40 protein-coding genes and 1 pseudogene are annotated in these 40,873 nt (G+C 58.3%); 21 read left to right on the top strand and 20 right to left on the bottom strand.

Annotation, left to right across the window (positions count from 1 at the left end; translation table 11 throughout):
- From EDC30_RS19055 to EDC30_RS19045, 3 genes are all read right to left on the bottom strand, one after another.
- On the bottom strand, positions 1-395 hold a 395-nt coding region (locus EDC30_RS19055), incomplete at its 3' end, for an ABC transporter substrate-binding protein (protein WP_243656868.1).
- A 197-nt stretch (positions 396-592) separates the two neighbouring features.
- Positions 593-1,903, bottom strand: coding sequence for an ATP-binding protein (locus EDC30_RS19050; RefSeq protein WP_132260492.1), 1,311 nt, complete (start codon positions 1,901-1,903; stop codon positions 593-595).
- Positions 1,900-2,562: a response regulator gene (locus EDC30_RS19045; protein WP_132260490.1), complete on the bottom strand. Its 663-nt coding sequence runs from the start codon at positions 2,560-2,562 to the stop codon at positions 1,900-1,902. Before EDC30_RS19045 ends, EDC30_RS19050 begins: the two co-directional genes overlap by 4 nt.
- Before the next feature lie 269 nt (positions 2,563-2,831).
- Here EDC30_RS19045 and EDC30_RS19040 point away from each other — a divergent pair, with 269 nt between their 5' ends.
- Positions 2,832-3,038, top strand: a complete 207-nt coding sequence (locus tag EDC30_RS19040; protein ID WP_132260489.1) for a hypothetical protein — start codon at positions 2,832-2,834, stop codon at positions 3,036-3,038.
- A 156-nt stretch (positions 3,039-3,194) separates the two neighbouring features.
- On the opposite strand, the gene EDC30_RS19035 is transcribed toward EDC30_RS19040, so the two are convergent.
- Positions 3,195-3,650, bottom strand: a complete 456-nt coding sequence (locus EDC30_RS19035) for a DUF4124 domain-containing protein (RefSeq protein ID WP_165973890.1) — start codon at positions 3,648-3,650, stop codon at positions 3,195-3,197.
- 176 nt (positions 3,651-3,826) lie between these two features.
- Positions 3,827-4,213: a DUF488 domain-containing protein gene (locus tag EDC30_RS19030; RefSeq protein ID WP_132260499.1), complete on the bottom strand. Its 387-nt coding sequence runs from the start codon at positions 4,211-4,213 to the stop codon at positions 3,827-3,829.
- Between the two features lie 116 nt (positions 4,214-4,329).
- On the opposite strand from EDC30_RS19030, the gene EDC30_RS19025 reads away from it, so the two are divergent.
- The 4 genes from EDC30_RS19025 to EDC30_RS19010 all read left to right on the top strand — a co-directional run bounded on the left by EDC30_RS19025 (position 4,330) and on the right by EDC30_RS19010 (position 7,990).
- Entirely contained in the window at positions 4,330-4,671 is a 342-nt protein-coding gene (locus tag EDC30_RS19025) for a hypothetical protein (RefSeq protein ID WP_132260485.1), read from the top strand.
- Between the two features lie 279 nt (positions 4,672-4,950).
- Entirely contained in the window at positions 4,951-5,850 is a 900-nt protein-coding gene (locus EDC30_RS19020) for a YihY/virulence factor BrkB family protein (RefSeq protein WP_132260483.1), read from the top strand.
- Positions 5,851-5,894: 44 nt separating this feature from the next.
- Positions 5,895-7,040 carry a M48 family metallopeptidase gene (locus tag EDC30_RS19015; protein WP_132260481.1) on the top strand — a complete coding sequence of 382 codons (1,146 nt, stop codon included), beginning with the start codon at positions 5,895-5,897 and terminating at the stop codon, positions 7,038-7,040.
- Between the two features lie 86 nt (positions 7,041-7,126).
- The gene (locus EDC30_RS19010; protein WP_132260479.1) at positions 7,127-7,990 is read left to right on the top strand and encodes a cation diffusion facilitator family transporter; all 864 of its coding nucleotides are present in this window, start codon (positions 7,127-7,129) and stop codon (positions 7,988-7,990) included.
- Positions 7,991-8,019: 29 nt separating this feature from the next.
- On the opposite strand, the gene EDC30_RS19005 is transcribed toward EDC30_RS19010, so the two are convergent.
- Positions 8,020-8,607: an NAD(P)H-dependent oxidoreductase gene (locus tag EDC30_RS19005; protein WP_132260477.1), complete on the bottom strand. Its 588-nt coding sequence runs from the start codon at positions 8,605-8,607 to the stop codon at positions 8,020-8,022.
- Between the two features lie 117 nt (positions 8,608-8,724).
- Here EDC30_RS19005 and EDC30_RS19000 point away from each other — a divergent pair, with 117 nt between their 5' ends.
- From EDC30_RS19000 to EDC30_RS18980, 5 genes are all read left to right on the top strand, one after another.
- A complete protein-coding gene (locus EDC30_RS19000; RefSeq protein WP_132260475.1) occupies positions 8,725-9,132 on the top strand; it encodes a hypothetical protein in 408 nt (135 codons plus the stop codon).
- 10 nt (positions 9,133-9,142) lie between these two features.
- Positions 9,143-9,658: a YMGG-like glycine zipper-containing protein gene (locus EDC30_RS18995; RefSeq protein ID WP_243656867.1), complete on the top strand. Its 516-nt coding sequence runs from the start codon at positions 9,143-9,145 to the stop codon at positions 9,656-9,658.
- A 186-nt stretch (positions 9,659-9,844) separates the two neighbouring features.
- Entirely contained in the window at positions 9,845-11,275 is a 1,431-nt protein-coding gene (locus EDC30_RS18990; RefSeq protein ID WP_132260474.1) for a cytochrome ubiquinol oxidase subunit I, read from the top strand.
- Positions 11,265-12,269, top strand: a complete 1,005-nt coding sequence (gene cydB, locus EDC30_RS18985; RefSeq protein ID WP_132260472.1) for a cytochrome d ubiquinol oxidase subunit II — start codon at positions 11,265-11,267, stop codon at positions 12,267-12,269. Before EDC30_RS18990 ends, cydB begins: the two co-directional genes overlap by 11 nt.
- A 364-nt stretch (positions 12,270-12,633) precedes the next feature.
- Positions 12,634-14,610, top strand: a complete 1,977-nt coding sequence (locus EDC30_RS18980) for an MHYT domain-containing protein (RefSeq protein ID WP_132260471.1) — start codon at positions 12,634-12,636, stop codon at positions 14,608-14,610.
- Between the two features lie 203 nt (positions 14,611-14,813).
- Here the strand turns inward: EDC30_RS18980 and EDC30_RS18975 are convergent, their stop codons facing one another.
- Positions 14,814-17,378, bottom strand: a complete 2,565-nt coding sequence (locus tag EDC30_RS18975) for a sensor domain-containing protein (protein ID WP_132260469.1) — start codon at positions 17,376-17,378, stop codon at positions 14,814-14,816.
- Positions 17,379-17,695: 317 nt separating this feature from the next.
- A pseudogene (locus tag EDC30_RS18970) lies at positions 17,696-18,094 on the bottom strand (aldehyde dehydrogenase); the annotation flags it as partial.
- On the opposite strand from EDC30_RS18970, the gene EDC30_RS18965 reads away from it, so the two are divergent.
- Positions 18,068-18,304, top strand: a complete 237-nt coding sequence (locus EDC30_RS18965) for a hypothetical protein (RefSeq protein ID WP_132260467.1) — start codon at positions 18,068-18,070, stop codon at positions 18,302-18,304. The pseudogene EDC30_RS18970 and the gene EDC30_RS18965 overlap by 27 nt on opposite strands.
- Positions 18,305-19,002: 698 nt before the next feature.
- The gene (locus EDC30_RS18955; protein WP_424447028.1) at positions 19,003-19,491 is read left to right on the top strand and encodes a phosphate-starvation-inducible PsiE family protein; all 489 of its coding nucleotides are present in this window, start codon (positions 19,003-19,005) and stop codon (positions 19,489-19,491) included.
- A 55-nt stretch (positions 19,492-19,546) separates the two neighbouring features.
- Here EDC30_RS18955 and EDC30_RS18950 read toward each other — a convergent pair whose 3' ends face one another.
- The 8 genes from EDC30_RS18950 to EDC30_RS18915 all read right to left on the bottom strand — a co-directional run bounded on the left by EDC30_RS18950 (position 19,547) and on the right by EDC30_RS18915 (position 25,485).
- Positions 19,547-19,882 (bottom strand): chaperone modulator CbpM, encoded by a 336-nt coding sequence (locus tag EDC30_RS18950; protein ID WP_132260464.1) that lies wholly within the window; start codon positions 19,880-19,882, stop codon positions 19,547-19,549.
- Positions 19,879-20,829, bottom strand: a complete 951-nt coding sequence (locus EDC30_RS18945) for a DnaJ C-terminal domain-containing protein (RefSeq protein WP_132260462.1) — start codon at positions 20,827-20,829, stop codon at positions 19,879-19,881. The genes EDC30_RS18950 and EDC30_RS18945 overlap by 4 nt, the downstream gene beginning before the upstream one ends.
- Positions 20,830-21,056: 227 nt before the next feature.
- A complete protein-coding gene (locus tag EDC30_RS18940; protein WP_132260461.1) occupies positions 21,057-21,329 on the bottom strand; it encodes a UBP-type zinc finger domain-containing protein in 273 nt (90 codons plus the stop codon).
- A 35-nt stretch (positions 21,330-21,364) separates the two neighbouring features.
- On the bottom strand, positions 21,365-22,636 hold the full coding sequence (locus EDC30_RS18935; protein ID WP_132260459.1) for an FAD-dependent oxidoreductase: 1,272 nt from the start codon (positions 22,634-22,636) through the stop codon (positions 21,365-21,367).
- Positions 22,637-22,664: 28 nt separating this feature from the next.
- Positions 22,665-23,840 carry a class-III pyridoxal-phosphate-dependent aminotransferase gene (locus tag EDC30_RS18930; RefSeq protein WP_132260457.1) on the bottom strand — a complete coding sequence of 392 codons (1,176 nt, stop codon included), beginning with the start codon at positions 23,838-23,840 and terminating at the stop codon, positions 22,665-22,667.
- A gap of 26 nt (positions 23,841-23,866) precedes the next feature.
- Positions 23,867-24,430 carry a DsbA family protein gene (locus tag EDC30_RS18925; protein ID WP_132260455.1) on the bottom strand — a complete coding sequence of 188 codons (564 nt, stop codon included), beginning with the start codon at positions 24,428-24,430 and terminating at the stop codon, positions 23,867-23,869.
- A gap of 88 nt (positions 24,431-24,518) precedes the next feature.
- Positions 24,519-24,854, bottom strand: a complete 336-nt coding sequence (locus EDC30_RS18920; RefSeq protein ID WP_132260454.1) for a DUF5335 domain-containing protein — start codon at positions 24,852-24,854, stop codon at positions 24,519-24,521.
- Between the two features lie 31 nt (positions 24,855-24,885).
- Positions 24,886-25,485 carry an HdeD family acid-resistance protein gene (locus EDC30_RS18915; RefSeq protein WP_132260452.1) on the bottom strand — a complete coding sequence of 200 codons (600 nt, stop codon included), beginning with the start codon at positions 25,483-25,485 and terminating at the stop codon, positions 24,886-24,888.
- Between the two features lie 972 nt (positions 25,486-26,457).
- Here EDC30_RS18915 and EDC30_RS18910 point away from each other — a divergent pair.
- On the top strand, positions 26,458-27,141 hold the full coding sequence (locus tag EDC30_RS18910) for a PRC-barrel domain-containing protein (RefSeq protein ID WP_243656866.1): 684 nt from the start codon (positions 26,458-26,460) through the stop codon (positions 27,139-27,141).
- 53 nt (positions 27,142-27,194) lie between these two features.
- Here the strand turns inward: EDC30_RS18910 and EDC30_RS18905 are convergent, their stop codons facing one another.
- Positions 27,195-27,377: a hypothetical protein gene (locus EDC30_RS18905; protein WP_132260449.1), complete on the bottom strand. Its 183-nt coding sequence runs from the start codon at positions 27,375-27,377 to the stop codon at positions 27,195-27,197.
- A 205-nt stretch (positions 27,378-27,582) separates the two neighbouring features.
- Here EDC30_RS18905 and grpE point away from each other — a divergent pair, with 205 nt between their 5' ends.
- Together grpE and dnaK are read left to right on the top strand one after the other, a co-directional pair.
- On the top strand, positions 27,583-28,185 hold the full coding sequence (grpE, locus tag EDC30_RS18900) for a nucleotide exchange factor GrpE (protein ID WP_132260447.1): 603 nt from the start codon (positions 27,583-27,585) through the stop codon (positions 28,183-28,185).
- Between the two features lie 79 nt (positions 28,186-28,264).
- On the top strand, positions 28,265-30,190 hold the full coding sequence (gene dnaK, locus EDC30_RS18895; RefSeq protein WP_132260445.1) for a molecular chaperone DnaK: 1,926 nt from the start codon (positions 28,265-28,267) through the stop codon (positions 30,188-30,190).
- 99 nt (positions 30,191-30,289) lie between these two features.
- Here dnaK and EDC30_RS18890 read toward each other — a convergent pair whose 3' ends face one another.
- The gene (locus EDC30_RS18890; protein ID WP_132260443.1) at positions 30,290-30,523 is read right to left on the bottom strand and encodes a hypothetical protein; all 234 of its coding nucleotides are present in this window, start codon (positions 30,521-30,523) and stop codon (positions 30,290-30,292) included.
- 45 nt (positions 30,524-30,568) lie between these two features.
- Positions 30,569-31,102 carry an Hsp20/alpha crystallin family protein gene (locus EDC30_RS18885; protein WP_132260442.1) on the bottom strand — a complete coding sequence of 178 codons (534 nt, stop codon included), beginning with the start codon at positions 31,100-31,102 and terminating at the stop codon, positions 30,569-30,571.
- A 104-nt stretch (positions 31,103-31,206) separates the two neighbouring features.
- Between EDC30_RS18885 and EDC30_RS18880 the strand changes: the two genes are divergently transcribed.
- The 6 genes from EDC30_RS18880 to EDC30_RS18860 all read left to right on the top strand — a co-directional run bounded on the left by EDC30_RS18880 (position 31,207) and on the right by EDC30_RS18860 (position 39,759).
- On the top strand, positions 31,207-32,337 hold the full coding sequence (locus EDC30_RS18880; RefSeq protein ID WP_481348084.1) for an LLM class oxidoreductase: 1,131 nt from the start codon (positions 31,207-31,209) through the stop codon (positions 32,335-32,337).
- 33 nt (positions 32,338-32,370) lie between these two features.
- Positions 32,371-33,579 carry an alkene reductase gene (locus EDC30_RS18875; RefSeq protein WP_132260440.1) on the top strand — a complete coding sequence of 403 codons (1,209 nt, stop codon included), beginning with the start codon at positions 32,371-32,373 and terminating at the stop codon, positions 33,577-33,579.
- A 72-nt stretch (positions 33,580-33,651) separates the two neighbouring features.
- Positions 33,652-33,828 carry a hypothetical protein gene (locus tag EDC30_RS19555; protein WP_165973889.1) on the top strand — a complete coding sequence of 59 codons (177 nt, stop codon included), beginning with the start codon at positions 33,652-33,654 and terminating at the stop codon, positions 33,826-33,828.
- 100 nt (positions 33,829-33,928) lie between these two features.
- The gene (gene clpB / locus EDC30_RS18870) at positions 33,929-36,511 is read left to right on the top strand and encodes an ATP-dependent chaperone ClpB (protein WP_132260438.1); all 2,583 of its coding nucleotides are present in this window, start codon (positions 33,929-33,931) and stop codon (positions 36,509-36,511) included.
- 250 nt (positions 36,512-36,761) lie between these two features.
- Positions 36,762-38,885: a low temperature requirement protein A gene (locus tag EDC30_RS18865; RefSeq protein WP_132260437.1), complete on the top strand. Its 2,124-nt coding sequence runs from the start codon at positions 36,762-36,764 to the stop codon at positions 38,883-38,885.
- Positions 38,886-38,925: 40 nt separating this feature from the next.
- Entirely contained in the window at positions 38,926-39,759 is an 834-nt protein-coding gene (locus EDC30_RS18860) for an aldo/keto reductase (protein WP_132260435.1), read from the top strand.
- A 302-nt stretch (positions 39,760-40,061) separates the two neighbouring features.
- On the opposite strand, the gene EDC30_RS18855 is transcribed toward EDC30_RS18860, so the two are convergent.
- Complete coding sequence (locus tag EDC30_RS18855) at positions 40,062-40,307, bottom strand: hypothetical protein (protein WP_132260434.1); 246 nt, start codon at positions 40,305-40,307, stop codon at positions 40,062-40,064.
- Between the last annotated feature and the right edge of the window lie 566 nt (positions 40,308-40,873).

Raw genomic sequence — 40,873 nt, 5'->3', positions numbered from 1 at the left:
CCGGCGCCAATCGAGATGAAGGGCTTTTTCTTTTCCGCAGCCAGTTTGGCGATGGCCAGGTTGACGCCGGAATTGGTGCCGCCCAGGATCATGTCGACGCCTTCGCGGTCGATCCATTCGCGTGCCTTGGAAGCGGCGATATCGGCCTTGTTGAGGTGGTCGGCGGAAATGAATTCGATTTTCTTGCCGTTGACGGTGCCGCCAAAGTCAGCGATAGCCATGCGCACGGCTTCCGCGCCGTTGGGACCGTCGACGTCGGCGTACACGCCCGACATGTCGGTGATCAGGCCAATCTTGACCACATCTCCCGAAATCTGGGCCGAAGCCGATGCGGAAAAACCCAAGGCGAGAGCGCCGCAGACTGCGGCGGTCATGACTTTCATCGTGTTGCGCATGCTATCTCCAAATCAGTGTTTATTATCAAACCAGCACCGACCAAATTTTTATATTGTGGGCGGGCAGCGCACGTCCGAAAAGACGTGGTTGTAGCCAAGAAAATAAAATCAAGGCTCAGGCATCATAGGTGCGCAGATTTAAAACAGACTTAAAAGTTTGTATAAAAGAAAACACTGAAATTCGTATTTGAGAATTATCAAATTGACGTGTGGAAAGTAATTTCCACCTGCAAACCACGCATGCCATTGCACAGCTTGATTTCGGCTCCGTGAAGATGGACGATCTGGCGCACGATTGCCAGGCCCAGCCCGCTACCTTCGGATGGCGTGCCGGGCACCCGGTAAAAGCGGTCCAGAACGCGGTCCAGGTCTTCCTCCGGGATTCCCGGCCCGGTATCTTCGACGGACATCACGATTTTATGGGGGTGCCGGCGCACTACGATATCTACCATGCCGCCGCCCGGCGTATAGCGAATGGCGTTATCCACCAGATTGCCAAGCATGATCCGGAGTGATTCCGGATTGCCGTGGATACAGGCGGGCACAGGATCGGTAATCTTGACCCCAAGGTCGATTCCGCGGTCAGCAGCGATCGGCACGAAATCCGCCGCGACGCTGCGCGCCAGCGCCACCAGGTCGATACGGTCGCTGACCCGGCGTGGGACAGTCGGGTCCTGGCGGGCATGCGTCAGCAGCTGGTTGACCAGGTGGCTGGCGCGCTCGAGTCCGCCCTTCAAGTCGGCGAAGGCCTGGCGGCGCTCCTCGTCGCTGCCAGCCCTTTCCGCCAGCTGGACTTGCAGCTTCAATGCCGTCAGTGGGGTCTTGAATTCGTGGGCGGCATCCGCGATAAACGCGCCCTGGGCCGCCGCCGCCTGGCGCAGGCGCGACAGCAATTCATTGAAGGCATGCGTGAGCGGCTGTATCTCGCGCGGCAGCTCATAGTCCGGGATGTCGGTCAACGCATTGGCGTCGCGCGACTGCACTTGCGCAGCCACCCGCCTGACCGCGGACAGGCTGCGCCGGACGGTAATCCAGATCAGCACGGACAGGAATGGCAGCAGCAGGATCAGCGGCGCCACCGTGCGCAGCGCGACGGCGGCGGCCAGCTCGTGACGCACACTGGCCAGTTGCGCCACCTGCACCACGGTATCGCCGAGCAAGGTGCTATAGATGCGCCATTCGGTCGATTCGACATAGATGTCATGGAATCCCGATTGCCTGGTCAGCGGCAGGTTGTAAATCCCGTGGGAGTTATAGAGCTGGAAGCCGTTGGTGCGGTCCCATACCTGTACCACGAAATCGTCGCGCAGGCTGGTTTCATTGGTGCGGGTGGTGGCAATCGGGCCGGGCGGCTGCGGCAGGGACGACACCAGCTGTTTCATCTGGGTATCCGAGAGCTCGTTGGCTTCCTTGCGCGCGCGGTCATAGACGACGAGCGCGGCGACTCCGATGGCTGTCGTGACCCCAACCAGCAGCCAGACCAGCAGCGTATTACGGATCGATTTCATGTCTGGCGTGGCACCATATAGCCAACGCCCCTGACATTTTTGATGAAATCCGCGCCGAATTTCTTGCGCAGCGAATGGATATAGACTTCTACCGTATTGCTGCCGACGTCATCGTCCCAGCCATAGATTTTTTCTCCGAGCTGGGCAAGCGACAACACCGCTCCCGGACGATCGAGAAACGCCGCCAGCAAGGAATACTCACGGCCCGAGACCGCCACCGGCTGTCCCTTCAGGCACACTTCCCTGCTGGCCGGATTGAGGGTCACGTCGCCCTGGCGGATGACCGTGTCGGCGCGTCCGGCCTGCCGGCGCAGCAGCGCGCGGATACGGGCTTCCAGTTCTTCGACATCGAACGGCTTGACGAGATAATCATCGGCGCCGGCATCGAGACCCTTGACGCGGTCGCATACCGCATCGCGCGCCGTCAATACCAGCACCGGCAGGCGATTGCCGGCCTGACGCAATGACGACAGCACCTCGAGGCCGCCCTTTTTCGGCAAACCGAGGTCCAGCAGCATCAGATCGTAATTCTCGTTGTTGACGGCCAATTCTGCAGCACGGCCATCCTGCACCCAGTCAACTGTGAAACCGTCCTGCCGCAATGCCTTGCGCAAGCCCTCGCCCACCATGGAATCGTCTTCGACCAACAACAAACGCATCGGCTCTTACCATACTGAATGAAATGTCGGCCTATTTTACGAATAAATGGCAGACAAGTGTCGTACGTTTGACGGAATGCCACACATAGCCCTTCGATCCATACTGGTAATACCCAACAGGAACATGTCAGAGCCACTCATGTGACATCGTTCTGGATCAATCCCTCTTTGCCTGAACTCGCAGATAAGAGCGTTATCCAAGTTACAAGGAATGCAAGTTTAGCAGCAAGTTATTTCAAACAATTGGATTATTGAATGGACGCCCTATCATGAACCAGCCGACTCAACCGAACCAAGCCATGAACGCCGCCAATGGCAAGCCTGAAATCCACCCGGGCGATGACGCGCTTCCGGACACGCCGGGCACCGGCGAAGACATCTGCCCGAAGTGCAAAGGCACAGGAAAGCTCAACGGTGCGGATTGCGATAATTGCGGCGGAACCGGAAAAATCGTGGAAGGAATTGGCGGCGGCTAGTGGCGACGCTTGATTTCGCGAGCGGCAGTCTGTACCGCCACGGCGTCAGCCAGCCTGATCTCCGGCATATCGCCGATCCGTCATTCACAGGTTACGAAATCACACCCTTGACCTTGGCACGCGTCATCGTCGCCAGAGAAGCCACGGCAAGCATTGCTATCTGCTGCACTCCTGTGCAGGATAAGGCACTGGCGGCCCGCAAGTTTCGAAGGCGTTCGGCTTGAATGATCCGTTTACATTCATGAAGGGTGCCAGGCATTCGGAGCTTTCCTGGAAGCGGCGCAACATGACTGCGCAATCATTGGCGGGTGGAGGAGACGCTGCCGCACTGCTGGCTGCGTTGCCTGGCTGGGAACCTGAGGAATACTGCTGCGCCCGCTCCCGCTCGATACGATCAGCCACCTCGGCGGAACGTTCCCTGTCATGCGCGGCGCGTTTTTCCGCTTCCCGTCGGCGCTCTCGACTCACTTCAAACTGGCGGGAATCCATCCGGGTCACAGGCTGACTGGAGCGGGCCGGTGCCTTATCGGAAAAATGGACGTGGCCATCGTCATCTACCCAGCGATAGATATCGACGCCCTGCGCCGAGGTACAGAAGCAAATTGCCGACATGATCAGCGGTATCCACATTCGGCTTTTATTTCGTGCGTATGAACTCGGGTCCAAAGCAGGCTCCATGGTCAGCCTCTCTCCGCCATATCAGTCCATCATGTCGACAGCCGTCATCCGGTTAACGACGACGCCATGACGAATAAGCGACATTCGTTTTTTTGTCCGTGCGTCCGCCATCATTTGATGCTGGCGCCGCGCTGAAGCAATACCTCTTTCAGAATCGACCGATGGCAACGGCTTTCATCTTCACAATAGCACCCGATCGAAAAATCGGTGCGATGGGAAAGCGCAGCAAGCAGATCCAGATCCTTCCTCGGGCCCGGCTCTTTCAGCTCGGCGAGAAACCGCCGCTTGAACGACTTCCACTCCTGCTCGCTCGTGGCCGTCAGCGCTTGCTTCACCAAGGCTTCGCTCGGCGACAGATTAGGGAACCACACGTCATAGATATCCCTGGCGGCGTACTCTTCCTTCCTTACGCCGCGAGGAGGACGCCTGACCGTGCCTATTCTTAAGCCTTCGCCAGTTTCTCTTGGGCTACCGAGCCTCACTATCCTGATCGACATTTTCGATTTCGAAAAATTCATCCTGACTCAATCAGCTTACATGGCTTTTCAACTTTTCAGCAGCAACATGGTCATATTGAAATCCATATCAACTGACGTGCAAAAAGGAGCGATGCATGACGCAACTCGACGCAACAGAACTCGAAAAACAATATCAATATCCGGAATCGATGCAGGTGTACGGAATCGTCGTCGATGATCGCCTTTCAAACGCCTTGATCAAGCTTGGCCTGGATGCACTTAGTCAAAAGAAAGTGGATCGCCTGATTTTCCTATGTCTCGATCCACACGATATCCGGGAGCGGACCGACTGGACCGATATCATTGCCCATATACCCGCCACAAATGGCGCGCGGCCGGAATATGACGTCAGGATCGTTCAATCTCCCGCGGAACTGATGCACGCTTCATTGAACATGCGCGTCGTTCGCCTGCCGGTGGATTCAGTTGTCATCTAGCGCTTGCAGTCTCAAGCAAGGCGCCACCTTGGCTTGTTGCGCGACAAATTTCCACCTACCTCAAGGCGTGGTGCGGGCAACTTGATACCTTGTGACGAGAAGCGGACAAATGCAAAAGCGGGAGCCCCTTTCATTGAAGCGGTCGAGCATTCGCTGACTCGACCTTGAAAATCTCGTGGGCGCTGCCTGGCGTAAATGCTGCATTCTTACCGGCTCGGTGCAGAGGCGGTGCCCGAGCATGATGGCCGTCCCATCTGTATACCTACCATGGAGTGGGATATGAAAATTGCGGGATTTGAGGGAATCAACCCGGTAGCCGTGCTCGTCAAGGCAGTCCGGAATTTCCTCTCGCACGACATGTCGACCTATGCAGCCGGGCTGGCTTACCATGTCCTGTTTTCGCTCTTCCCTTTCATCATTTTTCTCATCGCCCTGTTAAGCTTTTTCGAATTGTCGGACTTTTTCAACTGGCTTCGCGACAATACCCGTGCATTTTTGCCGCCGCCGGCAATGGAACAGGTCGATCGCGTCATCGGCGAATTGACCTTGCCGCAAAAAGGCTTGCTGTCGTTCGGCGCCATCAGCGCGCTGTGGCTCGCTTCCCAGGCGATACGTGCGATCATCACGGCATTGAACGTTGCCTACGATGCCAAGGAAACGCGTCCTGCCTGGAAGCTGTATCCATTGTCGATACTGTTCACGCTCGGGATTGCCATCATGATGATGCTGGCTGCGGGCCTGCTGATCGTCGGCCCGCAAGCCATGCAGTGGCTGGCGCAGAAGGTGGGACTGGAATCGCTATTCGTCACCCTGTGGGCATGGCTGCGCCTGCCCGTCGCGCTACTCATCGCCAGCCTGGCGATTGCGCTGATCTACTATGTCGCGCCGGATGTCCCGCCGCACATTCCGCATAAATTCAAACTGATCACGCCCGGCTCAGTCCTGGCCGTGGTGATCTGGGTATTGGCGTCGATCGGCTTCAGCTACTACGTGCAAAACTTCGGGAATTACAACGTTACGTATGGCAGCATCGGCGCCATCATCGTCTTGCTGCTGTACCTGAATTTGTCCGCCGCAGCCTTGCTGTATGGCGCGGAAATCAATGCCATCATCGAAGGCCATGCCGCCAAGGTATTGCGCGAACAGCACAATAAGACTCACCTAAGGTCAGCCACATAAACTCCAGGCTCGCTAATAAGAACGTCCATCAAGGGAGAAAGCCGTTGAACAACAAAAGCAAATTCCGGCTGCAAGTCCGTGCATTGAACCGGAACAGGCTCTACATGCTGGCGTGGCTGTGCGCCTGCCTGGCCGGATGCGCCGCGCCGCTGCCGCCTCAGCCTGTCAGCGCCCGGCGAACACCGGCACCTGCTTCGCAACCATCCAGGCCAATGGTTGCGCAAGTGCCGACGCCTGCCGCCACTGAAACGCAACAGCCTCTACCCACCGGCGCCGTTGCGCCGTCCGCGCAATCCGCGCCGGCACTGCCGGATAAGGCGACGCAACTGCGCACCTGGGTCGATCAGCAAGCCCGTCTCTATCGCGTCGCCGCGCCGCTTTTGATCAACAATACCGAGTTATGCCCGCGCCATGCCCGCAACCTGCTCGGCTTCACGGCCAAGAACCGTTATTCGTACTCCGAGGCATTTGCGGATACGGCGCAAGCGGCACTGCAATTGAACGACCGCTTGCGCGTCATGAATGTCTTGCCCGGCAGTGGTGCGGAACAGGCGGGCCTGCAGAGAGGCGACACGTTGACTGCCGTTGAAATCGAGCCCTTGCCGCAGGGCCCCGACGCCGAGCGTGCCAGCGCAAGCATCATAGCGTCCGAACTGAAGGGCCGCGCCAACGTCGGCCTGACCGTCATGCGCAACGGTGATCGGACGACGCTGGACATTCCCCTTACCTCCGCCTGCGCCATGGTCATCGACCTGGGCAATGCCGACTTTGCAGCCAGCCTTGCTGACGGACAGCGCATCCTGATCACGCGTGGCATGTTGGACCAGACGCCGTCAGATCAGGAACTGGCTTACGTGATTGCGCAGGAGATGGCCCGCAACATCCTGGCACAGCAAGCCTTGCCCGATGTCGCCGCCTTGATCGACCGACTCAATACGCTAGACACGCAGACGGCCGATGCGTCAATCGCCGCCAGCATCGCCCCAATTTCTGCGGAAGCCGGCATGCAAGCCAGGAAGCTGGCGCTGTATCTGCTGGCGCGTGCAGGCTATGGCACGGAAGGCGCGCCGGCCTTCTGGCAACAGATGGGAAATCCGCCTGTTGCCGACGTGGACCTGCCAGTACTGATGGAAACCATCGGCACAATCCGCGCCAAACAGCAATTGAATGCGGCCATCCTCCCGGATTGACTCCTGCGCGGCGTATTTTTCCTAAGCAGAGGTATACTGCCCGGCAACTCATCAACCCAACGTCAACCATCAGCCAGACTATCGTCATGGAAGTCCGCCACTATTTCTGGCTATCGACCGCCGCCGCCGTTCTCACCATCACCCTGAAAACGATCGCATGGTGGCTGACCGGCTCCGTTGGGCTGCTGTCGGATGCAATGGAATCGCTGGTGAACCTGGCGGCCGCGCTGTTTGCGCTGACCATGGTCACCATCGCCAAGTCCCCGCCAGACGCAGAACATCCGCTCGGCCACAGCAAGGCAGAATATTTTTCCAGCGGCGCGGAAGGCATGATGATTTTTGGCGCGGCGGCGGCGATCATCTGGTCTGCCGGCCAGCGTCTGCTTTCTCCGCAGCCGCTGGAATCGGTAGGACTCGGTCTCGTCTTTTCCGCCGCCAGCACGATGCTCAACTTCGGCGTGGCCCAGGCAATGTATCGCGCATCGGTAAAATTCCGGTCGATCGCCCTGCAGGGCGGCGCGCGCCACCTGATGACGGATGTCTGGACTTCCGTCGGGGTGGTGGGCGGTGTCTTCATCGTCGCACTGACCGGACAGCTCTGGCTGGACGCTGTCATCGCGATTGCCGTCGGCCTGCATATTCTCGCTGAAGGCTGGCGGCTGATCCGCACCTCGGCCAATGGCTTGATGGATGCGGCGCTGCCGCCTGAAACACTGGAACAGATCGAGGCGGTGCTGCGGCGGCATGCGGCAAGCGGCGTGCGCTTCGTGAACCTGCGGACGCGCTCCGCCGGATCGCAGAGCTTCGTGTATGTGAACGTACTGGTACCGCCAACCTGGACCATCGTGCAGGCGCATGATTTGCTCGATGAAATCGAGCGGGACATCCATCACATCGTGCCGGACAGCCAGGTTTTTACGCATCCCGAACCGGACCGTACGCAAGCGTAAATAAGCCGAACTGCCATAACGGAGTCCAACTAGGCGCCCTTGCGTCCCAGCGCTTCCAGCTTGACGAGCCAGGCCTCGCCGTCTTCCTGCGACAGGTTGCCGACGCCGCCGATCAGCGTCTCGTGAATCGGCGCGATGCCGACAAATCCCAGGATATTGCGCTCCAGCGATTTCACACTGTGCGCCCGGAAATACCAGCGATAAATCAGCGCGGGCATTCCCATGGTGACGACCAAGCGGGCCGAGCGGCCGGTCAGGCCCTTGCGTAAAAAAGGATTATTTCCCTCGCCGGTGAAGGCGAAACCGGGTCGCGCCACCTGCTCCAGAAATCCCTTGAAGATGGCCGGCATGTCGCCCAGCCAGAGCGGGAAAAACAGCACCAGGTGCTCAGCCCACTTGATGGCTTGCTGGGCCTCCCGCAGCGAAGGCGGCAACAAGCCCTGCTCCCATTCGCGTTCGCTGCGCAGCAAGGGAAAATCCAGCGCCGCCACTTCGATGCGGCGAACGGCATGGCCGCCCTTGCCGGCTCCTGCGGCGTAGGCATCCGCCAGTTCATGCCCGAAATGGCGTTCGGTAGTATCGGGATGGCCCTGCAATAAGAGTATGCGCTTTTCCATATTCGACTCCGGGTCGTAGATGGCAATCTGGCCGGAAGCTGCATTGCCTGGTGCGTCATTGAACATTGGGCAATGACGCCAGTCTAATTTTATTCCTATCGTCTTGCGAGGTGGACGATGAAAAGGTGCAGCCTGATCCTGTTTTTTGCATTGGTCGCCGGCGCGAGCGCCGATGCGTTCGCCCATTCCGGCGGCCACGGGCATCCTCATGGCCGTAGTCGCGCGCACGTCGGCGTGTATGTCGGACCGTCTGTCGGCTGGAGCTGGCATTACCCCGGCGCCTATGCGTATCCCGGTTATGCCTATCCATCCTATTCTCCCTATTACTATCCGTATTCGCCGCCGGTTGTCGTCGTGCCGTCAGCGCCCACCACGTATATCGAGCGCTCGCAGCCTGAAGAAAGTCTCGCGCCGCCGTCTGCCGGCGACTGGTATTACTACTGCCGCAAGCCGGAGGGCTATTACCCTTATGTCCGGCAATGCCCCGGCGGCTGGCAGCGCGTTCCGGCTCAGCCGCAACAGTAAGGAGCGTTACATGAGTAAACCTGCAATTCTTTTTCGCGGCTTCATGGCAATTGCCGTCTTGTTGCTTGCCGCCTGCGTATCGATGCCGGAAGGCCCCAGCGTGATGGTGCTGCCGGGCACGGGGAAAAACTTCGACCAGTTCCGCGCTGACGATTTCGAATGCAGGCGATACGCATCCGCGCAAATCGGCGGCAATGGCGTGTCAGCCTATGCCAGCGACAGCGGCGTGCGCAGCGCCGCTGTCGGCACCGTGCTCGGCGCTGCCGTCGGCGCGGCAGTGAATGGCGGGCGCGGCGCGGCAACGGGCGCTGGTGCCGGACTGGCCCTTGGCGGGTTGAGCGGCACCGGAACGGCACAAGCCTCGGCCTACGGCGCGCAGCAGCGCTACGACGTAGCCTTCATGCAATGCATGTATGCGAAAGGTCATCGCATTCCTTCCAGCGGGCGCTTCCTTTCCGAACAGATGTATACGCCTCGCAATTCAACGCCATACTATCCGCCGCCACCAGGCAGACCGGCGCCATGAACAGGGACTTACTGCCAAGAAGTTATGTCGTCAATTCACATACCAGTATTTTCAGCCAGCGATAAATCCTTGTTCGCTCAATACCGGCACAAATAGAGCAATGCACAATCGGCGTTATTTTCCGTGATATGGCGCATTAGCCAGCGCCATGCACGTCAAGCAGCCGCTCTCGAATAAAGGGATATCATGGATGCATTGCTGCTTTCCAGAATTCAGTTTGCCTGGGTGATCGCATTTCATATCCTGCTCCCCGCGTTTACAGTCGGGTTGGCATGCTATGTGGCGACGCTTGAAGTACGGTGGTGGATCACCAAGGACGACACGATCCGCCGCCTGTCTGCGTTCTGGATCAAGATCTTTGCCATATCCTTCGGCATGGGCGTGGTCTCCGGCATCGTGATGCCATTCCAGTTCGGCACCAACTGGAGCCGGTTTTCGGACAGCGCTTCAAACGTCATCGGCTCCTTGCTGGCGTATGAAGTCATCACGGCCTTTTTCCTCGAAGCCGCCTTTCTCGGCGTGCTGCTGTTCGGCCGCAAGCTGGTGCCGCAATGGGCCCATGCCATGTCTGCCGTGCTGGTGGCGCTGGGCACGCTGCTCTCTTCCTTCTGGATTCTCGCCGTCAATAGCTGGATGCAAACGCCGCGTGGCTATGAAATCATCGATGGCAGATTTTTCCCGACCAGCATGATGGCAATCATCTTTACGCCATCGTTCCCTTACCGCCTGACGCACACGGTCACCGCCTTCGTGGTCACCACGGCATTTGTCATCCTTGGTGTCGGCGCGCATTATCTGCGCAAGAGCCGCTTCCCAACGGAAAGCAAGATCATGATGCGCATGTCGCTGGGTTTCCTGGCCATCATGGTTCCCTTGCAAATCCTGATCGGTGACCTGCATGGATTGAATTCGCTGGAGCATCAACCGGCCAAGGTAGCGGCGATGGAAGGGTTGTGGGAAACGCAGGCCGGCGTGCCGGCTTCCATTTTCGCCATTCCCGACCAGGAAGCCGAGACAAACCACTTCGAAATCGCCATTCCGAAGCTGGCCAGCATCTACCTGACGCACAGCGTCGACGGCGTCGTGCAGGGCTTGAAGGAATGGCCCAGGGAAGACCGTCCGCCCGTGGCGATCGTCTACTTCGCCTTTCGCATCATGGTCGGCATCGGCATGCTGATGCTGCTGACTGTCCTGGTCGGATTATGGCTCTGGAAGCGCGGCAAATTGTTTGAGAGCCCACGCTACCTGCGCTGGTGCATGATCATGTCGCCGGCCGGCTTTATCGCCGTGCTGGCGGGATGGACCACCACCGAAGTCGGGCGTCAGCCCTGGGTGGTATACGGCCTGATGCGCACGCGCGATGCCGTGACGCCTTCCCTGACCACAGGCGATGTAGGGCTTTCCCTCGCAGGATACATACTGAGTTATCTCGTCATTTTCGGCGGTGGCCTGGTTCTCTTGCGACGGCTGGTGCGAATCGGTCCGCCGGTCGGCCCCGAAGACGAGGAACATGAAGCGCCCGCTCATCCAAAGCGGCCGCTGTCCGCCGTCACCGATCACGACGACACTGTTGACGCTCCGGTTGAGCGAGGCCTGGGAGGACGCCATGACGCTTGATCTTGTTCCCCTGTGGGCGTGCATTCTGTCGCTGGCCGTACTGATGTACGTGCTGCTCGATGGCTTCGATCTCGGCGTCGGCATGCTGTTCTTCTTCCGCCGGCACGATGAAGACCGCGACCTGATGGTGGCCTCGGTGGCGCCGATCTGGGATTTCAACGAGACCTGGCTGGTTCTCGGCAGCGGCGGCTTGCTGGCGGTATTTCCGCTGGCGTTTTCCATTATCATGCCGGCCGTATATTTCCCCATCCTGCTGATGCTGCTAGGACTGCTGTTCCGTGGCGTGGCATTCGAATTCCGGGATGTGCCGCGCGCGCGCAAGCATGTCTGGAATACCGCGTTCGCCTGGGGCTCGCTGATTGCCACGTTCTCTCAAGGCGTCGTGCTCGGCAACTTCATTCGCGGTTTTCCGGTGAATGGCCGGATTTATGCCGGCACCAGCTGGGACTGGATCGCGCCATTTCCGCTTCTGACGGGAGTTGGCCTGATCGTGGGATATTGCCTGCTCGGCGCCACCTGGCTCGTCATGAAGACGGAAGGCGACCTGCAGGAATGGGCACGACGGATGGCACGCTGGCTCCTGCTTGGCCTCCTGGCTTTCATCCTCATGGTCAGCGTCTGGACGCCGCTGGAAGAGCCGCGCATCGCCGAACGCTGGTTCAGCTTCCCCAATTTGCTGTACTTTGCGCCGGTGCCGATCCTGACCCTGGTGATTGCGGCGACGCTTTGGCATGCTCTCAGCACGAAACGCGATATGCTGCCATTCCTGTGTGCGATGGGCCTGTTCTTCCTGTCGTACACGGGCCTGATCATTTCCTTATGGCCCTATGTCGCGCCGCCATCCATTACCTTGTGGGATGCGGCAACGGCGCCGATGTCGCAGCAATTCCTCATGGTGGGCACGATGTTCCTGCTGCCGGTGATTCTGCTGTACGTATTCTGGTCTTACTGGGTGTTCCGAGGAAAAGTGCGCGGAGATATCGGCTACCATTAGCATTGCAAGCGCGTCCTGGCAAGCAGCCTCATGCATTGCCAGGCCAGTTGATTGTCATTGTGCCAACCGGTCTTATCAGGCATTGCTGATCCAGGATTGACCTCACGGAATTTATTGCTTGCATCTTGCCTCTAGCGGGAACCATCTTCAGCCTGGAAGTTCTAGCTTATGCATTTAGCGTCTTCATGTATGCTTTTCTTTTGCTAGAGCACAACTCCTCACAGGCAAAGCAAAAATATGCAAGAATCGGGCAGCTACAAAAGCTGAATGATTCTGCACGGCCGGCCTTCAGGTATTACAAAAATAAATTATTAGATAGTTGCTCAACACGACAGCTCGAGACAGCTGTTCACCTACCGCAAAAATGTTGATTGGAACCTATAAAGTTTCACTGGTTATCGTATCAGTGCTGGTCGCCATGCTGGCGTCTTATACGGCATTGAGCCTCGCCGGTCGCGTGGTGCAATCGCAAGGGCGGACGGCACGGTGGTGGATCGCCGGCGGCGCGTTTGCCATGGGCGCCGGCATCTGGGCCATGCATTTCATCGGCATGCTGGCATTCCGGCTGCCGATTCCACTCGGTTACGATCTCGGCATTACCTTGTTGTCCTTGCTGATTCCCGTTGCGGTGTCGGGTGCGGCACTATGGCTGGTCAGCCAGCCCGCATTGCCTTTCAAGCGGCTCGCTGCCGGCGCGCTGTTGATGGGCATCGGTATCAACTCCATGCACTACACTGGCATGGCCGCCATGCGCATGTCGCCCGGTATCGTATTTGATCCCGCACTCTTTGCCGCCTCTGTTGTGATTGCCATATTGGCTTCTGGCGGCGCGTTATGGATGGCATTCCGGTTACGCTGGAATACGCCGCACGTCATTGCCGCCCGCGCCGGCAGCGCCGTCGTCATGGGCATGGCAATCGTCGGCATGCACTATACCGGCATGGCCGCCGCCAGTTTCCCGCTTGGTAGCGTATGCCGCGCGGCCCCGGATGGCTTCAGCCAGGATGGCCTGGCCATACTGGTGATCGTGGCGACGATGGCGGTCCTGACCGTCGCCTTGATCGCATCGCTGTTCGATGCCCGCCTGGAGTCGCGCACCAAAGTGCTCGCGCTCTCGGAGGCGATCGCCGAAGAACGCCAAGTGCTCCTGGAGCGGGAGCGAATCGCGCGGGCACAGGCTGAACGCGTGAGCGAAATGAAAGACGAGTTCCTTGCCACTCTTTCCCATGAATTGCGTACGCCGCTCAATGCCATTCTGGGATGGGCGCAGCTACTCCGCATGAAACAGTATGACAAGGACGCCCTGGAAAAGGGCCTGGAAACGATCGAGCGCAACGCGCTGGCCCAGTCCAAGCTGATCGAAGACTTGCTCGACATGAGCCGCATCATATCCGGGCAAGTCCGTGTCGAGACGCAAATCGTGGATCCCATCAGCGTGATCAACACTGCACTGGAAACCATACGCCCTGCGACGTTGGCCAAGCAAATCCAGGTATCCACCGAATTTTCTCCAGGTATCGGCTCTCTGGTCGGCGACCCGAATCGATTGCAGCAGGTAATGTGGAACCTGCTTTCCAATGCGGTTAAATTTACGCCGGCCGGGGGCAGGATAATCGTCATGGCAAGACAGCAGGAGGCCAGTCTCGTTATCGAAGTGATCGACTCCGGCATTGGTATCGCGCCCGAATTCCTGCCGCATGTCTTCGACCGCTTCCGCCAGGCGGATGCTTCGACCACGCGCAGATTTGGCGGACTGGGACTCGGACTCGCCATCGTCAAAACCCTGGCGGAACTACACGGCGGCACCGTTCAAGTAAGCAGCCCAGGCAAGGATAAGGGCACGACATTTACGCTGCAATTTCCCGTGTACCAGGCCGATAAGGACTTTCCTTCATCCGCATCTTTACCGCACGCCACTATCGCCGGAATCAGCCTGAAATTCCAGCCGGTCGATCTTACCGGCCTAAGGGCCGTGGTCATCGACGACGATGCCGATGCATTGAATCTGGTCGCGACGATACTTGGCGAATGCGGCGCAACGGCCTTGACCGCCACAAACGCCAAGCAGGCACTGGCATTGATTGGCAAGGAGCGCCCGGATGTCATCATCAGTGACATCGGCATGCCGGATCATGACGGATTCAGCCTGATTCAGTGGGTAAGGCAACTCGCACCAGAGCAAGGCGGCAACACGCCAGCCATTGCGCTGACCGCGTTCTCACGCGCCGAGGACCGGAAACGCGCCCTGAAGGCCGGGTTCAACCATTACCTGTCCAAGCCGGTTGATGCCGGAGAATTGATTTCAATTCTCGGCAAGTTGACGACGACGCCGGTGATGTGATCCTTGCCTGCAAGGGAAGAGAAAATACGCCGGATGGCAGAATCAGTACGCGAAAACAAAAAAGCCTGCTTCAAGCAGGCTTTTCTATTTCCGATCCAACTGCGACCAATTAAGCTGGTCTAATTTTGCCAGGTCAGGAGAATTCGTTGGTGGGCGGCGCAGGGTTTGAACCTGCATGCATCAGCTCTTTTAATTGAAGGAAGCTACAGACATTCCATGCTTTGGGCGCAGATACTTTCCTTCAACTTAGTATTTGCTAACGCTTCAAACTGCTCAACAATTAATGGACGACTGAAAAAATAGCCTTGGTAGAATTGGCAGCCGTTTTGTGCGAGAAAATCAAGATGCGCTTCTGTTTCGACTCCTTCCGCTATGACTTCCAGGCCGAGACTCCTTCCTAGCATGATAATCGCATTGACAATGACAGCGGCATTGTGATCGTCCAGCGCATCGCTCACGAATGAGCGATCAATTTTCAATTGATCAAGCGGAAGACGCTTTAGATACGCTAACGAGGAATAGCCGGTTCCAAAGTCATCCAGTGAAAAACCGACCCCTTTCGCCTTTAGCGCCGCCATCTTGTTAATCGTGCCTTCGACGTCGTCGACTAACAGGGATTCAGTCAGCTCAATTTTGAGGCGATGTGGATTGGCGCCAGTGCTTTCTAGCGTTCTCAGCACATCTTTGACGAAATCGGGGCAGCGCAATTGACTGGCGCTGACGTTCACTGCAAGTGTGAAATGCGCAGTTTCTTCGTTACGCGCCCACATCGCTAAGCGCCGACATGCGCATTCCAATACCCAGTGGCCGAGCGGCCGAATCATTCCCGTTGCTTCGGCGACGGGAATGAATTCGGCGGGAGAAATCGTACCGCGCTCTGGATGCTGCCATCGGACCAGCGTTTCCGCGCCTGTCACCCGGCCTGCCGAGTCCACTTGCGGCTGGTAATGCAACACCAACTGCTCCTCTTGCAGCGCCCGGCGAAGGTCCGCTTCGAGCGCAGCCTTTACCATAAGCGCGGCCTGCATCTCGGGATTGAAAAAGCGCAGGGTATTGCGGCCTTCAGCCTTGGCCCGGTACATGGCAAGGTCAGCCCGCCGCAGCACTTCATGGAGGCTTTCGCCCTGGTGCTCAAAGAGGGCGATTCCCAGGCTGGCGCCGCCGAAATATTCGTGTGAGCCGAGGGTGTACGGCTCTTTGAGCGCTGCCAGGATTTTTTCACCGAAGAGCTTCGCATGCGATGCCGCCTCGGCTAGTTCAGTGCTCAGATCTTCCAGAATGATAACGAACTCGTCACCGCCCAAGCGGGCCACGGTATCGCTAGAGCGCACACATGACTTCAACCGGCCGGCAACGTGCTGCAGCAGGAGATCCCCCTTGTCGTGGCCGAAGGTGTCGTTGAGGGTTTTGTAATTGTCCAGGTCAATGAAAAGCAGCGCTCCGCGGCCTGAATCCCGGCGGCTTCGTGCCAGCGCATGGCTCAATCGCTCCATGAGTAAGCGGCGATTAGGCAGTTGGGTCAATGAATCATAGAACGCCAGATGCTGAATCTTGCTTTGGGCGGCCTTGCGTTCCGTGATATCCCGGAAAGTGACCATGCTTCCCACGATGCGCCCCGCATCGAGAATTGGATAGCTCGAGAATTCCACCGGAAACGATGTGCCATCCTTACGCCAGAAGAGTTCATCTTTTTCATAGGCCCCTTTGCCGGAATGATAGGCTTGAAAGATGGAACAGTCCTTGACAGGATAAGCAGATCCATCCGCGTGCCGATAATGGACGAGATCATGCATGTTCTTGCCAAGCGCTTCCTGCACTTCATAGCCCAGCATTTGCGCCCCGGCGCGATTGATGAAGGTGCATAGCCCCTGGCTATCTATGCCCCAAATGCCTTCGCCCGTTGACTCCAGAAGGAGGTTTTTTTCCTTTAACAACCGGTCGCGTTCAATTTCAGCCTGTCTGCGCTCCGACAGGTCTGTCATGCTGCCGACCATGCGTAACACATTGCCTTCCGAATCCCGAAGCACGTACCACCGATCCAGAATAAAAGCATAGGATCCATCGCGCCGGGCGAACCTGTATTCATCCATCCAATGTTCAGTACCGCCTTCCAGGGTGCTGCGCACGCGATGCAATACTCGCTGACGGTCTTCAGGATGGATACGAGCAAGCCACCAATCTGTTCCGGTCCCGATCTCTTTCCGTGAATAGCCAGACAGCGACTCGATATTCTCGTTCCACCAGATCTCATTCGACTGCGCGTTCCAGTCCCAGATTGCGTCAGCGGTCGCTTTCATAACGATATTGAAGCGCTCCTCGCTCGCACGCAGCGCGTCTTCGCGGTGCCGGCGTTGGGAGATGTCCGTAAAATAGACAGCCAAGCCTTCTGCGGAAGGGGAAACCCGCAATTCGACCCATTTACCGAGCGGCGGATAATAAGCTTCGAACGAAATCGCGCAGTTTTCCTGCACAGCGCGGCGATACTCGGTCTCAAAAGCACTGCCTGCCACTGCCTCGAGTTTTTCCCAAATCACCTTGCCTAACAGTTCAGTGCGCGGCCTCTGAAGGAAGTACTCAGCTTTTTTGTTGACATAAATGAACCGCCAGTCAAGATCAAGCATATAAAACGCATCAGATATGCTTTCGAGCATTGTGGTTAGCCGACTATCCAAGGGCGAAGCCAATTGTGTCGATGCTCTCTTATTTTCAAAATCTAAAACAGCCTCAGCTGATTCATGCTTCTTGATTCTTGGTTCCTGCGTCTGCATTTGATGCTATTTCCAAATAGGCCATATACCGATCCAGTTTTTTGCCGCGTTTTAGTTTTTTTAGAGCTGGATACATGCTTCATGAATTGTCGTATTAGACACATTGCGTTAGGCCAAAACGTATGGAATATTACCTCATGGAAATACGCAGGTATAGGAAAACTCTGCTACGCCGCTAACCCGCGTTTTGGTGAGGACTTCGTAGATGGCCGTGGCCCGCCCCAAGGCTTATCGCTAAGTTTCTTTGCAAGAGGGCGGGAAACGATCGGGTAAACATTTCGTCGCCGACGTCTCCCTCAAGATCAGGAGAAATCGCCTCATCTTCCAGGCTTCAGGATGACTTTCGTCCAGCCGTGGTCGCGCGCATCGAAATGCTGGTAGGCCTCTGGCGCCTTGCTCAGCTCGATTTCATGCGACACGATGAAAGAGGGCTTCACCCTGCCGGCATGGATCAGGTCGCGCAACTGGCGGTTGTAGGCTTTGACATTGTACTGCCCGGTGGCGATATGCTGGCCCTTGAACCAGGATAAGCCCCAGTCGAACACGATCTCGCCCTTCTTGGCCAAGTCATCGGATGCGCCCGGATCCTGTGGCGTGAATACCCCGACCACGCCGATGCCGCCGGTGAACTTCACCGACTTGACCAAGTTGTTCATGGTCAGATTGGGAATCTCCTTGCCGGCGGGATCATGGCATTGGTAGCCGACGCACTCGCAGCTCGACGATTTCTTTCTAAAAGGAAGGATATCGATAAGTTTAAGAAAATAACGACAGCAGTGGGCACCGTAGCAACGGTGGTCCCTGCATTGATTCTTGCTTTATGGCGGGAATTTCTTCGTCGGCGCGCATCCAAGAATCATGCATATGGTGTGTTGGCTTTTCTGGCAATGAATTGTTCTGATCCTAAACCGCGCTTTCGCATTTGAATGAAGCGCGTACCGACGTATGCGTATTCTGAAATTCATTTCGCCATGTTGCGCCTATGCTTTTTACTCTTTTGTGTCCACTTGGCTTTAGTCCGGGCTTTTCGTCTGAGAATATTTATCTTTACTTCACGATGAATTGAAAACAGCGAAAGGTATCAAACAAGTCAACATTGTCAACGCTGGAATCGCTTTACTCATTCGCTTATGTTTTCATGAAGTTTTTTTTTGCTGCCTGAAGGCGACTATCCGCAGCCCAGCGCTTTCCACTCAAGAGGTCAAGGATATCTTGCGTCTGAAAAGGACGAGCGAAAGCCACATGTCCATTGATAGCCCTTCCTCTATTCAAAGACTGATGCGGCAGCTTGGTAAAGCCAGGGAGGCGGGAGCGCAGCCCTTTCAAGAGGCATGGGGTTCCGCGAGATTCGATTCTTCTATCGCGGTTACCCGGTTGCGCCGAATTAATGCGCTTCACGGGCTTCATAGCGACTTTCATCCAGCTCTCGTCGCGGGGGTGGGCACACATTTTCCTTGCTCGCCCGTTATGTTCTGCCTATAAAGACAAGAACACATCGAGCACGCTGCATCGGGAAATCATGCCTTGCATTATGCTCGCCCTTTTTTGAAGGATGTGGCCACCCGTTTCTTTAGGCGGAACGACCGACTCGACGATGAAGTGAATCCGGAAAAGGAGAAGCGAAATGAAACCAGATCAGGGTCAATCAAACAGCCTGCAAAAAGAAACCCGTCAGAACTGGCCATTCATGACGCTGTACCAGCGTTTCGAACAAGTCGTAGTGCTCGTATTGAGCCTGGTTATTGCCCTGGTCATTGCCATCGCCGTGCTGCAGCTAGTGACCCGGCTCATACCGCTGATGCTTGGCGGAGCGCTGGATCCGCTGGATCACGAAGTGTTCCAGGCAATGTTCGGCATGATCATGACGCTGCTGATCGCCCTGGAGTTCAAGCATTCGATTATTCGCGTCGTTTTACGCGCCGAAGGCATCGTTCAGGTCAAGACCGTCATCTTGATCGCGCTGCTGGCCTTGAGCCGCAAGTTCATCATCCTGGATATTCATTCCACCGACGCAGCGACCATCGCGGCGCTGGCGAGTGCCACTGTGGCACTTGGGATTGTCTATTGGCTGGTCAGGGAAAGAGACGACAGGCGTTCGAAGCCGCTGGAATGAACGGCAGGCGCGATTCATCCAAAGCTTCGCGGCAACGCTCTTGCGGCTGGCATGCTCAGCCCGGATTCGACCTGCCATGACCGAGCCGTGCGCGCGCCGCGTTCAATTCCAATTCCAGTTCTTCGATGCGCTGCATCAGGGTCATTGCCAGGGTCACGCCATGCCGGTCAAGCTCGAAGTCGTCGCGCAGTCTGCGCGCCATGCTCGCGACAACGACGTACCGGAGCGGGAACGACATCGGCTGCGCGTTGGCGTCGACCGGTGCAATGACGCCGTTTTCTATCAGGTCGTCCAGCTCTTCATTCGACAAGCCGGACACTTCGACCAGATTCTGGGCCGAGCAGATGGCCTGCTCATTCAGCCAGATCCATTCCGTGGCATCGACTTTCATTTTGCCGCCTCCTTGAAGTGTTGGCGCGGGTTGAAGTCCGAAGCGGCGGCAAGCTGTTCATACAGTTCCTGTTCGCGTTTGCCCACCTTCTTGGGCACCTCTATGCGTGCCACCGCGTACAGATCGCCGGCGCCGCCCCCCGGCGACGGCAGCCCGCGCCGGGCCAGCCGCAGGCGCTGGCCTGAGGATGTGCCCGGCTTGATACTGAGTTCGACGGAGCCGGCCGGAGTCGGAATCTCAACCGCGGCGCCCAGCACGGCTTCCCATGGTGCGAGAGGGAGATCGAGGTACAGGTCGCGCCCGCTCACCCGGTACAGCGGGTGCGGCGCGATGTGCAGAACGATGTACAGGTCGCCAGGCTTGCCGCCGTTGCGGCCCGGTCCGCCCTTCCCCGCCAGGCGCAGCCGCTGTCCCTCCGTCGCGCCTTTGGGAATGGTGACGCGGAAAGTATGCGGGGCGCGGTGCGGCAAGCCATGCTCGTCGTATTCAGGCAGTTCCACCGTGACATCGGTTTCGCCGCCGCTGTAGATTTTTTCCAGCGGGACCGCGACGGTCACTTCATAGTTCTCGCCAGGTATAGGAAAGCTTGCCCGCCCACGCCCGCTTCCGTCGCCGCGGCCACCCGCCCTGAACGCATTCAGGATGTCGGCCAGATCCACATCGTCAAAGGCCGACGAGCTCCCGTCGTAACGTTGCTGCCAATCGGGCGGCACATTGAACTCTTCTCCGGCCGGATGCCTGCCCAGGTTGTCATATTCCTTCCGCTTTTCAGGATCCTTCAGTGTAGCGTAGGCTTCGGCAATTTCCTTGAATTTCTCTTCGGCTTTGGGCTCCTTGGAAACGTCCGGATGATATCGGTGCGCAAGCTTGCGATACGCCTTCTTGATATCGTCTTCCGACGCAGTCCGATCGACGCCCAAAGCCTGGTAATAGTCCTTGTATTTCATTGGATACCTGCATCGAAACCCAAAAGGGCACGTTAAATGTTAGGCAGGACTTCCGTGCGCGAGTTCGCTGAAAAATGATAGGCTATCGGAAGCGTCGCCCTTACGCATAGCCTGAAGATTGTCCAGCCGAACTTGAAAAACCCGGCGCCAGAGCATTGGGTCCACGCATTCCGCCTGTTCGATGAACTGATGTAAGTGCATGATGTGAGTGCGGTCTGGGACTGGCATCACTTCTCAAGTTCTCCCGCCACGACTTGATCAGCGTAACACCAGACCCAGGTTTCACCCGCCTCGATGGATCGCACCAGCGGATGGCCCGAGGTCATGAAATGCTTGCTTGCATGCTTGTTAGGCGACGAATCGCAGCATCCTACATGGCCGCATGAAAGGCACAGCCGCAAATGCACCCAGCCGCTGCCTGTCTTGACACAGTCTTCGCAGACATGTTTGTCGGTATCGGTGATTCTGATCTGGTCGAGATGGGTACATTCCTGTGCCATTACAATCTCCGGGAGTAGTGGCCGATGGCAGCCGTTCAGCAATTCGATAGATATCGATGCACCAGCGCGATCGCCATGGCGCCCTCGCCTACGGCGGACGCGCAGCGTTTCACCGACCCGTGGCGCACGTCGCCGGCGGCAAACACTCCCGGGACACTGGTTTCCAAATGATACGGGTCACGGTCGAGCTGCCAATTGGCCGGCCGCTCGCGGCCGTGCAGCAGGTCCGGCCCGGTGAGAAGATAGCCGGCGCTGTCGCGTTCGATGCCGACTTCGGTGGCCCAGTCCGTCTGCGGCACGCCGCCGATGCACACGAACAGCCAACGGGTTGGTACCTTGTATTCGCGGTTCCCGTTTCGGTCGGCAAGCGTGATTTCCTCCAGCACCTCGCCGCCGTGCAAGGCAACCACCTCGGTGCGCGGCAGGACAAAGATATTCCTGGTGGAGCAGATGCGGTCGATCAGATATTGCGACAGCGTGCTCTTGAGCGAATCGTTGCGGATCACGATGCAGATGCGCCGGGCGAATTGCGCGAAGTGCATCGCAGCCTGGCCTGCCGAATTGCCGCCGCCGACAATATAGATATCCTCGTCCCTGGTCAACGTCGCTTCACTGGCACCGGCGCCGTAGTACACGCCAGCCCCGAGAAACCTGTCTTCATTGGGCAAGCCGAGCCGGCGGTATTCGACGCCGGTGGCGCAAATCGAGGCATGAGCCACGATGCGGGTGCCGTCCTCCAGATAACCGGTTCCTTTCCCGGGCTGGAATTCGGCGCGCACGCCTTTGCGCCCCAACAGGATTTCGACGCCGAACTTGACCGCTTGGTCGCGCGCACGCGCGAACAGGTCCGCACCGCTGATCCCCTCGGGAAATCCCAGATAATTCTCGATCCTGGAAGTGCTGCCTGCCTGGCCTCCGAGCGCCCAGCGCTCCACGAGCACAGTCTTCAAGCCGTCCGCGGCGCCGTAGACCGCCGCGCTGAGCCCAGCCGGCCCGGCGCCATAGATGGCCACATCGTACTCGGTGCGCGACGGCGTGGAGAACCATCCCAGTTTCTCGATGATCTGCCGGATGGTCGGACATTCCAGGCGACTGCCATCGGGGAATATACAAACCGGCAACCGCGAATCCTTCAGGCTTTGGACCTTCGCCACAGAGCGCGCCGCCTCATCGCTATCGAGTTCGATCCACTCGAATGGAATATCGCAGCGATAAAGAAAATCGCGGATGGCATATCCTTCGGCCGCGCCGCGCCGGCCGCAGACTTTCACGAGCGGCGATTGGCCTGCTTCGGACTGTTCCTGCATTTATTCCTCCGCGTGTACACCGCTGACTTCATACACATCGTTCAAGAATGTCCAACCCCTGCGCCGCTGTGGCCTGATCGATGTTCAGCGCCGGCAGCAAGAGCAGGCTCTCCCCTTCGTTCGCCACCAGCAGTCCTTCGCGCCGACATTTCGCCTGCACCTTCGCAGCATGGCTTTCATCGCCGAAGTCCACGCCGATCGCAAGTCCGGCAATCCGGCAACTGGCCGGTTTTTTAAAGCGCATCTCCATCAATCGCTGCCGGCAATAATCGCTTGTCGCGGCGACATCCTTCAGTAAGCGTTGATTATTCCTTGCGATATAGCCTAGCGCCGCGATCGCGACGGCGACGCTGCGCGGGTGCCAGCCATAGGTGGAATAGAAATGCCCTTTATCTTCCATGGATTTCGCCACTGGCGTCGTGGCGATCATCGCGCCCATCCCGCCAAGCCCGCCGGTGATCGCTTTGGCCACGCATATGATGTCCGGCTCGATAGCGAACTGTTCCGACGCGAACAGCGTTCCTGTCCTGCCGAAACCGGTTGCCACTTCGTCCATGATCAGCAGCGTGCCGTATTGCCTGCACAGGGCCGCGAGGCCGGTCATGAATTCTGGTTCGGGAATGAGCACGCCGAGATTGATGCTGATCGGCTCCATGATGAAGGCGGCAACGTCCCTTCCCTTCAGCAGTGCCTCGACCCGCGCCAGTGATTTCGCATTCAATGGCGGTTTGACCTTGTAGCAGCGGGAGAGCAGATTCTTGCAGTCTTCCCGGGATTCCGAGGAGCCGACACTCAGCCCTCCTATGGTATTGCCATGATAGCTTCCTTCCACCGAAACGAACTTCGACCGGCCGGTGTGCAGCATGGCCGCCTGCAAGGCAAGGTCGACGGCTTCCGAACCGCCGGTGGCCCTGAAACATTTCTTCAACGAGCCAGGCGAAATCGACACCAGCAGCGATGCGAGTTCAACCCATGGCGCATAGGAGTAGCCGGGATATACATAATCGGGACCTTCAAACTGCGCCGCCGCTTCCAGCAAAACCGCATTGCCCCAGCCAAAATTTCCGACGCACCAGCCCATCATGAAGTCGACATACTGTTTTCCTTTGTCATCGAAAAGGAAGCTGCCCTCGGTCCTGGCGACCTGCAGGTCCTCGGGGCTTTCTCTGGCCAGAAACTGGTGTTCCTCAGATTGGTTTGCCATGCGTTTCCTCGGGTTAGAGAAGCCGTTCACAACATGCTGCGGCGCGCGCTGCGATGCAAACCGGCATTTTGCCGGTGAGCCTCGATCGCCGCGGCCAAGGATCCGAGGTCCGAGCTTCCCTGATGAAGATCGCCGTTGATGAAAAATGTCGGCGTCCCCGCGACTCCACTCCGCACGCCACTGTCAAAATCTGCCTGGATCTTCGGCAGATAGGCGTCTTCGGCGAGCGCCTGCCGCAGTTCTGCGGCTGACAGACCGAGTGTCTTGACGAGGGCTTCATACAAGTTAAGGTCCAGCGCAGTCTGATTTTCGTAGAGGGCGTCATGCGCTTCCCAGTACTGCCCATGTGCGCCGGCGAATTCCGCGGTTTCGGCAGCAGGTGCCGCTTCCGGGTGAAGCTGGGTCAAGGGGAAATTACGGAATACAAAGCGGAGATCCTTGCCGTAATGCTGCTGCAGCAGTTTGACCACCACGTGGGCTGCGCCGCAGTATGGACACTGGTAATCGCCGTACTCCACCAGAGTGACCGGGGCCTTCGGATCCCCTTGTACATGATCATCGGATGTAACCGGAACTTTCAGATCGGACATGATGGCACCTCATTAAACGTTCGGCACTCTCAAGCGCGCCGGATATGCCGCCTACGCCGAGTCGACAACGATGATTTGATTCCTCGAATCACGGCGGCGGCAGCATCAACGGATCACGCAATTTGATGATGTGCCGGAAGTCGTCGTTATCGATCACTTCCACGCTGCTGAGGTCAAATGCGGTCAGATCCACGAACACGTCGCGCGGCTTGTGGATCATGTGATCCAGTCCTTCGAGTGCAACTTCGACAATGTCGTCTTTCGGATCATAGGTAATGCCCAGCAGAGGCAGCCATTCAGCCTCGATCTGGCTTCCGATGGCAAGCGCATCGACTTCGATTTCAACGCGCTTGCCGTCGAGGACTTTCGACATGTGGTCGAAATAGGCATGCCATTTCGGCTTTTCAAGTTTGGATATGGCCATGAAGTCTCTCCATTGTCTGAGTGATTGGCAATCAAGGATGGGCTGCCGACATGCGCCGTTCCGGCATGGTCCGTCTGTCTTTTTCCATTGTCATCCCCTTGATTCTGGCGCGCAGGCGGAATGCGAATGCCAGCAGCAGGATGCCGCTGAAGACCGCATAAAAGCTGATGAGCCAGACGAGCGCCAGCGCCCCCGCATCGGGGACCAGGAAAACCAGCACGCCAAATGCGATGGAAACGGCGCCGTTCAGGATCAGCAGTCCCTCGTTGCGGATGGTCTTGCGCAAACGTATTGCGGTAGCGATATCCAGCACACCAGTAACCATTGCATTAGCCCCCATCACAAGCACCAGCACCAGCGTGGTGAGGCCCGGATGTATGATTGCGATGGCACCCGCGCCGAGACTGACCAGGCCGACCATGAGCGGCAGCCACCAGTCCTCGTTGCTTTTCCTGCTTTTCACGGAGCCGACCACCAGTACCACGCCGGTGAGCAGCGCATAGGCGGCAAACAGGGCTGCAAGTGCCAGCAGCGTCAGGGCAGGCCAGGCCAGCGCCAGCACGCCGAAAAGAATGGCGATCACGCCGCGCAATGCAAGCATGCGCCAGGATCGCGAAAGCACTTCATTCATCCCGATAACCTCCTTCATATCAACGCCTTCATCTGAAAATATTCACCCAGCTTGGCTTTGCTTCAGCTGCCGCCGCAAGGCAGTCCCGATCCGCCTGCCAGTCGCAATTGATATGCCAACACGGGAAGGCATTGCGCGCGAGAATACAGCGTTCGTCCATCTCCTGAAGCGTTACGCAAAGGCGCTAGCGCGATCCGGAAGGCCGCATGGAAGTGGAATGCGGGCTACCTTGTTCGCGGAGAACGCTTCGTTCCTTTCCTCTCACGCATGCGTTGCGAACGAAGGTGCTATTGATCGGATCCGCCATATGTATTTAAGTAGAGCTGATTTCAGATTAGTGAGGATTCGCGTTCGAGCCTAACGCGGCCCGGCCTTACGCGGCCCAGCCAGAAAGGATGCATCGCGTAGCCCTGAGAAACGCATACGATATCCCGCTCTGATCAGGGCACGGCATTTGCTTGAACCCTGTGCCACGTCTTGCTTCGCCGGCACATGACCAAGTGTTTTGATTGAATGTGTACGCTTCCGTATCCGGTGATGAGGTATGCGCCGATCGGTCACATGGAGGCGGAATAACCGGCCATGAATTTCCGAGGCGGCGGCGACCAAAATCGCGGATACAAATCCGCTCTCGTCAGAGCACAAACATAGCTGCTCGGGCCTTAGCCGTGCCCTTTGCAAGGCTTACAGTAAGGCTTACATTTTTCGGTAATTTCTTCAGCCGGCGCTTTGGCGTTTTTCAGCAAGCCGAGTTAAGCTTAAAAAGGCGCGTCAGCCACACTTGCTTCGCATGCGTTGATTACCAATACTCGATGCATATCGCGCGGATTTTTCGATAGCGACAGGCCACGACCGGAAGTACCCGCTCATCGCTAATCGCGGTATCGTTTTCTCCAGTGCGGTGGCATGTCATTAGCGTCTTCATGCGGCCCCAGTGCCTGTTTTCAAGGCATGCGAATTGCTGGCGCCTGCATGGTGCTGTCATTCCTGGGATGGCGGCGTGGAGGCCCTTTCGGCAAAGGCATGGCGTGCGATAAGAATACGGATCCAGATCTGTCGCCTGCCCGCATGTTTGCGCAGGGGCGTCGTCACTGCCCGAAAGGGAAATCCATCGTGAAGGAGATCGCCATGAAGCGTCCACTCATCATCACCGCAACCACCATCCTATGTCTTCTCTCGGGTGTCGCAACGGCTCAGCAGGATCGGCCTGGCGGCTCCGGCTCGTCCAGCTCTACCACGTCCGGCTCTACCACGTCCACCTCTGGCTCGTCCGGCTCTGGTTCGTCCGGCTCTGGCGCATCCGGTGCCGCGAGTGGGCCGGTTGCAGGCAGGGCGCCGCTCGGGGTCACCGTCATTGAAATGGAAGTAGTGGTTCGCGGATGGAGCGCAAAAAAGGATTTGATGGACAAGACCGTGATGAACGATCAAAAGGAGAAAATCGGGAAAATCGAAGACCTGATCGTCGGCCGGTCCACTGATGCGAAACTCCCGGTTGCCTCATTCGCCATTATCGGCGTCGGCGGATTTCTCGGGATCGGAAAGCACGACGTGGCCATACCGATGGAGCAGCTCAAGCTGGAAGGGAAGCAGCTGGTTCTGCCGGGCGCGACGAAGGCTGAGCTGAAGGCGCTGCCGCGCTTTGAGTACGCTCGCTAATGCAGTGATCTACGCAGATGGTGCGCGGTGAACATGCAAGTGCCCATGTAGCCTTATCGCCGCCATCCACGCTCCTGCTTCCAACCTGCCGGGTCGCCCATCTTGCACAGGGCGACATCGGTATGCGCATCGGTGGCGAGCCCGACAATAGCCTCATCGGCATCGGCGACCACATGTGCTTTAGTCAGAATGAACCCGTCCTGGCTGATGATGAAGCCCGGCCCCAAGCCGCGCATTGATCAAGCCGCTCGCTTCGGGTTGGTATGCATCCTGCAATGCGATTGCATGAGTCATTTCATGGGAAGGATCCAGTCCGCTTCACGCCGCTCGAATATGGCAGAGCTGTCGTCCCCGAACGGCGCGTAATGACATGATACGGGGGAGCATTCCCTTTTTCTTTTTTCAAAACGGCGATTGCCGATGCATGCCGGGAGTGATTTGATGCAGAACCAAAACGAAATGAGTAACCGGGAAACCTCCGCGGAGTTATTCTCGCGGCCTGACGCGGCGCCTCAGGAGGGCGCTCAGGAAGGCGCTCAGGAAGGCGAACAAGCGCGCACTGGCGAACTGCCACTGGAAGAGCAGCTTGCGCGGGCCGAATCCAGCCTGGCTGAGATGCAAGATGCCTTTTTGCGTGCCAAGGCGGAGATGGAAAACCTCCGCCGCCGGGCCCGGGAAGATATCGCCAGCGCGCATAAATATGCGATCGGAAATTTTGCCGAATCATTGCTGCCCGTGAAGGACAGCTTGGAAATGGCGCTCCAAGTGGAGACGCCATCGGTGGAATCGCTCAGGGAAGGCGTCAACATGACGCTTAAACAATTGTCGTCGGCGTTCGAGAGGAACCGCGTGACGGAAGTGGATCCGAAGCCGGGTGACCGGTTCGATCCCGACCGGCATCAGGCGATTTCCATGATCCCTTCGACCCAGCCGAGCAATACCGTTGTCAACGTGCTGCAGAAAGGCTACCTGATCGCGGACAGGTTGCTGCGCCCGGCCCTGATCACCGTTGCACAATCGACTACGGGAGGCAATTCAAGCTAAGCAAAGCAGCCTGAATCGCAGCATTACGGTTTCTTCTGCCCGCGAATCCGGGCCACTCAAGCAATTGAAGGACAAAATCATGAGCAAGACTATCGGTATCGATCTGGGCACGACCAACTCATGCGTTGCGGTCGTGGAAGCGGGCCAGCCTAAGGTCATAGAGAATGCGGAGGGCTCGCGCACCACGCCGTCGGTGGTGGCCTATCAGGAGGATGGCGAGATCCTGGTCGGCGCACCCGCCAAGCGCCAGGCGGTCACCAATTCGCAAAATACCATCTACGCGGTCAAGCGCCTGATCGGCCGCAAGTTCGACGAGGCAGAAGTGCAGAAGGATATTCACCTGATGCCATACAAGATCATCAAGGCGGATAACGGCGATGCCTGGATCGAAGTGCGCGGCAAGAAATTCGCGCCGCCGCAAATCTCTGCCGAAGTGTTGCGCAAGATGAAGAAGACCGCGGAAGACTATCTTGGCGCGGAAGTCACCGAAGCCGTGATCACGGTGCCAGCCTATTTCAATGACTCGCAGCGCCAGGCGACCAAAGATGCCGGCCGCATCGCCGGACTGGACGTCAAACGCATCATCAACGAGCCGACCGCGGCTGCGCTGGCATTCGGCCTGGACAAGGCGCACAAAGGCGACCGCAAGGTAGCCGTGTACGATCTTGGCGGCGGCACCTTCGACATTTCCATCATCGAAATCGCCGATGTCGAGGGCGAAAAGCAGTTTGAAGTGCTGTCGACCAACGGCGACACCTTCCTTGGCGGCGAGGACTTCGACCAGCGCCTGATCGACTATGTGATCGGCGAATTCAAGAAGATCAACGGCCTGGATCTGTCCAAGGACCCGATCGCGCTGCAGCGTATCAAGAGCGCTGCCGAGCGCGCCAAGATCGAATTGTCCTCGACCCAGCAAACCGAAATCAACGAGCCGTATATCGCCATGGCCAATGGCGCGCCGGTCCATATGAACCTGAAAATCACGCGCGCCAAGCTGGAGTCGCTGGTGGAGGAATTGATCGAAAAGACCATCGAACCTTGCCGCGTCGCGATCAAGGACGCGGGCGTGAAGACGACAGACATCGACGACGTCATCCTGGTCGGCGGCCAGACCCGTATGCCGAAGGTGCAGGACAAGGTGAAGGAATTCTTTGGTAAGGATCCGCGCAAGGACGTCAACCCGGACGAGGCCGTCGCCGTCGGCGCTGCAATCCAGGGCGCCGTTCTAACCGGCGAGCAAAAGGATGTCTTGCTGCTGGACGTGACGCCCTTGTCGCTGGGCATCGAAACTCTGGGTGGCGTGATGACCAAGATGATCCAGAAGAACACCACCATTCCGACCAAGTTTTCCCAAGTATTCTCGACCGCGGACGATAACCAGCCTGCGGTAACGGTCAAGGTGTATCAGGGCGAGCGTGAAATGGCGGCTGGTAACAAGGCGCTGGGTGAATTTAACCTCGAAGGCATTCCGCCGGCGCCGCGTGGCATGCCGCAAATCGACGTCACATTCGATATCGATGCCAACGGCATCCTGCATGTATCCGCCAAGGACAAGGCGAGCGGCAAGGAAAACAAGATCACCATCAAGGCCAATTCCGGATTGACCGAAGAGGAAATTCAGAAGATGGTGCGCGATGCCGAAGCCAATGCCGAGGAAGATCAGCGCTTGAAGGAACTGGCGACCGCGCGCAACGAAGGCGATGCGCTGGTGCATTCGACCAGAAAAGCGCTGGAAGAATATGGCGACAGACTCAATCCTGCGGACAAGGATAAGATCGATTCCGCCATGCGGGATCTGGAAGAGGCATTGAAGGGCAACGACAAGTCAACGATCGACTCGAAGGTGGCAGCCCTGACGACCGCGGCGCAAAAACTGGGCGAAGCGATGCAGGGAGAGGCCAGCGCACAGCAGGCAGCCGAGTCGGCAGCGCAAGGTGCAACCGATGCTGGTCGTCCGCAAGAGGAAGACGTGGTGGATGCCGATTTCAAGGAGGTGAAGAAATAAGCTTCGCGGCAAAGCCGCACTGCGCCGCAATGGGGGCAGTGCGGCGCAGTGCCGTCGGCCCGCGCCGTTCACCGTTCGGGCCGCGGTTTTCTTTTCATGTCAATCGTCATGCTCCTGCATGGCCACAAGGTTTTCTATTTCAAGCTTGGCGTGCTCGATGCTATCCGTCAGCGCAGCATCGCGATAAAAAAATCCCGGCATGGTCTTTTTCCGCACGCGCACGACCTTGCCATCTTTCGAGATTTCATATCCTCCAAAGTACAAGTCTTCACCTTCGGGGATTGCTATCGGCAGGATGGTATACCCCTTGTATTCGACTGGCTGATGGTCCATGTTCGTTCTCCATGTCCGTGCCCGTGCAGCGACTCGAACAGCCAGTTACTGGACGGTAAGCTTTTTGGCCTGCGCCGCCTGCTTTTTCGGGAGGGTCAGCCGTAATACCCCTTTCTCCAGCCTCGCCTGCGCGCTGGTGTCATCAACCTCCGCGGGTAACATCAAACTGACGGCATATCTTCTATAGAAGCGTTCCATTCGGGACGGCTGCCCCTGCGATCCTGATTGCCCCGATTGCGCGGACTGCCCGGACTGCGCCTGGCCTCCGGCCTGTTGCGGCGTCACATCTATTTTTTCTTCCGCTTCGATGGTCACACGCTTATTCTCGATCGAAATCCTGACGTCGTCTTTTTCGACGCCGGGTATATCCGCTTCGAGTTCATATGCCTGGTCTGTTTCTCTCAGGTTCACGCGCGGCGTGATCACGTCCTGATCGATTCTCGATACGGCAGAATAAGGCATGAGCGTAGAAGAAAATAGGTCTTCAAACATATCCTCGACCATTCGCCCTACCTGTTCGTCGATCGATCTGGGCCGGTATATCGAACCCTGCGAACCTTCGCGTCTGATTAAATTCATGACTAACTCCTAGGTAAAAAGTGGAGCGGAGCTCCGGTTGAACAGCGCAGATCCGTAGATCTATAAACCCTGCTTGCAAATTTCGGACCGGCGCATGAGTGCCAATGACTGCCACATGGCCGCGCCTCGCCGGCCGCGCCTTCTTCCCGCTGGCGCCTAAGGCCTGCGGCATGCGAATTGCTAGATATAGCGAAATCGAATCATCACTCAGAGTGGAGAAAGAGATGGCGACCGCCAATATGCTGAGCCCCAACAGGAAAGCCAAACCCAGCGACATGAAGGGTTACCGGCGCATGTTCGCGCCAGACCGGCTTACGCTGGGCGTTTTCTTTCCAATCGAGGCTTTCGAGGGCGACCAGCCGTCGATGCAGCACCAGGAATACCTTGCCCGCCGTGCCGAGGAACTGGGTTTCGCCGCGTTGTGGTTTCGCGATGTGCCGCTGCGTGACCCGAGCTTCGGCGATATCGGCCAGGTGTTTGATCCCTGGATGTATCTCGGCTGGATTGCGGCGCAGACACGCGAGATTGCGCTGGCCACCGGTTCCATCGTTCTGCCGCTGCGCCATCCATTGCACACCGCAAAAGCCGCCGCATCGGTCGACCAGCTGTCGGGCGGGCGCCTGGTTCTGGGCGTCGCGTCCGGCGACCGGCCGGTAGAGTTCCCGGCATTCGGTGTCGACTTCGAACAGCGCTCCGCCCTGTTTCGCGACAACCTCAGCGTGATCCGCACCGTGCTGGACAATGAGTTTCCGACCGTGCATTCTTCCTATGGCGACCTGTATGGCAACGCCGACCTGGTGCCGAAACCGACGGGGCGACTGCCGATGCTGGTCACCGGCCATAGCGGACAGCGCCTGGACTGGATTGCGCAGCACGCGGATGGCTGGATCACTTATCCGCGCGGCATCGAACGCCAGATGGAAGTGGTGTCGCACTGGCGCGCCGCGGTGGAAGCCGTCGCGCCCGGCTCGTTCAAACCTTTCGTGCAATCCTTCTATGTCGATCTCAGCGACAATCCCGACCAGCCGCCGACACCGATTCATCTAGGCTTTCGGGGCGGCCGTAACTTCGTGTTGCATTTTCTCGAAGCGCTGCAGACGATCGGGGTTAACCACGTCATCCTCAATCTGAAATATGGAGCGCGCGATGCCGGCGCGGTCCTGGAAGAGATTGGCAAGGAGATACTGCCGCAGTTGAAAGCAGGCGTGCCGGCGGCCGCATATTCCGCCCAATAATCTTCCGTTTCGCATTCTCAGGAGGCAAATATCATGTCCGCATCGACCCAAGCCACCCCGGCCAGGGAAGCTCCCCCGACCGCTTCGGAGCCGCTGTTCCAGCCCATCATGCTGGGACCCTATTCCTTACCCCATCGCATCGTCATGGCCCCGCTGACCCGCTCGCGCGCACGCCAGCCCGGCAATGTTCCGACTCCTCTGATGGCCGCGTATTACGTGCAGCGCGCTTCGGCCGCCGTCATCATCAGCGAGGCGACCCAGGTTTCCATGCAGGGACAGGGCTATGCCTGGACGCCGGGCATTCATAGCCGGGAGCAGATCGAAGGCTGGCGCCTAGTGACTGCGGCCGTGCATGCGGCCAGAGGGCGGATCTTCCTGCAGATGTGGCATGTCGGCCGCATCTCGCACCCGGCGCTGCAGCCGGACCGCATGCTGCCGGTCGCGCCGTCGGCAATTCGCCCTAGCGGCCAGGCCTTTATCGAGAACGACATGGGCGAAGGTGAACTGGTGCCGTTCGTCACCCCGCGCGCCCTGCAGACAGAGGAAATGCCCTACCTCGTCAACCAGTATCTGCGCGCCGCCACGAATGCGCTGGAAGCCGGCTTCGACGGCGTCGAAGTGCATGGCGCCAACGGTTACCTGATCGACCAGTTCATCTGCTCCAGGACCAATCAGCGCACCGATCAGTACGGCGGATCGGCCGCGAACCGGGCGCGCCTGCTGATGGAGGTGATGACGGCTGTCAGCGAAATCTGGGGCCGCGAGCGGGTCGGCCTGCGGCTGTCGCCGCTGGGCACCTTCAACGATGTGAGCGACGACGACCCGGAGACCACGTTCGGGCATATCGTCGAGCGGCTCGATGCGTTCGACCCTGCCTATCTGCATGTCATCAACCCAGCCGCCGCCGCGCTCGAAAAGGGTGCCGCACCCGACCCCGCCGCAATGCGCATGCTTGAGATGATCCGAATGAAATTCCGCGGCAAGCTGATGCTGACCGGCGGTTTCGATCACAACAGCGCCAACGAATGGCTTGCACAAGGCAAGGCCGACTTGATCGGGTTTGGTCGCGGCTTCCTGTCCACTCCCGACTTGCCGGAGCGGTTTCGCCAGCACGCGGCCTTGAATACTCCGGACCCCAGTACCTTTTACGGCGGCGGTGCGAAAGGGTATACCGACTACCCGACCCTGGCACAAACGCGTGGCGAGTCGCCTAAACCCTGCGTCGATGAAAGCTGGCGATGATGCATGAAAAGATGGACGGGACGGATGTTCCTGCCCTGCTCTGCCAGAGTCCTGCAATATCAAGGAGAGACAATGAACCAGCAATGCAGCCTGACCGATGAACAGATAGAAGCCATCGCGCTCGACACCCTGGAATTCTTCGGACTGCCGGAATATGAAGTGGCCCTGAGCCAGGCACAAGTGCTGGGGTTCGCCCGGGCCGTGCTGGAGGCAGCATCCAGGCAGGCGACACAACCGCGCCAGGTCTGAATGCCCCCCAAACGGCTGAGCCTCTCCGGCCGAGCCTGTCCGCGGCAAGCAATTTCACTCTTGAGTTTTCCAACCTCCCGACCTTCAAGGAGTGTGCAAGATGCGTCCTGATAAATTCACAACCAAGTTGCAGGAAGCCCTGGCGGATGCGCAAAGCCAGGCCGTGGGCAATGACAACCCTTATATCGAACCGGTCCACCTGCTGGTCGCCCTGCTTAACCAGGATGACAGCAGCGCCCGTTCTCTCTTGCAGCGCGCCGGCGTGAATGTCGGCGGACTGTCCAACGCGTTGAAAGGCGCGCTGGAACGCCTGCCGAAAGTCTCCGGCACCGGCGGTGAAGTGCAGGTCAGCCGTGAATTGTCGGCCTTGCTGAACCTGGCCGACAAGGAAGCGCAAAAGCGCGGCGACCAGTTCATTGCCAGCGAGATGGTGCTGCTCGGCCTGACCGAGGATAAGTCGGACGCCGGCCGGCTGGCGCGTGAAAACGGCTTGAGCCGCAAGTCGCTGGAAGCGGCCATCGATGCGGTGCGTGGTGGCGCTTCCGTCAATTCGCAGGAAAGCGAGGGCCAGCGCGAGGCATTGAAGAAATACACGCTGGATCTGACCGAGCGCGCTCGCCAGGGCAAGCTCGACCCGGTGATCGGGCGCGACGATGAAATCCGCCGCGCCATCCAGGTTTTGCAGCGCCGCACCAAGAACAATCCGGTGCTGATCGGCGAGCCGGGCGTGGGCAAGACCGCCATCGTCGAAGGCCTGGCGCAGCGCATCGTCAATGGTGAAGTGCCTGACAGCCTGAAGTCCAAGCGCGTGCTGTCGCTCGACATGGCCGCGCTTGTGGCTGGCGCCAAATACCGCGGCGAATTCGAGGAGCGCCTGAAAGCGGTGCTGAAGGAACTGGCCCAGGATGAGGGGCAGACCATCGTCTTCATCGACGAGCTCCACACCATGGTCGGCGCCGGCAAGGCCGAGGGCGCCATGGATGCCGGCAATATGTTGAAGCCTGCCCTGGCGCGCGGCGAGCTGCACTGCATCGGCGCCACCACGCTGGATGAATACCGCAAGTACATCGAAAAGGATGCCGCGCTGGAGCGCCGCTTTCAAAAGATCCTGGTGGACGAGCCGAGCGTGGAAGCCACCATCGCCATCCTGCGCGGCTTGCAGGAAAAATACGAGCTGCACCATGGCGTCGAGATCACCGACCCGGCGATTGTGGCAGCCGCCGAACTGTCGCACCGCTACATCACCGACCGCTTCCTGCCCGACAAGGCGATCGACCTGATCGACGAAGCCGCTTCCAAGATCAAGATCGAGATCGACTCCAAGCCGGAAGTGATGGACAAGCTCGACCGCCGCCTGATCCAGCTGAAGATCGAGCGTGAGGCGGTCAAGAAGGAAACCGATGAAGCTTCGCAAAAGCGCCTGGCCATGATCGAAGACGAGATCGATAAGTTGGAGCGCGAATACGCCGACCTGGAAGAAGTCTGGAAAGCGGAAAAGGCGATGGTCCAGGGCAGCCAGCACATCAAGGAAGAGATCGAAAAGGTCAAGTTGCAGATGGAAGAAGCCAAGCGCAAAGGCGATTGGCAAAAGATGTCCGAGCTGCAGTATGGCAAGTTGCCGCAGCTGGAAGCGCAATTGAAGCAAGCTGACAGCAGCGAAGCCAAGACGGCCAAGCTCAAATTGTTGCGCACCCAGGTCGGCGCCGAGGAAATCGCCGAGGTGGTGTCACGTGCCACCGGCATTCCGGTGTCGAAGATGATGCAGGGCGAACGCGACAAGCTGGTGCACATGGAAGAAGAACTGCACAAGCGCGTGGTGGGGCAGGATGAAGCCATCGTGGCGGTGTCGGATGCGATCCGCCGTTCCCGTGCTGGTCTCGCCGATCCCAACCGGCCGTACGGTTCCTTCATGTTCCTGGGCCCGACCGGTGTGGGTAAAACCGAGCTGTGCAAGGCACTGGCCTCGTTCCTGTTCGACACGGAAGAATCCCTGATCCGTATCGACATGAGCGAGTTCATGGAGAAGCATTCGGTGGCCCGCCTGATCGGCGCGCCGCCGGGCTATGTCGGCTACGAGGAAGGCGGCTATCTGACCGAAGCGGTGCGGAGGAAACCCTACAGCGTGATCCTGCTCGACGAGATCGAGAAGGCGCATCCCGATGTGTTCAACGTGTTGCTGCAGGTGCTGGATGATGGCCGCATGACCGATGGCCAGGGCCGCACCGTGGACTTCAAGAACACGGTGATCGTAATGACCTCGAATCTCGGATCGCACAAGATCCAGTCGATGGAAGAGAGCGACCCGGCGCTGGTCAAGCTGGCCGTGCTGGCGGAAGTGAAGAACCATTTCCGTCCGGAGTTCATCAACCGTATCGACGAGATCGTGGTGTTCCATGCGCTCGATGAAAAGCATATCGGCTCCATCGCCAAGATTCAGCTGGCCATCCTGGAAAAACGCCTGGAGAAGATGGAGATGCGCCTGGATATGTCGGAAGCGGCATTGCAGAAGATCGCCGAAGCCGGCTTCGACCCCGTATATGGCGCAAGGCCGCTGAAGCGCGCGATCCAGCAGGAGATCGAGAATCCGCTCTCCAAGCTGATCCTGGAAGGCAAGTTCGGTCCGAAGGATGTGATTCGCGTCGATGCGCAGAATGGCAAGCTGGTGTTCGAGAACGCAGCCTGATCCTTGCCAGCCAGAAGGGCGCGCGGGCGGGCTTCGGGCTGTGGCCTTTTTTTCTTGGCGGCTTCGGCTCCATGTGCCCGATGCGGTATGGACGGACCGGACGACCGCCCTGCCGTGTGCACGCGCGATAACCGGGCAGTCATGGTCGGCACGATGCATGCATATGGCATGCTCATCGGCACCCGGCACAGCGTAAGAGGTCTGGCATCTGGACTCGGGGCGCGCGGCGCAAGATCGACAATCAGGCGATATGCACAACACAAAATATTTCGAGTCCAAGCGCCATGCCACCTGGCTCGAGTTGTTCTTCGACCTGATTCTTGTGGTGACGATCGGCGACGTCACGCATATCCTGAGCCACACGCACGAGGGTCATCTCGACCCACTCCAGTTCTGGAAATTCGTCCTGATTTTCATACCTTTGTGGTGGGTTTGGGCCAGCCACACGATGTATGCCAACCGGTTCGACGCGGATGACCGGAAGCATCGGCTGGCAACGCTGTTCATCATGTTCCTGCTGATTATCATCTCAGGCTTGATCGGTCAACGATTCCTGGCCAGCTTCGAGGCCATCGTCGTCTGCTACGTCAGTTCGAAATACATCATCGCCATGATGTATTTCGTGTCGAAACACCGCCACCAGGAAAGCGTGGGACTCACAACGGTAGTTGGCCGGGTGATCCTCGCCGGCGCTACCATCAGTCTCGCTTCGCTCCTGTTCCCGGCACCACAGCAATATGTCGTGTTTTATCTTGGAATACTGTTCGATCTGCTTGCGTTCATCTTTTTTTTGCCGCAGCGCCTCCAGCTCATCCCGGTGCATACCGAACACCTGATCGTGCGGGTGGGCCTGCTCACGATCATCATGCTGGGAGAGTCCGTTATTAGCCTGTCCACGGGACTGGCCGACATTAGCTGGACTGTGGAGCGGCTGCTGACCGCCGCCACCGGCTTCGTGATGATATCGAGCATCTGGTGGGTCTACTTTGACAGTTTTCACCTACTGTCCGAACAGAAGCTCACGACCGGCCATTCGATCCTGTACTCGCACCTTTTCGTCTTCATCGGCCTGTCAATTCTAGCCAACCTGATCCGGCATGCGATCCTGGACGACATGGTGGTATCCGATTTCCGGGTACTGTCGGTCATCGGCGCGGTCTGCTTTTTCATTGGCAAGCAGTACGGCTATTTCATGGAGCGTCCCGAGCTGCGGTCCCAGTTGGTCGTCAACACCCTGGTCGTCTTCGTGTTGACCGGGTTTGCCCTGCTATTGCCCAGAACCGGTTACATCCTGCTTGGTCTTACCGCTGCGGTGATTTGTTATGCTTTCCTCAGTCTCAGATACCTGAACGTGCCCCCCCGCGCGTCACGACCATCCGCGCAACAGCGCTATCACAGGAGACCTGCCATGAGCGACACAGCAAGTTCTCCAGACACGATGCGTGGCTGGGTCATCAGGGCCTATGGTGAAAAGATGGTGCTGATGGACGACCTGCCGGTTCCGACACCGGGTCCGCACGACATCCTGATGCAGATGCGTAGCGCCGAAGTGGGCGATTGGGACGACCTTGTGCGCACCGGCGCATGGGACATGGAGCGGCCGTTTCCGTTGATCCTCGGCCTGGCCGGCGCGGGCAGGATTGCCGCGGTCGGCACCGCAGTCACCGGTTTCTCCGAGAACCAGCAGGTCTACGCCTACAACTATCCGTTGCACGACAACGGTGCCTGGGCCGAGTTCATGCTGGTGCCGGAGACCTATGTCACGCCGATACCGGCATCGCTCACGCCGATCGAGGCAGGCGGCGTGCCGATCATCGGCCTGACCGCCCATGAAGCCCTGATCGACGTCCTGCACGTGACCGGGGACGATGTGATGCTGATCAACGCGGCCGCCGGCGGCGTCGGTCACATCGCCGTGCAGCTGGCTTCCCATCTCGGCGCCCAGGTGGTGGCCACCGCCAGCCGCCGCAACCATGACTTCGTGGCCGGCCTCGGCGCCGCCTCAGTGATCGACTACGACGCCACCGGCGACGTGGCCAAGGCCATCCGTGACCAGTATCCGGGCGGGGTCGACAAGGCCCTTAACTGCGTGTCGGGCAAGGTGGCGAACGACTATGTGGCGGCGGTCAAGGATGGCGGCAAGATTGTCGACCTGCCGGGGGCGGTATCGGTGCACCGACCTGGCGTGAAAATCATTTCGGACTACGTCGTGCGTGGGAACCGCGCGCGGCTGGCCGACGTGACCCGGCTGTTCGACACTGGCGCCCTGCGCCTGGTCATTCACGAGATCGTCCCGTTCGACGAGGCGCAGCACGCGCTCGACCTGGTGCTTAGCCGTCACGTGCGCGGCAAGGTCGTGCTCAGGATAACGTGACCCCGCCCAATCAATGCAGGATCAGACGACAGGAGCAATCATGCGCAAGACCAAATTTCCCTCGGGCGAGGAAGTGCCTGTGCTCGGACAGGGCACCTGGGGTTTCGGGGAACATCCCGAAAACCGCCAGAACGAAATCGACGCCCTGCGGTTCGGTATCGACACCGGCATGAAACTGATCGACACGGCAGAAATGTATGGCAACGGCGCGGCCGAGAAATTGATTGGCAAGGCGATCGAAGGGTGCAGGGAACAGACCTTCATCGTCGACAAGGTGCTTCCACAGAATGCCACGCGGAAAGGAACCGTCGAGGCCTGCGAGAAAAGCCTGCGCCGCCTCGAGACCGACCGCATCGATCTGTACCTGTTGCACTGGCGCGGCGCGGTACCGCTGGCGGAAACGCTGGCGGGTTTCGACGACCTGCTACGCGCCGGTAAAATCCGCTACTGGGGTGTGAGTAATTTCGATGTGCCGGACATGGCGGAAGTCGCCGAGCTGCCGGCCGGGTCGGCGGTTGCAACCGACCAGGTGCTGTACAACCTGATGCGGCGAGGCATAGAATACGACCTGATGCCATGGTGCGAGCAGCGCAACATTCCGATCATGGCGTATTCGCCACTGGAGCAAGGCCGCCTGATGGGTGCCCATGAAATTCTGCGCATTGCCGATGAACATTCCGCCACGCCGGCACAGATCGTCCTGGCCTGGGTGCTGCGCAAGGAACGCCTGATCGCGATCCCGAAGGCCAGCACACCCGGGCACGTCAAGCAAAACCGGATCGCGCTGGACATTCATCTGACGCTGGACGAGCTTGCCGCACTGGACCGCGCATTCCCGCCGCCCGACCACCAAATGCCGTTGGAAATGATTTGAGCCGGTACGTCCCAATGCAACTGCGACGCCCTACGCATCAATATGGCTGGCCCAGCGCGGCTGCCGCTCGGCTCGGCCGCGCATCGCCATCAGAGCCCGCAGCGAACACTCCAGCTTGTGGTCCAGGTCACCGTCCTCGGTGCGATCTTCATGTCGTATCGGCTGCGTTCGTACTGCGGCCGGCAATTGCCACGCTGTCCATTGCATGGCGTTGAATCGCGCGGTCGCCCCAAGGCATAGTTTTCATTGGCCAAGCCGATGCCCAGGGCGAGCGAAGCCGCATCACCAATCCGCATGCATGCCTATCCATAGCCCGTTCTTCCCGGCACATCCTTTCCTTGTGCAGACGCGCATGCCTTCTCATGAATTTCGCTGGCGCGATGATACTTGTCCCAGAGATCGGCCACGCTAGTCGGCTCCGTCATTTCGGCGCCCCTAGATTGTTTTTCTGCGCTGCTTCCTGGCGCATGGCGCACGCGATAAATCGGATCGTTGCTGGATTCCGCTTCGAGCCGCATTGGCAGTGACATTTTGATGGTGATGTTCATCGACAGTCCCGTGAAAATTCTTCCCGTACCGATGCTCAATCGGCCTGCTTTATCAAGATAGCCCCCGGCGCCCCGTGCAACTGGCAGAAACAAATGATGCAACTGCACCCGGCGGATGGCTAGATAGACTTGGCCATGCTCGTCCCGCACGCCGATAAGTCAATGCACGCTCCAGTCTGCACCAGAGGTCTCTTCGGTCAGGCCCAGCGAGCGCAAGATGCCGTGATCGGATACGGGTGGCAGCCTATTCCGTATCATCGTTGTCTTCATCATTCTGCCCCAGTCGTTTCAGCGCAATCCCGAGCTTGAGGGACCATTGCTGCGCGTGGGCGCTAAAGTGTCATGCAAGGAGCGCCGACAATGGCGTCTGTCGCCATGCGTTCAAAGCGCGTTCAATGACAGATTGAGAATGAGATGAGCCTCTGAAGTTCAATTGAAAATGCGATGACAGCTTGCCGTTGATATCACTAGTGGACTACCCCCGGTTCAGTAGACAAATTCCGACCTCACGCTGAGGCGCGTTCAAACGCCTCGGGACTTACCTGGCCCAAATGGCTATGGCGCCG

The organism is Paucimonas lemoignei (genome assembly GCF_004342585.1).
Classification (GTDB): domain Bacteria; phylum Pseudomonadota; class Gammaproteobacteria; order Burkholderiales; family Burkholderiaceae_D; genus Paucimonas; species Paucimonas lemoignei.
Note: the sequence above shows the minus strand (reverse complement) of the source record. Positions and strands in the feature narration are given on the sequence as shown.

Coding starts and splice junctions, on each gene's coding strand:
- EDC30_RS18880 (WP_481348084.1), top strand. CDS start 31,207: ATGACTGCCACATGGCCGCGCCTCGCCGGCCGCGCCTTCTTCCCGCTG.
- dnaK (WP_132260445.1), top strand. CDS start 28,265: ATGAGCAAGACTATCGGTATCGATCTGGGCACGACCAACTCATGCGTT.
- EDC30_RS18950 (WP_132260464.1), bottom strand. CDS start 19,882: ATGAAAGTCGATGCCACGGAATGGATCTGGCTGAATGAGCAGGCCATC.
- EDC30_RS19030 (WP_132260499.1), bottom strand. CDS start 4,213: ATGTCGATCAGGATAGTGAGGCTCGGTAGCCCAAGAGAAACTGGCGAA.
- EDC30_RS18990 (WP_132260474.1), top strand. CDS start 9,845: ATGGATGCATTGCTGCTTTCCAGAATTCAGTTTGCCTGGGTGATCGCA.
- EDC30_RS18975 (WP_132260469.1), bottom strand. CDS start 17,378: ATGCAGACGCAGGAACCAAGAATCAAGAAGCATGAATCAGCTGAGGCT.
- EDC30_RS18905 (WP_132260449.1), bottom strand. CDS start 27,377: ATGCGCGGCTTGGGGCCGGGCTTCATCATCAGCCAGGACGGGTTCATT.
- EDC30_RS18920 (WP_132260454.1), bottom strand. CDS start 24,854: ATGGCCATATCCAAACTTGAAAAGCCGAAATGGCATGCCTATTTCGAC.
- EDC30_RS18935 (WP_132260459.1), bottom strand. CDS start 22,636: ATGCAGGAACAGTCCGAAGCAGGCCAATCGCCGCTCGTGAAAGTCTGC.
- cydB (WP_132260472.1), top strand. CDS start 11,265: ATGACGCTTGATCTTGTTCCCCTGTGGGCGTGCATTCTGTCGCTGGCC.
- EDC30_RS18855 (WP_132260434.1), bottom strand. CDS start 40,307: ATGAACATCACCATCAAAATGTCACTGCCAATGCGGCTCGAAGCGGAA.
- EDC30_RS18945 (WP_132260462.1), bottom strand. CDS start 20,829: ATGAAATACAAGGACTATTACCAGGCTTTGGGCGTCGATCGGACTGCG.
- EDC30_RS18865 (WP_132260437.1), top strand. CDS start 36,762: ATGCACAACACAAAATATTTCGAGTCCAAGCGCCATGCCACCTGGCTC.
- EDC30_RS19040 (WP_132260489.1), top strand. CDS start 2,832: ATGAACCAGCCGACTCAACCGAACCAAGCCATGAACGCCGCCAATGGC.
- EDC30_RS18940 (WP_132260461.1), bottom strand. CDS start 21,329: ATGGCACAGGAATGTACCCATCTCGACCAGATCAGAATCACCGATACC.
- EDC30_RS19010 (WP_132260479.1), top strand. CDS start 7,127: ATGGAAGTCCGCCACTATTTCTGGCTATCGACCGCCGCCGCCGTTCTC.
- EDC30_RS18875 (WP_132260440.1), top strand. CDS start 32,371: ATGTCCGCATCGACCCAAGCCACCCCGGCCAGGGAAGCTCCCCCGACC.
- EDC30_RS19020 (WP_132260483.1), top strand. CDS start 4,951: ATGAAAATTGCGGGATTTGAGGGAATCAACCCGGTAGCCGTGCTCGTC.
- EDC30_RS18995 (WP_243656867.1), top strand. CDS start 9,143: ATGAGTAAACCTGCAATTCTTTTTCGCGGCTTCATGGCAATTGCCGTC.
- EDC30_RS19035 (WP_165973890.1), bottom strand. CDS start 3,650: ATGTCGGCAATTTGCTTCTGTACCTCGGCGCAGGGCGTCGATATCTAT.
- EDC30_RS18885 (WP_132260442.1), bottom strand. CDS start 31,102: ATGAATTTAATCAGACGCGAAGGTTCGCAGGGTTCGATATACCGGCCC.
- EDC30_RS19555 (WP_165973889.1), top strand. CDS start 33,652: ATGAACCAGCAATGCAGCCTGACCGATGAACAGATAGAAGCCATCGCG.
- EDC30_RS19005 (WP_132260477.1), bottom strand. CDS start 8,607: ATGGAAAAGCGCATACTCTTATTGCAGGGCCATCCCGATACTACCGAA.
- EDC30_RS18890 (WP_132260443.1), bottom strand. CDS start 30,523: ATGGACCATCAGCCAGTCGAATACAAGGGGTATACCATCCTGCCGATA.
- EDC30_RS19025 (WP_132260485.1), top strand. CDS start 4,330: ATGACGCAACTCGACGCAACAGAACTCGAAAAACAATATCAATATCCG.
- EDC30_RS18925 (WP_132260455.1), bottom strand. CDS start 24,430: ATGTCCGATCTGAAAGTTCCGGTTACATCCGATGATCATGTACAAGGG.
- EDC30_RS18955 (WP_424447028.1), top strand. CDS start 19,003: ATGAAACCAGATCAGGGTCAATCAAACAGCCTGCAAAAAGAAACCCGT.
- grpE (WP_132260447.1), top strand. CDS start 27,583: ATGCAGAACCAAAACGAAATGAGTAACCGGGAAACCTCCGCGGAGTTA.
- EDC30_RS19000 (WP_132260475.1), top strand. CDS start 8,725: ATGAAAAGGTGCAGCCTGATCCTGTTTTTTGCATTGGTCGCCGGCGCG.
- clpB (WP_132260438.1), top strand. CDS start 33,929: ATGCGTCCTGATAAATTCACAACCAAGTTGCAGGAAGCCCTGGCGGAT.
- EDC30_RS18860 (WP_132260435.1), top strand. CDS start 38,926: ATGCGCAAGACCAAATTTCCCTCGGGCGAGGAAGTGCCTGTGCTCGGA.
- EDC30_RS18910 (WP_243656866.1), top strand. CDS start 26,458: ATGGTGCTGTCATTCCTGGGATGGCGGCGTGGAGGCCCTTTCGGCAAA.
- EDC30_RS18930 (WP_132260457.1), bottom strand. CDS start 23,840: ATGGCAAACCAATCTGAGGAACACCAGTTTCTGGCCAGAGAAAGCCCC.
- EDC30_RS19050 (WP_132260492.1), bottom strand. CDS start 1,903: ATGAAATCGATCCGTAATACGCTGCTGGTCTGGCTGCTGGTTGGGGTC.
- EDC30_RS18915 (WP_132260452.1), bottom strand. CDS start 25,485: ATGAATGAAGTGCTTTCGCGATCCTGGCGCATGCTTGCATTGCGCGGC.
- EDC30_RS18965 (WP_132260467.1), top strand. CDS start 18,068: ATGGCATTGGTAGCCGACGCACTCGCAGCTCGACGATTTCTTTCTAAA.
- EDC30_RS18980 (WP_132260471.1), top strand. CDS start 12,634: ATGTTGATTGGAACCTATAAAGTTTCACTGGTTATCGTATCAGTGCTG.
- EDC30_RS19045 (WP_132260490.1), bottom strand. CDS start 2,562: ATGCGTTTGTTGTTGGTCGAAGACGATTCCATGGTGGGCGAGGGCTTG.